Source organism: Domibacillus epiphyticus (genome assembly GCF_001975785.1).
GTDB classification, from domain to species: domain Bacteria; phylum Bacillota; class Bacilli; order Bacillales; family Domibacillaceae; genus Domibacillus; species Domibacillus epiphyticus.
The window spans coordinates 1-45,535 of record NZ_MSFI01000015.1; the positions used below are offsets into that span (position 1 = coordinate 1).

Genomic DNA, 45,535 nt, shown 5'->3' on the forward strand with positions numbered 1-45,535 from the left:
TGACGTTTTTATTGATTTTGTTCAGTTTTCAATGTTCAATTGTTTCGTTTACGACTTTAATATCTTAACCTTTCCGCAAAGTAATGTCAATCACTTTTTTGAAAAAGTTTTATATTTTGTTGTTCTATGTTGCTGACAACGAATATAAATATACCATCGTATTTTGTAAGAAGCAAGAACTTTTTTTGTGTTTCCTAAAGTTTTTTTAAAAACATAAAATCCCCCGGCTAATTACCGGGGGAATCAATTAATCTTTATGTCTCATAAGCGGGAATAACAGTACATCACGAATAGAAGGAGAGTTTGTTAAAAGCATGACAAGACGATCAATTCCTATTCCAAGCCCTCCTGTTGGAGGCATACCATATTCCAGTGCTTCGATGAAATCATCATCCATTTCATGCGCTTCATCATTTCCTTGTTCCCGCTCTTTTAACTGCGATTCGAATCGTTCACGCTGATCTATTGGGTCATTTAGTTCCGTAAATGCATTTGCATGCTCCCGGCCTACGATAAATAGTTCAAAACGATCTGTAAAGCGAGGATCTTCCGGATTTTTCTTTGCAAGTGGAGAAATTTCCACTGGGTGTCCGTATATAAAGGTTGGCTGAATAAGCTTTTCCTCTACTTTTTGTTCGAAAAATTCATTTACAATATGACCATATTGCATTGTTTCTTTGTACTCAATGCCATTTTCTTTTGCGAGTAGACGGGCTTCTTCGTCGCTCATTTCACGCCAAAAGTCCACGCCAGTGAATTCTTTTACAGCATCAACCATGTGAAGACGGCGCCACTCCGGTTTTAATTCAACTGTATGTTCACCATATTCGATTGTCGTTGTACCAATAACATCCTCTGCTACATGAGCAATGACGTTTTCAGTTAGACGCATGATATCTGTGTAATCTGCGTAAGCTTCGTACAGTTCGATCATTGTAAATTCCGGGTTGTGGCGGGTTGACACCCCTTCATTACGGAACACACGGCCGATTTCATATACTTTTTCCATACCGCCCACAATAAGGCGTTTCAAATGAAGTTCGATGGCAATCCGCATGTACAATTCCATGTCTAGTGCATTATGGTGCGTCACAAATGGACGGGCCGCTGCACCTCCTGCGATGGAATGCATCATCGGCGTCTCTACTTCCAAATACCCGTTGTTATCTAGATAACGGCGCATTGATTGGATAATGCGGCTGCGGGCAATAAATGTTTTCTGGCTGTCTGGACTTGTGATGAGATCTAGATAACGCTGTCGATAGCGCTGTTCAATATCTTTCAAGCCATGGTGTTTATCGGGAAGCGGGCGCAGTGCTTTTGTTAAATAAACGTACTCTGTTGCTTTAACAGAAAGCTCTCCTACGTTTGTTTTAAACAGCTTTCCTTTTACACCAATAATGTCACCAAGATCTGTGACTGTAAATAAATCGTATTGATCATCACCAACTGCGTCTTTACGAACGTAAATTTGAATTTGACCGCTCAAATCCTGCACGTGCGCAAACCCTGCTTTTCCTTTTCCACGCTTTGTCATTACACGCCCGGCAATAATCACTTCTGTTTCTTTTGCTTCTAATTCTTCTTTTGAAAACGAATCAAACTCAGCTGTAATATCTGCAGCTGTGTGAGTACGTTCGAAGCGGCCTCCGAACGGATCCAGTCCTTTATCTTTTAAAGACTGCAACTTCTCTCTTCTGACCAATAGCTGGTCATTTAATTCTTCACTCATTTCACGTCACTCCTATAATCAATTAAACCGCCTTAATGGACGCCTCTTTTTCTTCTACCTGATCAACAAATGTATTTAATAGCGTTGCAAGATCTTCCCGCGTTTCACACTCATTAATTTCTTTGCGAACTTTTCCATTTCCTCGGATTCCTTTTAAATACCAAGCGGCATGCTTGCGCATTTCACGTACAGCGACATTTTCGTTTTTCAAATCAATTAAGCGATCTAAATGAAGAAGGCATACGTCAATTTTTTCTCTAGGCGTCGGCTCACCGATCAGTTCCCCCGTTTCAAGATATTGAACAGTCTGGTAAATCATCCAAGGATTCCCTAGAGCGGCACGTCCGATCATTACAGCATCACAGCCTGTTTCATCAAGCATGCGCTTTGCATCTTGAGGTGTTTCAACATCGCCATTTCCAATCAACGGAATGTTAATGGATTGTTTCACTTCTTTGATGATATCCCAGTTAGCGTGCCCTTCGTACATTTGCACGCGTGTACGCCCGTGAAGAGCTACTGCCTGTCCGCCGGCACGTTCAACGGCACGGGCATTTTCAACTGCAAAAACATGGTCTTCGTCCCATCCCATACGCATTTTAACTGTTACCGGTTTATCTACAGCATCAACAACCGCCGATACCATTTCGTAAATTTTGTTCGGATCCAGAAGCCATTTTGCTCCTGCATCACATTTCGTGATTTTTGGCACCGGGCAGCCCATATTAATGTCTATTATATCTGCATTCGTGTTTTTATCAACGAAGCTTGCCGCCTGTACGAGAGATTCTCTTTCACCGCCGAAGATTTGAAGGCTAAGCGGTTTTTCCCGCTCATCGATATAAAGCATATTCATCGTTTTTTCATTTTGAAATACGATTCCTTTGTCACTAACCATTTCCGCACATACCAAGCCGGCACCGAATTCTTTAACTGTCAGACGGAAAGCAGAGTTACATACACCGGCCATCGGTGCGAGCACTACCCGGTTTTTTAATTCAACCGGTCCGATTTTCAACATGAATGATCACCTTTCTGTTTTTGCAAGTACGAAAAAGCGTCCGCCGTTTTCCAAAGCTTGACGCCTTCTCTTCCCTGCACATAGTGTAAACCTGTTTCAGGGATTTCAATCGCTGCATCTATTTCTTCCAGCGGAATGAGCACAAAAGCACGTTCGTTCATCCGTGGGTGAGGAATAATAAGGCTATCTGATTTAATATTGTCGTGATTATACATCAAAATGTCAAGGTCTATTGTCCGAGGGCCCCACCGGATTTCTCTCTTCCGGCCAAGTGTATTTTCAATTTCCAAGCACACTTTAAGCATCTCATGCGGTGTGAAGGATGTGTTTGCTTTCAGTGCAATATTCAAAAAAGGAGGCTGATCGGCATAACCGACCGGGTCTGTTTCATAAATAGAAGAAACCCTTTCAACGTTGATTTCCGTTTTTTTATTAAGCATCTGAACTGCTTCATGCAGGAGGGCTTCACGCTCCCCCATATTTGTTCCAAGCGATAAATACACATAATTATTCATTGACCGCGGCCCCTTGTAATTTCAATTGCGACAAAATCGTAATGGCCGGCAATAGGCGGATCCGGTTTAATGACTTTAACCGTACATGAACGAATTTGCTCGAAGGAATCCAGTAAATTACCGGCTATTCTTTCCGCCAGCGTTTCAACTAGATTAACTGGCTTTCCCTCCATGATACGTTTACAAATCTCATATATCTCCGCATAATTGACTGAATGATCAAGATCATCAGTTTCCCCTGCTTTTTTAAGAGATACATCCACTGTCACATCTGCACGGAAACGCTGTCCAAGCTTATTTTCTTCTGGAAAAACGCCATGATAGCCGTAAAATTCCATCCCCGTTACAAAAATTTTATCCATAAATATGACCCTTTCCGATTAATGCATCCATCATCCTCATCATTCTCGCAATTGGCTTAACATCATGAACACGGACGATATGACAGCCTTTTTGTACACCGAAGCAGCACGTCGCGCCTGTTCCTTCCATCCGCTCCTCTACCGGGACGTTAAGAACATAGTCAATCACCCTCTTGCGTGATGTGCCAAGCAGAACCGGATACCCTAACGCTGCAACATGGTCCAAATGCTGCATCATTTCAATATTTTGATCCATTGTTTTAACAAAGCCGATACCCGGATCGAGAATAATTTGATCATCTGGCACTCCTGCTTTTTTCGCAATCGTAATGCTCTCATGTAAATCGTTTAAGCAGTCCCGCATAAAATGGCTGTAGTCCATGTTGTCGCGATTGTGCATTAAAATAATCGGCACACCCATATTGGCAGCGACTGCTGCAATATCCGGATCTTTTTTTGCTCCCCAAATGTCGTTGATGATGGACGCGCCTGCTTCAACTGCCTTTTGAGCTGTTTCTGCCTTATACGTATCAATGGAAATCGGTACGTCCACGATACGCGCAACGGCTTCAATAATCGGCTGCACCCGGGTGATTTCATCATCGGCGGAAACAGGTATATGTCCTGGACGGGTCGACTCACCACCGATATCAATGATGTGTGCACCATCCTTTACCATTTGGACAGCATGCCGTACAGCTGATTCTGAATCGTTATAATTTCCGCCATCAGAAAACGAATCGGGCGTCGTATTTAAAATGCCCATTACATATGTCTGTTTATGAAAATCCAGTTCAAACCTTCCTGCTTTCATCTTCGCTTATCGCTCCTTTTTTTCATTTTAACATGAAAAAAACAGACTGCACGAAGCAGCCTGTTTTGAATTGTATTAATCAAATTGATAAAGCGGAGTGCTGAGGTAGCGTTCGCCGTTTGATGGAAGAATCGCCAATACTTTTTTGCCTTTGCCGAGTTCTTTTGCGACTTGAACAGCTGCAGCAATCGCCGCACCGGAAGAAATTCCGCCAAGGATTCCTTCTTCACGCGCTACGCGACGAGATGTTTCAAATGCTGTATCGTTATCAATTTGAATTACTTCATCATAAATTTTCGTATCGAGAATGGCCGGAACAAAACCTGCACCAATCCCTTGTATTTTATGAGGTCCTGGTTTACCGCCAGAAAGAACAGGGGAATCTTTCGGCTCGATTGCATAAATTTTTGCATTTGGCCATTTTTCTTTAATCACTTGACCTGCACCTGTAATGGTTCCACCAGTACCGATACCAGATACGAATGCGTCAAGCTGATCAAACTGTTCAGCGATTTCTTTACCTGTTGTGCGGCGGTGAATCTCAGGATTCGCTTCGTTTTCAAATTGCTGCGGCAAGAAGTAGCCATTTGCTTCAGCTAGTTCTTTCGCTTTACGGATTGCTCCACCCATTCCTTCTGGTCCTGGTGTCAATACAAGTTCTGCACCATAAGCGCGAAGCAAATTGCGGCGCTCCATACTCATTGTTTCAGGCATAACGAGAATGGCTTTATATCCTTTAGCGGCTGCAATCATCGCAAGTCCAATCCCTGTGTTTCCGCTTGTCGGTTCAATTAATGTACCGCCTGGCTGCAAGTTTCCTTTTTCTTCTGCTGCTTCGATCATCGCGAGCGCAATCCGGTCTTTAACACTGCTTCCCGGGTTCATGTATTCAAGTTTTACATATACTTCCGCACTATTTTCATCTACTACATTGTTCAATCTTACGACCGGTGTTTGACCGACTAATTCTGCTACTGAATTCGCTACGCGTACCATTAATCACTTACCTCCATTTAAATGCCGAGTATTTTCATTGGTTATATAGAATTTACCAGTCTTTAATTGAAAAGTCAATCTTTTTGATTAATTTCGAGATGAAAAAGAAAAAACCTGCTACTTTTAGCAGGTTTTCCAGAAAATCAAGCTTCTTTTTTCATTTGTTCAAGATCTTCTTTTGAAAAGATGTATTGCTCGTTACAGAAATGACATTGTGTTTCAGCGCCGCCATCTTCGTCTATCATTTCCTGAATTTCATCTTTGCCGAGACTCACAATCGCATTAGCAAAACGTTCTTTTGAGCAGGTGCATTCAAACTGAACAGGCATAGTCTCTAAAAACTTCACATTCTCATCACCGAGGATGTACGTTAAAATTTGCTCTGGTGTCAGTCCCTTTTCAATAAGCTTTGAAATAGGCTCCATATTGGTAATACGTTCTTCCAACGTTGTAATGGTGGCATCATCTGTATTTGGCATAAGTTGAATAATGAATCCCCCTGCTGCCAGAATGGAATTGTCCGGATTAACAAGCACCCCTACACCAACGGACGACGGCACCTGTTCGGAGACAGCAAAATAATAAGTGAAATCTTCTCCAAGTTCACCTGAAACGATTGGTGTCTGGCCGCTGAAGTTTTCACGAAGGCCAAGATCTTTTACAACGGTCAGCATACCGTCTGTTCCAACCGCACGGCGTACATCGAGTTTGCCTTGCTCGTTCAAATCAAAATGCGTCTGTGGATGTGTAATGTACCCACGGACATTGCCTTTTGCGTCGCTGTCGACGAGAATCGGGCCGGCTGGTCCGCCTCCTTCTATTTTCAGCGTTATCTTTTCATTCCCTTTCATCATTGCACCCATCATGACACCCGCTGTCATGGAACGGCCAAGTGCAGCGGAGGCTGTCGGCCATGAAGCATGTCTTCTTTGCGCTTCACCGACTGTTTTTGTTGTATCCACCGCATAAGCCCGGATCTGTCCATTAAACCCTAATGCCTTTACTAAATAATCGCTCACGTTCCTCTTCCTTTCATACGTTTCGTTTGTAAATTAACAAAAGACCTTTCAATGTTAAGTCTGGATCAACGACATCGATCATATCGCATTCTTTTGAAATAAGGGTTGCAAGACCTCCTGTGGCAATGACAGTTGGATTCGAGTTGTTTTCTTTTTTCATTCTGGAGACAATTCCCTCTACCTGGCCGACATATCCATATAATATACCTGCCTGCATGGCAGATACGGTGTTTTTGCCGACGATTGTGTCAGGACGGGCGATTTCGATACGCGGTAGCTTTGAAGCGCGCGTGTAAAGAGCCTCCGTTGAGATCCCAATTCCTGGCGCAATAGCCCCTCCCATGTAGTGTCCGTTTTCGTCGACATAACAATACGTCGTTGCTGTGCCAAAATCTACAATAATGAGAGGACAGCCATATTCATGAATGCCCGCCACCGCATTGACAATGCGATCCGCACCTACTTCGCGAGGATTCTCATATTTAATATTTAAACCCGTTTTGACCCCTGGCCCGACGACAAGCGGCAAAACATGAAAGTATTTTTCACACATCCGTTCAAGTGCTGCCATAATAGGCGGCACAACAGATGAAATGATTACACCTTCAATTTGCTCAAACCCAAGACCATCATGCTGAAATAAATTTTTTATCATCATGCCATATTCATCTTCTGTTTTATTCCGGCTCGTTTCAATCCGCCAATGATGCTTTAGTTCTTCCCCTTCATACACACCAAGCACTGTATTTGTATTCCCCACATCCAGTACAAAGATCAACCTTCTCACCACACCTGTTCGTCTATTTTTTCGTGTTTTATCATACCATACTCCTTGCAAAGGAAGAAAAAAGACGCCCGAAATACACTTTTCGGACGTCTTTTCGTTTATGCTTTTGGTTCTCCTCCATTTGGAGGATTCCTGAGATCATCTCGTACTTCCGTCACATCAGCAGCGTCTTCCGGCAAATTTGTCGTTTCCGTTGCTGGTGTTCCTTCTGTCGCACTAGTTTCGCCAGTTGGAACTGTATTGTCTTTTGACTCTTCTTCACTGTTAGAGTCATAGTTCCGTTCAGGCAGTGTGCCATGATCTGACAAATGTTTAATTTGTGCTGCATCGAGCGTTTCAACTTCAAGAAGGGTATTCGCAATGAGTTCAAGCTTATCGCGATTTTCTGTCAAGATTTGTTTAGCACGAGCATAGCACTCTTTAATAATTGTTTGAATTTCCGTATCAATATCATAGGCAATACGGTCCGAGTAATTTTGTTCGCTGTTAAAATCGCGCCCTAAAAATACTTGCCCTTGAGATTGACCAAATTGTAACGGGCCAAGTTTGTCACTCATTCCAAACTCCGTCACCATGCGGCGGGCAATACCCGTCGCGCGCTGGAAGTCATTGTGAGCGCCCGTTGAAACTTCACCGAAAATAATATCTTCCGCTACACGGCCGCCAAGGAGACCTGTGATTTTATCAAGAAGCTCCGGTTTTGTCATGAAATAACGGTCTTCTCTCGGAAGCATAACCGCATATCCGCCTGCTTGTCCACGTGGAACGATCGTTACTTTATGCACCATGTCAGCTTCATCAAGGACAAGGCCAATAACGGTGTGTCCCGCTTCATGGAATGCAACGATTTTCCGTTCTTTCTTAGAAATAACGCGGCTCTTTTTCGCAGGACCGGCAATTACTCGGTCTGTTGCCTCATCAACGTCAGTCATATCGATTTTTTTCTTATCTCCACGGGCAGCAACCAGTGCCGCTTCGTTTAATAAGTTTTCCAGATCCGCACCCGAGAACCCAGGTGTTCGCTGTGCAATTGCCTTTAAATCTACTGATTCATGGAGAGGTTTGTTGCGTGCGTGTACACGCAAAACCGCTTCACGGCCATTTACATCTGGACGGTCTACCGTTATTTGACGGTCAAAACGTCCCGGACGAAGCAGCGCCGGGTCAAGAATATCTGCGCGGTTGGTCGCCGCAATCATGATAATTCCTTCATTTGCACTGAATCCATCCATTTCAACAAGAAGCTGGTTGAGCGTTTGCTCACGCTCATCATGGCCTCCGCCAAGACCCGCACCGCGCTGACGGCCGACAGCATCTATCTCATCGATGAAAATGATACAAGGTGAGTTTTTCTTAGCATTCTCAAACAAATCACGAACACGGGAAGCACCGACACCGACGAACATCTCCACGAAATCCGAGCCGCTTATGGAGAAGAATGGAACTCCCGCTTCACCTGCAACGGCTTTTGCTAATAATGTTTTACCTGTACCTGGAGGACCTACAAGAAGGACCCCTTTCGGAATGCGGGCACCGAGTTCCGAAAACTTGCGAGGATCTTTCAAAAATTCAACTACCTCAACAAGTTCTTGTTTTTCCTCATCCGCTCCTGCTACATCGTTAAAGCGGACTTTTTTCTTTTCATCATTGTAAAGGCGGGCTTTACTTTTACCGAAGTTCATGACACGGCCGCCACCGCCGCCTTGTGCCTGATTCAGCAAGAAGAAGAAAAAGATAAAAATAATGAGGAATGGGATGATTGTTGTAAAAAATTGCACCCATCCACTTGTTTCTTTAGCCGGAAGAACGTTTACTTCTGCATTTTGAGCCGCTTCATTAATCTGGTTAAGCATTGTATCGTTACCTGTTACATACGTAACAAACACTTCGTTATCTGCTGCACCTTTCAGCTCTCCTCGTATTTCATATACGTTACGCTCCGGCTGTAGTGTAAATTTTTCAACGTCATCTTGTTCGAGATGCGTTATGAACTCTTTATACGTGATATCATTCGTTGCTGCATTATTGTTGTTGAAATAACTGACAACACCAATAATTACAAGAAAAACGAGTAAATAAAATAGGGTATAGCGAAAAATTCTGTTCATCCCTTACCTCCTCCCGAAAAAAACTGACTATATGCAATATTATCATACAAAAAGTTGGTGTTACAACTATTTGAACCTTCATTCAGCCTGTTTAATGAACCCATTTATTCACCTTCAGCTGCCGTATAAATTGACGGTTTTAAAACACCAATATACGGAAGGTTGCGGTAGCGCTCTGCATAATCAAGTCCATAGCCGACAACGAATGCGTCCGGAACTGTAAAGCCAACCATGTCCGCTTTAATCGATGCTTTTCGGCCGGTGGGTTTATCTAGAAGCGTGACAATTTTCACGGATTTAGCTTTCCGGTAATGAAACAGTTCAACCAGATAGCTTAATGTAAGACCGCTATCAATAATATCTTCGATAATTAACACATCACGTCCTTCAACAGATGTGTCCAAATCTTTAACAATTTTCACTTCTCCGGACGAAACCGTTGATTTTCCATAGCTTGACACGTCCATAAAATCAATTTCGAGATGTGTGTCTACACGTTTAATGAGATCGGACATAAATGGCATTGCGCCCTTCAATACGCAGACAAACAGCGGAAAGCGGTCTTTATACTCTTCTGTCAGCTTCTCGCCGAGCTGTTTCACTTTTGCCTGTATTTCTTCTTCAGAAATGAGCACTTCTTCAATATCGTTACGTAACAATAGATTTTCCTCCCAGAATTGGATCATTCCTTTTCATAAATTAACAGCATTGACCCAGAGTGTTCGTGAATCGACTTGCGAATTCCCGGTACCCAGAGCACTGTTCCAGCGGCATCCGTCACGACCGGAAGATGATCCCGAAACGCGAATGGTATCTTTTCGTCAATTAATAAACGGGCCAGCTTTTTTGAACCGCTCATTCCTTTTAATTGAATTTTGTCCCCTTCCAGCCGTGTCCTAATACAGATTGGCCATTGAAGTTGATCTGATTTCAATTGAAAGCATTCTGCTTCGGGCGGACATTCTCCTTCTTTTTTTATCGAAAAAACCCCTCCTGCCGGCCAATTTATACGATCCCCAGGAAAGAGAAAGAATTCCGTTTCCTTTTTCCGGGTATCATCTGCTTGAAAAGAAAACAAACAGTGTTCACCAATTTTTTGAACGATAAGACCGGCTGGAAGGTTCAACTTCGTTGAAGGAGCAGATGATTGAAGCAGCTGCAAAATGTGCTGAATATGTAGAAAAGAAAACGCTGTTTTTCCATGATAAAGATAGTTTAATATTAGTTGAATCACCCTTCTTTGTAAAGGCAAAGGCACTCCTATAAACCGACTGATCTGAAGCGTTACTTTTTCATTCTGCCAAACGGTCAAATGTTCCATTTCCTGCTGCGCAAGCGTCAGTAAAAAATCTTCATCTTCTTTTCTTTCTTCACTAAAACGCTGTACATGAGTGTGGACTCTTTTATTTTCCTGTTTAATGAATGGCAGCACATTATGGCGAAAACGATTCCGGGTGTAATTCAATTTTTGATTGCTTGGATCTTCCCGATACTGGATCATATTTAACTTGCAATAGGAAAGGATTTCTTCTTTCGAAACAATTAAAAACGGGCGGATAATTGACCCTGATGCAAATGGGCGCTTTACTGGAATTCCCGTGTACGAGTGTGCTCCTCTTGTCAGCTGCATAAACACCGTTTCAATTTGGTCATCTGCATGATGTGCAGTCGCAAGTTTATTTGCAGCCAGTTCCCCCATTGCTTCTTCAAAAAAAGTGTAGCGGACGCTGCGTGCTGCTTCTTGTATGCCCCGTCCCGTTCGCACCGATTCATCTCCCGCATCTATTTGCCCCGCTTTAAAAGGAATAACCCTCTCCCGGCAAAATGATTCAACAAATAACAAATCCTCGTATGATTCATATCCACGCAGCATATGATCAACATGAACGGCGCTAATCGTAATACCAAATTTTTCACGATGCTCAAATAAAAAATGAAGCAATGCCATCGAGTCAGAACCTCCTGATACAGCAACCGCCACGTGATCGCCTGATTGAATAAGCTGATTCGATTGGATAAAGTGTTTAATCTGTTCTTCAAAAGCCTGCATAGTTCCCGCTCCGCTTCTCATCGTTTCTTTCAGTGTAACAAAAATAGAACACACACGACGGTTAAAATAATAAACAAAACGGGCCACTTTCGTAATTTTTTCTTTTGTTTTTTTCTTTTCCTTAACGCTTCTCTTCCTGACAAACAAACAAGCAATTCTTTTTTCATTGTCAATGCACAGTCATATTGACCATGTAGTGCGTTTTTTAATATTGGTGCCGCTTTACGGAGAACCAACGAAGAATCAATAATGTCAACAAGACGATCGATCCGGCCCGATACTTCCTGCACTTCATTTTTGTGCACAAGTGCCACTGTTAACACAGTGGCAGCGAATAAATCATAAGACGGTTCAGCTTCTCGTGTCCCTGAATGCCAAGCCGCCCTGTCGTAAAGAGCCGTGTACTCTTTAACGGAACGCCCCAGCTTCGTAATGCCACCCATATCGACAGCTCGAATAAGATGTGCCGATCCCGAAACGATAAAGTTTTCCGGCTTTAAGTCACCCATTATTTTTCCGGATTGATGAAGCGGTGCTAAAAAATCAAGAAGCCGAAGCAAAATAATGAAGCTCCACTCTTTTTTTTTGCTCCTCATAAATGTATGAAGCATCAGTCCGTCAATGTACTCCATAATATAAAAAGGGTAAATCACACCATTTTTTTCTACATCGTCCGCCTCAATAAAAAAAGGTCCGGGAGAAAATCCCCTGACCGGTTCGAGTGATTGCAATGTGTTTGTTTCAGCTGCGACCGCAGAAGAATCGGCAAATTTTAATGCTGCCTGTCCGATTGCCCCCCTCACGAGATAAACGATTCCATTCGCCCCCCGGCCGATTTCTCTTTCCACATGCCACTTATGTCCGGTCCATTTCCCGTATAAGATCTCACCCGGCACGGCTTCATATCGTTTTTTCATCATATTCATCCATTTCAAGAAACGAAGAGAGCGCCTGTCTAATGGCTGGACCTGTCGGGGTAATACCGCCTGATGCAAGCTGCGGAAACGATTCAGCTAATTTTTTTGCATCGGATGTCCAGCTAATTCGCTCTTCTGCCGCACTGTATTTCCCAGGAAATGTCCACAAAGAAAATGAAGAATCTCCACTTCGCGACTGCATAGTAACCGACAGGTCGTACAATGCTTCTTTAACAGCCGGAAGTTTTTTCTTCATGCTGGCGCTTATATCTGTTAATATGAGCAATTTTAATGCCGCTTCTTCGCTAATCTCTTCTACCTTTTCCGCAATTTCGCTTCTTTTTTCAGGAGGCAGAGATTCAACACGAGCATCGTTGTTTAAAATTTCCCGCAGCTCTTGATTTATAATGCTGTAAATCGTACCGGTCATCGCCTGTCTTGTCACATTAACCACTGTTTCTGATAACGATTGAGCCCGTACAATCCGGCTCTCTCCGCCACCGGACCTCGCGATCGCTTCAATTTCCTGAAGCCCTTCTGCCCGGCCGCTGTCATCAACAATACCAATTACATTTACAGTAATGCCGCACTGTAAAGCGTAAGCAGCCATCGCAGCCGGATCTTCTCCAGCATTTGAGCAGCCGTCTGTTAATAAAAGCAGCTGTCTGATCGTCCCCATATTCATGATCGTCTCCGCCTTTCATTGTTTTTCTACATAATCGACGGAAATAAGCAAAATTATACAGCCCGGCGTCTTGTTGGACGTTTTTTCTTTTTCTCAGACGGTTCAACATCATAAACAGGAATTGCGGCCCATTCCGGTAGGTTATGCTCTACACGCGCTACACATAGAGTCATATCATCTTTTATTTGGCCAGACTGTGTGCGAATCACTTCCTCCATTAATAAGTCAGCAAACTGCTGCGGATCATTCGTTTCGATCGATTTAATTTTTCGCTTCATCCACATATCCGCATTTTCAATAAAATCAGGACCTTCAAAAACCCCGTCACTCATCATGATCAGTAAGTCACCGGATTTCAGCTGTTCATGGACCGTTTCCACTTCGAATTGCTGCAAGATGCCAATTGGTATATTGCCTGCCTCTACTTTAAGTACTTGATCGCCGCGCTTAATAAAACTTGGGGATGATGCAACCTTTAAAAAGACCGTTCTCGCATCCTGCAAATCAATAATAGCTAAATCGAGCGTTGAAAAGACCTCATCGGTTGTCCGCAATGATAAAATGGAATTAATTGATTTTACTGCTACTTTTTCTTCAATGCCAGACTGCAATATTTGCTTTAATAAACTGATTGTGGCGCTGCTTTCTTCGTGCGCCCGATTTCCGTTACCCATTCCATCGCTAATCGCAAGCGCAAATTTACCGATTCCAATTTCAATCGCTGAATACGAATCACCTGATACGAGTCCACCCCCTTTGGCCGCATGAGCTAGACCTGTCACCACACGGAATGCTTTTGCGGATCGAAATACGCTTCTTACACCAGAGCCGTCCTCCTGTTCACGGACAACGATGATATATTCATCCAATAAATCGGATAAAATCGGTGCAATGATCTTTTCACTTTCGCCGTGCCCTTTTGAATATGGGATCGTCATTTCGATATCAATCGCGCCTTTTTGAACACTAAATACGTCAATATCGGTAATTTCCATTCCAAATGATTCGATCGCAGACGTTATCTTTTCTTCCTGTGTACAATGTGTTGCTTCTTCACGCTGCATTTCCTTAGCAAAATCTCTCATCACTTTGGACACGCCTTCTAGCTGATCCGCCACAATTTTCCGGCTATCCCGCATTTGCTGTTTTAACTTTTTATTCGCACGGTAGTATGTCAGCTGTGAGCGGATCTCTTCTTCCACACGGTTTGGACGGAAACATCGGCTCTCAAGCTCTTTTGAAAGTTTTGGAGACAAGAACTCCTTTCCTGCATCGGCTTCCTCCAGCACATTTTTCATTAGCTCATACGTTTCTTCAAATTGATATGCCCAGCACTGTTCTTTTTTGAAGCACGTTTGACACGTTTTTGCCGTAATGCCGCTTAAAAACAAATCAATCTCTCGTTCTTCTCCTTCCTGCCTGTGCTCTGACTGCGAAAAACTGTGTGCTAAGGCATCAAATAAATCTGAAAACTGATCCATCCTGTCTGCGGTTACATCTCTTATTTTTCTCAAATACCTCTGTTGTTCAATCGAATGTTCCGCCGTTCCAGGGATTAATTTTGACACATGGTCTGTCCACGTTTTTGGCGTCATAAATAATAATAGTGCCGCTGCGGCTGATTCATAAAAAGCCGTCATATTCGTTACATTTCCTTCCCCGTAAAAGCCGGCCAGCACAGTAGCAGCCATTAACCCGGAAACCGCTCCGCCCCGTTTCCATTCTTTAAATAAGCCGCCTAGAAGCCCTGCAAAGGCAAGAATACTCATTTCATGAAAATCATTGATCCCGGCTAAACTTAAAATAAGCCCGCTCACAACACCGGCTGCTGATCCAAACGCCGCACCGGATAAGAAAGAAATGGTTGTGACAAGATACCTGGCTGCAATATGATCTGCCGCAAGACCGCCTATTGACCATCCAACCAATCCAGTCGCCGCTGATGCGAATACAATAAGGATTCCGATCCATTCTTCTGTTTTTAACGTGCGAATTCGTCCAGACAAGGATAAAAACGGGATACATTGCATAAAGATAAGTGTCAGCACGAATGCAAGTGATGCTTCCACAGCAGCCAGAACAAGATCATACGCTGGCAAAAATTCCTGACCATTAACCATATAGGCAAAAACACTTTTTACGGCAAGAGTCGTGAAAAAGACAAAAAACGGAATGGGTGCTGTTTCTCCTTTATGAAGAGATTTAAATATGCGGTGTAAAACAAGGAAACAAAGTAAAACCATGAAGGTGCTGGCCACATTCAGCGCTGAAACTGAAAATGCCCCTGCGAGAACTGACACAAACACCCGTGGAGCCATATCTTTTCTCATAACAAAAACAGCCGCGAAAAAAGAAAGGGCAAATGGAGATAGCTGCGAAAGCAATAAAGCCCGTCCAAATAAAAAGCCCGCCGGAAACAATATCCAGCCGCGATCAAGTAAATAAAAAGCTGTTTTCCCCGCCAACCCGCTGCTCCATTTCCGGTCGAGAACTACTTTTCCTGTCACCCCGTGCTCTGCTTTTTGCAACTCAACCCACTCCCCTTTTTATTATTACGATGAAGTATAAAAGAAAGCGGCTTCAAACTTTGTCAAACGAAGGAAATTTTCCCAAAAAATCGTTCGACAAAATTACATCATTTATAAAAAATAATGTTGACATTTCATTCGCCTGCAGTTATTATATTCATTGTGCTGTAAGAGAAAGCGCGTTATTTGGCGGTGTAGCTCAGCTGGCTAGAGCGTACGGTTCATACCCGTGAGGTCGGGGGTTCGATCCCCTCCGCCGCTATAATGGTTGGCTGTAACGACTGTTTAGTTGTTTATAACACGAGAAGCTGTTCGTTGAAGCAGATAATAATAATAAGGCCCCTTGGTCAAGCGGTTAAGACACCGCCCTTTCACGGCGGTAACACGGGTTCGAATCCCGTAGGGGTCATCTCAAAAAGGATCGGCGAGCATAGCTCGCTGATCCTTTTTTCTTTTAATTTAATGTAAAAAAGTCGTACCCGATCCCTGGATTTTCATTTAATTTAATAATCGGTCCTTGAAAAGGAGACATTTTGTCATCGTTGTCCTCCAACCATAACGGTGCATCAAGATCAATTTTTACAATGTTCGGATGAGCACAGGCTAGATGGGCAGCCGCCAAAACACCCGGGACGCTTTCCATCATGCTTCCCATCATACACGGTATTCCACCGGCTTCCGCTATATCGGCAATTTGCATGGCGCGGACAATTCCCCCCGTTTTCATTAGCTTAATGTTTAACAAATCCACCGCCTTCTTTTGAATTAATTCCAGCGCCTGATCGGGGGAAAATACACTTTCATCAGCCATAATTGGTGTATACACTTGATCTGTCACATATTTTAATGAATCTATATCGCCTGCTGGAACAGGCTGTTCGATTAGTTCAATTTGTAAACAAGCATCTTCCCATCCGTTAATAATTTTTACCGCTTCTTTTTTACCCCAGCCTTGATTAGCGTCTATGCGAATTTGAATAGATGGCCCAACCGCCTCACGTATCGCTTTTATTCTTTCAACATCTTTCCGTCCATCAATCCCAGCTTTTATTTTCAGTGTTTTAAACCCTTTTTCAACACCTGCCAAAGAATCTTCAACCATTGTCTCCGTCTCATTAATGCTGATTGTCAAATCATTTTCAAGAACATTGGTTTCCCCTCCTAGCACCTGATAAAGAGGAAGTCCCAAAAGCTTAGAATACGTATCGAACAACGCCAATTCAAAACCTGCTTTTGCACTTGTATTGCCGATGCATGATGATTGAACGGCTCTTGAAAGACTCGATATTTGTAAAATATTTCTCCCTATGAACCTTGGGATAAGAATATTTTTCACTATCGATTCCATGCTTTGAATCGTTTCCCCTGTGATGACGGCAGCCGGCGATGCTGTACCAATTCCAAACATCCCGTTTTCTAGTTCTATGCGCATCATAACGATTTCAATATCATTCACTGCCCTCAATGCAGTCACGAACGGTTTTTTTAACTTCAAGCGCCGTTTTTTTACCTCTACTCTCGTTATTTTCAATCATATCCCTCCATCAAAAACAGGATGATGATTTACAATATCGCTTTACTCTTCTCCATAGAACCCCAATTTTGATTCTTTTACTTCAACCTTTACTATAATAGATAATTATTAAACACATAAAAAAATGGACCTGAATGTAACTATTCAGATCCATTGAAAAATTCTAATTATATATCGACAGGCAGCAACGTTAGCCTCGTCTTCCGCCTCTTCCTCCGCGGCGAGAGTCCGTTTGACGCTTTAACGTTGAAATGCGTTCTTCGCTGTCTTTCAAGAAACGGGCCATTTTCGACTCAAAGTTCTCGACTGGCGGTTGTCCACCACCACGCGGTCCTTTTTGACGGAAATCACCCTGGCGTTGTGGACGCGGACGATATTGCGTTTGCGGCGCCGGATTATCTTTTGCTTTACGAATGGATAAACCGATTTTACCGTCTTTCTCAACATTCAATACTTTTACTTCCACTTCATCGCCGACAGTCAGGTGATCATTAATGTCTTTGACATAATTATCCGCCACTTCACTAATGTGAACGAGACCAGTCGAACCTCCCGGCAATTCAACGAACGCACCAAACTTTGTAATGCCGGTTACTTTACCCTGTAACTTGCTGCCCACTTCGATTGACATAAAAAAATTGTTCCTCCTTAAAATTGTTCGAACTTTACTTAATATTATAGTACGTAAAAAAAGAGTGTCAATAAGACACTGCTTTCTTACTCTTTCACTTGCTGCTCTTTTTGATCCGATTCAGGAATATTAAAGATAATTTCCCCTTCTTCAGACAGAAAATAGTCTTTCCGGGCAAGATCCGCAATATACTCGTCGTCCTTTAGCCGTTCCAGTTCTTCTTCCGATTGTTTTTCCTGCTTTTCCAGTTCAGCCAGCTGCTGTTTTGCTTCAGCAAGTTTTTCCTCTTTTGCTTCTAGACTCGTAGATTGTGTTGCAACAGCGGACATCATCGCACCAAGAACAATAAGTGCGATCACCCCAAACGCTGTCAATCTCCGCATGAGTTTTCTTTTTTGCCGTAATTGAAACATTGATTTTTTTTCTTGAGTCGATATGAACGCGTTTTTCAACGATGACACTTTTTCCCGGTTCAATCCGCGCATCGGAGTTCCTCCAACATTTATTTTTTCAAACGGCCAATTGCCGCCAACGGTCGTAATAAGATGGTCTTTACTATCCATAATAATAGAAAATGACTCATTCTGACAAGGGAAACCACAATTTTTGCTAAGAAACGAACAGGTGCGATAATAAAAATAGATACGATTGTTTTAATCATTGTTACAACTAATCCAAATAAGAAAAAAACAGCTTGAATAACAGGAAGAAAAATACGCCTGAAGAAAAGGAAATAAACAACTAAACCAAACAACAAAAATAGAAAGAATTGGAGCCTTACTTGTCCTGAATTGACGTGATACAAGGCGGTAAATAACGAAATCGCATAACCGGTCCAGAATAGACTATCGCTGAAAAAAAGCAGATAGATCTTTTTGGGTCTGATCCGACGGTACACATCAAGCAGCATTCCAAAACAAATACCCATTGCAGCCATCAAAAGTGCTGTTTGGACTTGTGTATCGAGATTCATTTTGACCGTTTGAAAAATGATTTCCCCGCACTGCTGTCCACATACAAAAACGAACTGATCCGGCCTTCAATTGCTGCTTTTTTATTAACGGTATCAAAATGCTTCATTTTTAGCCCGCTGCCGCGCACCTTTAATTTTCCCATCACTGTCTGCAGCAAAAATTCCGAACTGTCAAATCGCTCCACCTGCTGAACCCCCGTTAGTTCAACGGTTTTCCGTCCTGCCATACTCACTGTATGCTCCTGCTTCATATCCACATTGTTCATCCCCTTCCGTGTTGTTCCTATCTAAAACAATATGCAATCATCGTCGGTATTATGAAAAAAGCATTCGCTCTGTAGCGAATGCGAAAATGGGGTTTTTGTCTTTTTGTTTTAGCTTTATTAGCTGCTTCTTGATTGTAGCGGCACAATATCTTGATTGCTAATTCGGTATAAAAAAACGGCTGTCGACTTGGCCGACAGCCTGATGTATTCGCTCTGTAGCATGCTTTCTATTTTACTCGGATAGCTGTTCTTCTTTTAACACTTCATACATGCCTGCTGCTTCTTCTTTTTTCGTTGTATCAAGCAGCCTTTCTACGCGGACCGTCATAATACGGCGGCCGAGGCGGATTGTCAGTTCATCACCAAGCTTTACATTTGAACTTGCTTTCCCTTCTATTCCGTTAATTAAAATCCGGCCCTGGTCAGCCACTTCTTTTGCCAGTGTGCGGCGTTTAATAATACGTGATACTTTTAAAAATTTATCCAGTCTCATGTTCGTCTCTCCTCTTTTTTCGCTTCATTCCACAATGAATCAAGCTCGTCCAGTGTATATGCCGAATACGGTCTGCCGCTTTCTATTACACGGTCCTCTATAAATTCAAAACGGCGCCGAAACTTACTATTGACAGAAGTAAGAGATTCTTCTGGGTGAATATCGTAGAAACGCGCCACATTAATAAGTGAAAATAGGAGATCACCAAATTCTTCATTCATACGGGAAGCGTCACCCGCTTCTGTTTCTGCGAGAAACTCCGCCCATTCCTCTTTTACTTTTTCAATTGCACCTGCAGCTGAGTCCCAATCAAACCCTGCCTTCGCTGCTTTTTTCTGAATTTCATACGCCGAAATCAATGCCGGCAGTCCTTTCGAAATCCCATCGAGCCAGCGTTCCTGTATATTCCCTTTTTCCTCTGCTTTTATGGCCTGCCAGTTCGCTTTCACGTCATCGATTGTTTCTGCACTTGCATCGCCAAAGACATGCGGATGACGGCGGACCATTTTCGATGAGATAGATTGAATAACATCTTCAATGGTAAACATGCCTTCATCCTCGCCAATTTGTGCATGCAGCAGCACCTGGAGAAGCACATCACCCAGTTCTCCGACCATCGCATCGTCATCTTCTTCATCAATGGTCTCAAAAAGTTCGTATGTTTCTTCAATTAAATATTTTTTCAGTGAGGAGTGTGTCTGTTTCAAATCCCATGGACACCCTCCATCCGGGTCTCGCAGACGTGCGATAATGCTGCGCACGACCGAAAATTCCCGGTACGTATCTTCCTCTTTTTTAATTGGGGGTACGTACACGCTCGTTAAATTATTAAGTGACACGGCATGGTCAAGTTCATAAAGCGGAACAGTTTTCTGAACTTCATTTTCACTTCCAGCTGCGGTTACGATTGTCACTTCATGTTCATCCGGATACTTTTCCATCAGCGTCAGCTTCACATCAGACGCTACAAAAGAGTCGTACACCTGCGCGATAATGACATGACCGAAAATGTGAATGTGATCACGGTGCAACGCTGTCCCATCGAGCAATTGAAAGCCGTCTGCAGGATCAATTTCAATACTGGCAAACAGCGCATCCAGAAAACTGTGACCTCCGGCAATAACGACATCGACTTCACCCGTACGCTTTCGTTCAAGCAGCAGCTGGACGGTCTTTTCTGCAGCCATCGGATGACCAGGGACTGCGTATAAAATGGGTTCAACTGCCGATTTTTCAATGAGCTGTTCAACAATTTCATCATATACATCCTCAAAGCGGTCATGACGCTCATACACATCGTCAAAGCTTTCAAAATGAACCCCTTCTGATTGTAAGACGGATACAACTGGATGCTCCTTCGTTCTTAGCCATACTGTATTTGATTCTTTTAAGAGACGGTATACACCAAGCGGCATTTGTTCTAGGTCAGCCGCGCCAAGTCCAACAATTGTAATTTTTCTCGTCATTGCATGTCACATCCTCATATTGCGTTTCGCAGTCCAATGGATGATTTTCGATCCAAATGGCAAAATTCGCAGTTCATCTTCATTTAATACTTCCCATTTTACCATGAAAAAGAAAAACAGACAGGCTCCGAACAGCGTCCCGCCAATGGCAATTACTCCATTCATCACACGCCCAGCCTCTTCTGGCAGTAGTAATCGAACAGCAAAGAAAATAACACCTGCCATAACAATGGAGACCATGGACGTTTTGAATATAAACTTCCCGGTAAACAGCGGCTCTTTTTGATGTTTTTTTAACATGACCGACAAAAACAGCACACCAGCGAGCAAAGAGACCACTGTGGAAATGGATGCACCGTATAAGCCATATATAGGAATAAACAAAGCATTCATTGTCCATTTAAAAACAAGGGCTATCGCTGTGCCTGCTGCCGGAATCCAGTCATTGCCGATCCCCTGGAATATAGCACTCATCGTTGACATAATCGAATAAAAAAAGATGGATACCGCGAATATAGCTAATACTCCTGAACCATCCTTTGTTTCAAATAACATCATGTTAAGCGGTGCCATTAAAGACACCAGACCACTTGAAGCTGCAAGACCGAGTGAAAAACTGATTCGGAGTGCCATCTGGCTGTACAAGGAAACTTCGGGATTATCTTTTTCTTTTGCCGCTTTCGATAGGAGCGGCACGACCGTTAACGCAATGGAAACCGCAGCCACAACTCCGAGTTGAAGCAGCGGCTGTCCGCGGTCATAAATCCCTTTCCATTCTTTTGCTGCATCATCAGGTATGCCTGATGTTACGAGCCCTATGTATAACTGAAACGAATCAGCAAGCTGAAGCAGCACGAGTGTTAAGGAAGAAAAACAAATAGCACTGCCTCTAATCAGAATTATTTTCATTACGTTACGATCTACTTGAAACGGGATGAACATTTTCTTTTTCCTGCTAAACAACCACATGACAATAATTGACGCTATCATGCCAAGCAATGAACCTGCAACTGCACCAAACCCGGCCTCATAGAGAGACCGGCCAGAAAAAACAATGTACAGCGAAAATAATAAAATACAGGCTACGCGAGTGGATTGTTCAGCTATTTGCGATGACGCAGTCGGGATCATTTCTTCCTCACCCTGAAATGCACCGCGCCAGACCGTTATATACGGCATTGCTAAAAAGAAAAAAGCACTTAACTGAATAAGCGGTTCCAGCTGTTCATCCCCCATCGCCGCTGCGATCCAATTGGCGGAAAAAAATAAAAAGAAGAACGAAATAATCCCCATTATACTAATCATAAAAAAAGCTGTCTGGATCTGTGTGCGTTTTGTCTTTTCATCCGCACCTGCAACTAGACGTGAAATGACAACCGGAAAGCCTGCTCCAGCAAGACCTGCTGCAATGCCGTAAAACGGATATACTTGCTGGTAAATGTAGAAGCCTGTATCCCCAACTATATTTTGAAAAGGCACACGGTACACTGCGCTTAATATTTTTACAAATAATGCCGCAATGGTTAACAGCGCCGCACCTTTTATGAATGATCTCTTTCCCTCCATGCGACCACCTCTGTCACTACTTTACTCATTTATTCCATGTTTGCAAAGAAAAACCCGGCTCCACAGCCGGGAGTCCGGGTTAACGCTCCATTTGTCTGCCAAAAAAAGCGGCAGCGACAAAAACAGCCTTTTGTTCTGCTTCTCCTGCAATTCGTTCTTCTGAGAATAGAACAACCGCACCGATTGCGTCACCTGCTGCAATAATCGGTGCAATAAAGTATGATTTAGCCTCCACAGCACGGCCATCGACAAATTCTACTTCACGTGCGCTGCTATCTTCAGCGGATCTCCGCTCTTGAATAACAGCCTCGACAATTTGACCGATTTTACGTTCGACGAAATCCTTCTTTTTCACACCGGCAGCAGAGACAACTGTATCACGATCACAAATTAATATTGAATAATTCAGACTGTCAAACAGCGCTTCCGCATACTCCTGTGAAAAATCACCGAGCTCAGTAAACGGTGAATATTTTTTCAATATGACTTCTCCGTCACGGTCCACAAAAATCTCCAGCGGATCTCCTTCACGAATGCGGAGGGTGCGGCGTATTTCTTTCGGAATGACCACGCGGCCAAGATCATCAATACGGCGAACAATTCCTGTAGCTTTCATGTTTCAGATGCCTCTCTTTCACCATAAAAAATATCGAAACCTTTTACTATGGTGTTAGTATCTTTCAATGGAAGCATTCTATACATGTAGTTACGCTTGTTTTTTTGCGGTCCCGAGCTCACTGATCAATTCATACGCAGCATTAAACCAGCCTTGTTCCGGCGCTTTTTTAATATCGATCGTAATTTTTAGTTTTTGATCTTCCATGCCGAGTCCGCACATACGGCCATACTTGTTGCAAATAGCCACTACTTTCGAGCCATTGATTTCATTCGTTCCCTCGGTGCTCATTAAAATGATTACCTGATCTTTTAACTGTTTCATTGATTCGAGCTTTGTTTTCACTGCATGTACTTTTAATTCAGCTACTTTAAATAAGTCCGCCACTTGAGGAGGATAGTCACCGAAACGATCCGTCATTTCTTCTTTCAGTTCCGCAATTTCATCAAATGAATCGGCCGAACGGAATCGCTTGTACATATCGATTTTTTGCGCACTGTCCGCAATGTACGAATCAGGGATGTAGGCATCTAATGACACATCCACTTCAAATGATGGAGATGTCTCCTTCGTATCTCCGCCACGTTTTTGCTCAATTGCTTCTTTCAGCATTTGTGAATATAGATCGAATCCAACCGAATCTATAAACCCATGCTGTTGGGCACCAAGCAAGTTTCCTGCCCCGCGAATCGACAAGTCGCGCATCGCAATTTTAAAACCAGACCCGAGTTCTGTGAATTCTTTAATAGACTGGAGCCGTTTTTCCGCCGGTTCCGATAGTACTTTGTCTTTTCGGTACATAAAATACGAATACGCCACGCGATTGGAACGTCCAACGCGTCCGCGTATTTGATAGAGCTGGGAAAGACCCATCCGATCCGCATCATGCACAATAAGCGTGTTAACGTTCGGGATATCCACGCCTGTTTCAATAATGGTCGTTGTGACCAGAACATCAAATTCTCCTTCTAAAAAGCCAAGAATGACCGCTTCTAGTTCTGTTTCTGTCATCTGTCCATGTGCATACGTAACGCGTGCATCCGGCACAAGCATCGATATTTCATCGGCACGGCGTTCAATATCCTCGACCCGATTATATAAGTAGAACACCTGACCCCCACGTGCGATTTCCCGTTCTGCTGCTTCACGAACAAGACCCAGATTATGTTCAACGACATACGTCTGTACCGGAAAACGGTTTTCCGGCGGCGTTTCAATGACCGATAAGTCACGTACACCGAGCATCGACATATGAAGTGTCCGGGGTATCGGTGTCGCCGTTAATGTTAAAACATCAACATTTGTTTTCAGCCGTTTAATTTTTTCTTTATGCGTTACACCGAACCGTTGCTCCTCATCGACGATAAGCAAGCCGAGATCATGATACTGAACATCTTTTGATAAGAGACGGTGTGTGCCAATGACAATATCAACTGTCCCTGCCTTCAATCCCTTCAACGTTTCCGTTTGTTGCTTTCGGGTCCGGAAGCGGCTTAAAAGCCCGACTTTTACAGGAAAGTCCTGCAGGCGTTCTTTTAACGTTTCATAATGCTGCTGAGCCAGAATCGTAGTCGGGACTAGAATTGCAACTTGCTTTCCATCCGCTGTTGCTTTAAATGCAGCGCGGATTGCGACTTCTGTTTTGCCGTAGCCAACGTCGCCGCATAGAAGGCGGTCCATTGGCTGTTCTCGTTCCATATCGTGTTTAATTTCTTGAATAGAACGAAGCTGATCCTCCGTTTCCTCATATGGAAATGCAGATTCAAATTCACGCTGCATATCACCATCGGGTGAAAAAGCATATCCCCTTGCCGCTTCACGCTCGGCATACAACTTTAATAAGTCATCGGCAATGTCTTGCACAGAAGACTCGACTTTCTTTTTCACCCGTTTCCATTCACTGCCGCCGAGTTTATATATTTTCGGTTCTTTTCCTTCCGAACCGACATATTTTTGAACGAGTTCAATTTGCTCTACCGGGACAAATAATTCATCGGTCCCCTGGTACTTGATCTTTAAATAATCTTTATGAATACCGTTAATCTCGAGTGTTTCAATGCCGAGATACTTCCCGATTCCATGATTAACGTGAACAACATAATCACCTGTTTTTAGCTCGGAATAGCTTTTAATACGCTCAGCATTTGATAGTTTCTGGCGCCTTTTGCTTTTCGGAGCTTTTTTATTAAACAATTCCTGCTCCGTAATGACGGCGAGTTTTAAAAGCGGAAATTCAAACCCGGATGTTAATGCACCAGGTCCAGTCTGGACAACACCTTCAATGACCTCATTCCGATCTTTTATCATGGTTGCTTCCATGCCGTAGTCATCGAGCGTTGCTTTTATTTTTTCAACGCGTTCCATTGTTTCACCTAAAAACAAAACGGTTGTGCCGGATTTTTTCCATCGATCGATCTCGGCTTCAAGTACATTCATCTGTCCATGGAAATTTTGCATTGGGCGAGCAGAAAAATTGACGATGTTTTCCGGCTTGCCGCCAGCAGTTTGGCGCATAAAGAGCGATAAATAAACAGACGTCTGACGGACTGACTGCACTGCTTCCTGCAGCGAATAGGCGAGTTTCAATCCATGCACTGCTTTTCCCTCTTCAATAAGTGCTGTATACCATTCTGCTTCTTCTTTCTCAAGCGACTCGCTTATTTCTTTAATACGGCTCATTTCATCAAAAAAGATCACGCCATCTTCCGGTAAATAAGATGTTACAACAGCCGTCTCGTTATACAGCAAAGATGTATATTTACCGATTTCATTAATGCGGACCCCTTCTTTTAACTTTTCAATATCGGCTCCAATGTACGTATTGAGATGCTTTTTCACTTCCGGACTGCCGATTTTTTTTACTGTGTCAGCCAGTGACTGTTCAAGACGGCCGGCAAGTGCTGCAAGTTCTTTTGTCGATGCCGGCATTTCCTCAGCCGGACCAATTAATACGGTTTTCATGCTGTCAATGGAACGCTGAGTATCGAGTGCAAATGTCCGAATGGAATCAATTTCTGTATCAAACAATTCAATACGGATCGGATGTTCAAAGGTTAGGGGATAAATATCTACAATGCCTCCCCGAATGCTGAACTCGCCTGGTGCATAAACCATATCAGCCCGTTCATAGCCCATTTCCACAAGCTCTTGCTTGAGGGATGCAAGATCAACATCTTCACCTACTTCAAACGTTTTTTGAAGTCGCTTCCACGTCTCTTTCGCCGGAAGCAGTTTTTTAAGACCCGCAGCTGGAACGATATAAATGCCTGTACCATCCAAAACGAGATGATTCAGCATGTCAATTCGCTGCGCCCTTAGTTCAGGACTCGAAATACTAATTTCGGCAGCAATTAATTCATTCGCGGCGTATAAATAAACGTCATCTTCAGACGTAAATTGGGTCAGGTCATCATATAGCTTTTGCGCCTGAAGCATATTGTATGTGACAATCATGACCGGCTTTTTCAGTTTTCGGTACGCGGCAGCCGCAAAAACCGCCCGCAGCGAGCCAGACAGCCCGGCAGCAAGCTGTTCTCTCATGCCTGCTTCCATCCCGTTTATCACCGACTGCGCTTCTTCATTTTTCAAAAATAGTTCAAGTAAATTGTTCATAGTTGGGACCCCCTCTCTATCCAAAACAGAAAAACGCTTTGGAGCATACGCCCAAAGCTTTTTTATTGCCATTACTCATTGATTGAATTGATTCATTACATCTATAAACGTGTGATCGATGGCATTCAAACAGGCAGCAGCGCTTTTTTTTACCGCTTCGTTCATCAAATTTCGTTCATCATCGCTGAATCTGCCCAGCACATAATCAACTATTTTAACAGGACCGTCCGGACGGCCAATTCCAACGCGCACCCGTTTAAACTGGTCTGTACCAAGATGTTCGATTGTTGATTTAATGCCATTATGGCCACCAGCGCTCCCTTTTTGACGAAGCCGTATTTTTCCGTGCGGCAAATCAAGATCGTCGTAGACAACCATAACATCATCTGTATCGATGTTGTAGTAGCGCATCACTTCGCCGATGCTTTCCCCTGATAAATTCATATATGTTAACGGCTTTAATAAAATGACTTTTTCCGTTCCTTTTCTTGCAATGGCATACACACCTTTATGTTTTGCTTCAGACAACTCAACACCAAGTTGGTCTGCCAGTTCATCGATTACATCGAAGCCGATATTATGCCGTGTTCCTGCATATTTTATGCCGGGATTGCCCAGGCCTACGATTAATTTCATACGCATCTGCACCTCAATTTTTACAGTTATATTTAGTATACATGAGCGCATGAAAAAAGAACAGGCGGAGTGCTCCGCCTGTTCTTCACAACGTTTTATTCTTTTTCCTCGGTCTCATTCCCACCCTGTTGTGCTTCATCAGCGGCATCTCCACCTTCTTCACCTGTATCTTCTTCGACTTTTTGTGGTGGAAGGACGGAAACAATTGTTTCATCATCTTCATTTTCAATTACATAATCGAATTTACCGCGGATATCACCGACGGAAATAGAATCTCCGATTGCAAGTTCCGTCACATCTACTGTAATGCTTTCAGGAAATTCAGATACTTTAGCTGTTACGTTCAATTCGAATAACGGCTGCTGAATAACACCGCCTTCTTTAGAACCAACGGATTCACCTTCTAAATCTACCCGTACTTGCGATGTGATTTCAGATGATTTATCGACCGCAAGAAAGTCTGCATGAACGATATGTCCTTTAATCGGGTCCTGTTGATACTCCTGCAAAATAACATCGTGCTTATGATCTCCCAGGTTAAGGGTAATCATACCATTTCGTCCGACTTCACGAATCACTTTAATAAACTGACTTTCTTCTAATGTTACAGGCTCAGATTCAACGCCTTTCCCATATATTACGGCCGGGAATGCCCCCGCTGTACGAATTTCTGTTAGCGCAGCTCTTGTGAAGGAATTGCGTTTTTTAGCTTCTAACGTTTTACTCATAACTGATCGTCACCTTCCTGATATTAAATCGTTCGTCTTATGTGTATATGATTGTTTATTCCCTAGAAGAACAATTTATAAACATAAAAAGGAAAAACACAAAAAAACCGGCTCTAGTTATAGAACCGGTTCTATTATTAATCAAATAACGTACTGACAGACTGCTCTTCGTGAACGCGGATAATTGCTTCACCAAGGAGCGGTGCGACTGATAACTCAACCACTTTATCTGTTTTCTTCTCAGATGGAAGCGCGATGGAATTCGTGACAACAAGTTCTTTAATGTTAGAATTGCCAATCCGTTCCATGGCAGGACCTGATAAGACAGGATGCGTACAGCACGCATATACTTCTTTCGCACCACTTTCAGAAATAGCTTTTGCCGCTAATGTTATCGTTCCGGCAGTATCGATAATGTCATCGATTAAAATAGCGATTTTCCCCTCTACATTCCCAACGATATTCATTACTTCGGAAACATTCGGGCGCGGACGGCGTTTATCGATGATCGCAATCGGTGCTTTTAAGCGATCTGCAAGTTTACGTGCACGTGTTACACCGCCATGATCAGGTGATACGATAACGATTTCTTCTTTATTAAAGCCTTTCGCCTGAAAATATTCACCTAAAATCGGTACACCCATCAGGTGATCGATTGGAACGTCAAAAAATCCTTGAATTTGCGGTGCATGGAGATCAAGTGTAATTAAACGGGTGGTTCCCGCCTTTTCAAGCAAATTCGCAACAAGCTTAGCTGTAATTGGCTCGCGGGCACGGGCTTTACGGTCCTGACGAGCATATCCATAGTATGGAATGACAACGTTAATCGTTTTAGCAGACGCTCGTTTCAACGCATCAATCATAATGAGCAATTCCATTAAATGTTCATTTACCGGACCACTTGTAGACTGAACAATATATACATCACAACCACGGATACTTTCTTCAATATTAATTTGCACTTCACCATCACTGAAACGAGTGACGGAACATTTACCAAGTTCCACACCGATAAATTCAGCAATTTGCTGTGCCAGCCCCGGGTTGGAATTCAAAGAAAAGATTTTTAAATTTGGATCTAAATACTGGTTGCTCATGATGACCTCCACTGTCATTTTTTAATTCTTATTTGGAAAGATTTTTTGTACGTAGTTTTCTTTATTCACCTGACGCGCTCGTGCAATTGCAAGGGCATCTTCCGGCACTTCAGCTGTGATGGTCGAGCCTGCTGCCACATATGATCCCTTTTTGATTGTTACAGGTGCAACAAGGTTTGAATTGCATCCAATAAACACGCCATCTTCAATTTTTGTCAAATATTTATTTTCCCCATCATAATTGACTGTAATAGAGCCGCAGCCGATGTTCACATCGCTGCCAATTTCCGCGTCACCGATATAGCTTAAATGAGATGCTTTACTTCCTTTACCAAATACAGCATTTTTAATTTCAACGAAATTACCCACTTTTACTTCATCATGAATGGTTGAATTTGGACGAATATGAGCAAATGGACCAATGTTAACATCTGAGCCAATTTCGCTGTTAAATGCTGCTGACTGGCGAATAACCGTGCGATCACCAACAGTGCAGTTGCTTACTTCTGTGTTCGGTCCAACAGCACAATCCGCTCCGATTATCGTTTTTCCTGAAATGGTCGTTCCAGGTCGGATCACCGTATCTGCTCCAATTTCAACGTCTGGACCAATGTACGTATTGAATGGATCAATAATCGAAACCCCAGCGCGCATATGCTTCTCATTAATTCGAGCACGCATAATGCGCTCTGCCTCACTAAGTGCGACACGATCATTTACACCAAGCGTTTCGTCAAAGCTGTCCGTCTGGTAGGCAGACACCGTTTCACCTGCTGCTTTTAAAATTTCAATGACATCCGGTAAATAATATTCACCTTGTACATTTTCATTTGATACATTTTTAAGCGCCTCAAAAAGCGCTTTATTGTCAAAGCAATACGTACCTGTATTAATTTCTTTTACAGCCCGTTCTTCATCAGTGGCATCTTTATGTTCAACGATGCGGCTTACTAAACCTTGTTCGCCGCGAATGATACGGCCATATCCATCCGGCTGATCAGCGTAGGCAGTTAAAATTGTAGCTTTGGCACCTGTTTCTTCGTGATGCTTGACAAGCGCTTCCATCGTTGAGGTTTGAATGAGAGGTGTATCACCACAAACCACAAGTGTGCAGCCTTCTTTGCCACTCAAAATCGGCTCCGCCTGAATGACAGCATGAGCCGTTCCGAGCTGTTCTTCCTGCAGCGCGTAAGCTGACCGCTCACCAAGCTGCGCCTTTACTTTGTCTGCTCCGTGGCCGACAACTGTGACAATTTGTTCTGTATGTAAACCTGAAATTTGATCAATAACGTGCTCTACCATTGGCTTTCCACAGACGGGATGCAGCACTTTGTATAATTTGGACTTCATGCGAGTTCCCTGTCCTGCAGCCAGAATGACAGCATAAATGTTTGTCATAATAGGCCTCCTAACCTTTTTATCCATATTGAATATATCTTAAAAAAATGTTTATTTCAATAATGGGGGGAAATTGACACATTATTGACATTGCAAAAAAGCATAAAAAAAGAGCCTTACACGAAAAGTAGGCTCTTGATGCAAAAAATCACGCTGCTGCTACTGTAAGGTTCCATCCGAATACGTATTAATTGTTTACGAACTGACTCCCGCTTTTTCAAACTCCACCAGTTCCGTTTCTCCATATTCATCAACGCGATGGTACTCTGATAGGACAGCGTCTTGAATTTTCCCACGGGTACCGGAATTGATCGGATGCGCAATATCGCGGAACTCCCCGTCCGGTGTACGTTTGCTCGGCATCGCAACAAATAAACCGTTATTTCCATCAATGACACGAATATCATGAATGACGAATTCATCATCAAATGTGATTGATGCAATCGCTCTCATTCGGCCGTCTGTTTGCACGCGGCGCAATCTAACATCTGTTATTTCCACGCATATTCACCACCTTTACCCATATAAAAAAAGCATAAACTAGTTATTCAATAATCGTTTAAATATTCCTTCTTTTCTGCAGAAAAAATTTACAAAAAAACCGGCACAAGGCCGGTTTATGCTTTTACAAGCGCAATCACTTCAATCTCTACCTTCACGTCTTTTGGAAGACGGGCAACTTCCACGCATGAGCGCGCAGGTTTATGAGTAGAAAAATACTCTCCATATACTTCATTCACCGCACCAAACTCTTCCATATTGGATAAAAAGACTGTTGCTTTAACGACAGATTCAAGAGAAGCGCCCGCTTCCGCGAGTACTGCTTTTAAGTTGGCAAACACTTGATGTGTCTGTTCTTCAATCGTACCATCCACAAGTGTTCCTTCTGCGGTCAATGGGATTTGACCAGAACTGTAAAATAAATTATTGACGATAATGCCTTGCGAATACGGGCCGATTGCAGCCGGTGCATTTTTTGTATTTACGATATTCATTTTGTTTCCTCCTGTAAAAAATCAATATTTTTTGAGAAGTAATTTCCTTCTACGACAGATATTGCTGCTTCTTTTTCATTTACGTCTTTCAGCTTCACAAGTGATATGTAATCATTGATCAGCCGCTCCGGGTATTCCGCTTCTACAAGGACGGCAATGCCGGCAACAGATGCATTAAATTCAGCAAGCAAACTGATCATGCCATTGATCGTGCCGCCGCCTTTCATAAAATCATCAACGAGCAATACTCTTGATCCTTCTTTTAAGCTCCGCTTTGACAATACCATCGCTTGAATACGCTTTGTTGATCCGGATACATAGTTAATGCTGACGGTTGGTCCTTCTGTTACTTTACTATCGCGGCGTACAACAACAACCGGCACATTTAAATGTGACGCAATGGCATGGGCAATCGGTATCCCCTTTGCGGCAACTGTCATAATCGCATCAATTTTTTCACCAGCATAGGCAGAAGCAAGCAGCTTGCCGACATGATTCATAATCCGCGGATGACCGAGCAGATCCATGATATACAAGTATCCGCCCGGCAGCAATCGCTCTGGATTTTCAATTTGACGGCATAAATCCACAATGAAGTCTTTTGCACTCTGCTCGTTTACTCTTGAATAAAATTTCACCCCGCCTGCTGCTCCTGGCACTGTCTGTAACGTACCGATACCGCGCTTTTCAAATGTCTCTTTTATAATTGCTAAATCTTCGCTGATCGACGACTTAGCAGAGCCAAACCGTTCCGCAAAAAGTGTCAACGACACAAGCTGATGCGGATGCTCAAGTAAATAATACGTCATGTCAATAATACGTTCACTTCGGCGAAACTTCATCGCTATAGTTAAACCTCCCGGGGAGTAAAACCGAATATTTTATTTATAATATATATTAATATACGGTTTTAATCAACAGGATTTCCATCCCCTAACATTCGGACAGCGTACACCTGCTCGCAAAAGCCTCTCAGGCAATTATACACGCGGTGCATGCGTGAGTCATGCCGGATCAGTCCGAAAACAGTTGGACCGCTGCCGCTCATTAATACTGCTTCAGCCCCGAATCGAATCATCTGCTCTTTTATAAGCGCAACTTCTGGATGCGCATTTAACGTGACCGTTTCAAGAACGTTGCCAACATTTCTGCACATTTTGTCATAATCATTTTCACGTATGGCTTCAATCATTGCTTTTGTATCAGGGTGCTTCATGCGGTCAAGTTTTAGGTTTTTGTACACTTCACCAGTTGAAACACCGATTGTTGGTTTCGCAAGGACGACCCAGCAATTCGGTGGTGCAGGCAAATGCTGAATCTTTTCACCGCGTCCCGTTGCAAGAGCGGTGCCTCCGTATACACAAAACGAAACATCCGATCCAATTTCCGCCCCGATTTCCGCTAGTTCATCGAGCGACAATCCGAGATGCCATAATTCATTTAAACCTTTCAAGGCAGCTGCTGCATCGCTGCTTCCTCCGGCGAGCCCCGCTGCCACCGGGATGATCTTATCAATTTGAATCGCTACACCCTTTTTAATCCCATATCGTTCTTTTAAAAGCTTTGCGGCCTGGTATGCAAGATTCCGGTTGTCATCAGGAACAAAGCGGTTATGTGAAATGATCCGGATCTCATCTTTCTCTAAACTTTCAAGTTCAAGCCGGTCCGCGAGATCGACTGTCGTCATAATCATTTCCACTTCATGATAGCCATCTGGCCGTTTATGAAGCACGTCAAGCGTTAAATTAATTTTCGCTGGCGCTTTAATCATCAACTTCATTTATGTCCACCTACTTTATGCGCAATAAATTATTTCTTATTTTATCATAAAAGAAAAAGAGCCGGCTCAAAAGATTCGCATTGAACCTTTTGAGCCGGCTCCCCGGCGTTATGCTTTATAAAAAAAGCAAGCTTTATTTACACTGCGTTGCCTGCTGCTGCATCTTCAAACGTCAGTTCAACTGTTTCAGTGAGCACATCCGCGTAGCTGTAAGAAACGCGTTCAAATGAATTCTCGTCCTGATCTAGTTCTACGACAAAAACAGCAGGATACGTTTCCGTTAAAATACCGGAACGCTCAATTGTCTTGCGTCGTCCACCATTCGCTTTAAGCAACAATCTTTTACCCAAATGACAATCAAGCGATTTTTTTATGTCGGCTAATGTTTTCGGCATCTGCTTCCACCTCACTCTGTTTAGTGTAGCACAATCTTTCGATTCAGTCAAACAAATTTATTATTTTATCAGCGTTCCCTTACCATTGTCAATATATTTCGTTCGGGAAATACCGATTTTTTTCGCCAACACTAGTATTTCCCATTTTCGAAAAAAAAACCGCTCTAATTTTCATGAGCAGTATATATCAATGCACGCCTTCATTTAAAAGGGCATCTGAAAGTGCCGCAAATTCAGAAAGGGAGAGTGTTTCCCCGCGTCTGGCAGGTTCAATTCCCGCCTTTTGTAGTGCTGCATAGATGTTTTCTTTTTTTTCTTTACCGCCCGGCAGGCCATTCACAAGATTATTTAATATTGTTTTTCGGCGCTGCGCAAAAGATGTACGCGTGACAGTAAAGAAAAACTCTTCATTTTTAACACTTACTGCAGGTTCGTCTCGCACGATGAGTTTTATAATGGCAGAATCAACGTTAGGCGGCGGCATAAAAACCGTTTTCGGTACGACGAATGCAAGTTCCGCTTCTGTATAATATTGAACAGCAATTGACAGTGAACCATATTCTTTTGTGGAGGGCTTAGCCGAAATACGATCACCGACTTCTTTTTGAAGCATGACCACAATTCCGTTCACCGGAATTTTATCTTCAAGCAGTTTCATTATAATCGGTGTTGTCACATAATAAGGAAGGTTTGCCACGACCATGAGCTGCTCAAATCCGGCAAATTCTTGTTCAACGACCGTTTTAACATCGGCTTTTAACACATCTTCATTAATAACTTTCACATTTTCATATGGCTCAAGTGTTTCATTTAAAATCGGCAAAAGCCGTTGATCGATTTCAAACGCTACCACTTTACCAGCTGTCCGTGCGAGATGTTCGGTTAGTGCACCGATCCCCGGACCGATTTCAATGACGCCCGTTTCCTTCGTTAAACCCGCCGTTTCTGTAATTCTGTGCAAAATATTCGGATCGATCAAAAAATTTTGACCGAGACTTTTTTTGAATGAAAATCCGTGCCTGAAGAGAATATCTTTCGTCCGGGACGGTGTGGCGATATCTTTCATCGTGATTCCTCCTCCAGTATTTCTCTTAATGCTGCGGCAAATTGCTCACGGTTAATTTGAAACATAATCAGCCTCTTATGAAGCTGTTTGCCGTTCACGTAGCCAATTTTTAATTTCTTCCCCAATTCTTCCCGTCTTGTTTTTGAATTAGGACCCCCAACTAACCCTGCTTCTACAAGATCTTCCGTCGTAATCTGTTCTGCCGCATCCTCATCCATATACTGAGCATCACGCAGGGCCCTGCGGATGGATTCAATGGACGCATGTTCGACGCCGACGCCCCTGCCGAATTTTTCAATTGCTTCTTCTTTCGGTAAAAACGCATGGCGGCAGCCCGGTACTTTCTCTGAAATCATATTCCGGATGCGCTGTCCCGGATAGTCAGGATCTGTAAAAATAATAACACCGCGCGTTTTTTGTGCAAGGCGTACCTGTTCAATAACACTTTCATCGACAGCTGATCCTCTTGTTTCAATGGTATCTGCCTCTACAGCGAGTTTTATTTTAACTGTATCGTCTTTCCCTTCAACAACTATAATTTCTTTTATTTTCATTCTTTCCTCCGAACGAAAAAGCAGGGAAATGTCCCTGCTTAGTCAATGTGAAACAACATTTGTGCATTTTTCATCGTTGCTTCTGCTACTTTTTCATATGAACATTCTTTCAATGCTGCAATCTCTTCGGCAACAAGCTTCACGTAAGCAGGTTCATTTCTCTTGCCGCGATATGGATGCGGAGCAAGATATGGACAGTCTGTTTCGATTAGCAGTTTATCAAGCGGAACCGCAACAGCCACTTCTTTCGGCTTTTTCGCATTTTTGAACGTAACAGGCCCGCCAAGTGAAATATAAAAATTCATCTTTACACATTCGAGTGCCGTCTCTGCGCTGCCGCTAAAGCAATGCATAACACCACCCACTTCTTCTGCGCCTTCATCTTTTAAAATTTCGACAATATCATGGGTCGCTTCCCTGTTATGAATGATAATCGGCAGTTTCACTTTTTTGGCAAGACGAATTTGACGTCTAAATACGTCTTTTTGAACCTCTTTTGGAGATTTATCCCAATGATAATCAAGTCCCATTTCTCCAATCGCAACGACTTTCGGATGAGACGAAAGTTCTTCAATCCAAGCTAAATCCTCATCTGTCATATCAATTGCATCAACAGGGTGCCAGCCAATTGCTGCATACAAGAATGTGAATCGCTCAACAAGATCCATGGCCCGCTGAATGGTCAGCCGGTCAAACCCAACAACGACCATGCGGCTTACTCCAGCTTCTTCCGCTCGGACGACAACTTCTTCTATATCTTCTTGAAATTGATCTGCATTTAAATGAACGTGTGTATCAAAAAGCATTTTATCACCCGTTTTTTGTTTCACGTGAAACAATTTTATTTTATTTTCGCACCGTTTGGCAAGTTCTCCGGCACTTCCGCCAGTGTAAGGATGCCATCTTTTGAACCGGCGAGAATCATGCCTTGTGACAATTCACCACGTAATTTCACCGGTTTTAAGTTTGCCACGACCACCACTTTCCGGCCGATAAGTTCTTCCGGTTTATAGTACTGGGCAATTCCTGAAACAACCTGTCGTTGTTCAAAACCAAGATCAAGCTGCAATTTTAGCAGTTTGTCCGCTTTCTTTACCGGAGCTGCGTCAATCACCGTTGCCGCACGAAGATCTACTTTCATAAAGTCATCTATACTGATTTCTTCCCCTAGCGGCGCATAGTCCTCAGCCGGTTTCTCTTCAACAGCCAGCGCCGGGGCACCCTGCATTTTTTCTTTAATAAAATGAATTTCTTCCTCCATATCAAGGCGAGGAAAAATCGGTTCTCCCTTTTTCACAACTTTAATGCCTGTTGGGATTGCGCCGAATGCCTCTAAGCTTACCCAGTTTTGCAAGTTTGATTCGCTTAATTGAAGCTGTTCAAAGATTTTTTGCGGTGTCCCAGTTAAAAACGGTGTTAAAAGGACTGCTGTTCGGCGCAATGATTCCGCCAAGTGATACATAACCGTACCCAATTCCTCTTTTTTCTCTTCTTTCGCTAAAATCCATGGCTGCGTTTCATCAATGTATTTATTCGTCCGGCTCACGAGCTGCCAGAGAGCAGTTAACGCCACAGAAAACTCCATGTTTTCCATCGCTTCCTCATAATCCCGCACTGTTTTTTCATTTACTTCTACAAGTGCTTTTTCAAATTCGCCTTTAGAACCGCTATAAGCCGGAATAATGCCATCAAAATATTTGTTAATCATCGCAACCGTCCGGTTCAACAAGTTGCCGAGATCATTTGCGAGATCGTAGTTAATCCTTTCAACAAATCCTTCCGGTGTGAATACCCCGTCTGAACCGAACGGCACTTCACGCAGAAGATAATAACGAAGCGCATCAAGACCATAGCGATCAATTAACGTGACGGGATCTACTACGTTCCCTTTTGATTTTGACATTTTCCCATCCTTCATTAAAAGCCATCCGTGCGCAAACACTTTTTTCGGCAGCGGCAAATCAAGCGCCATCAGCATAATCGGCCAATAAATTGTATGGAATCGAACGATCTCTTTTCCAACGAGATGAACATCTGCCGGCCAATATTGATTAAACTTCTCTGTGTTATCTGTTCCATATCCAAGCGCTGTAATATAGTTGGACAATGCATCGATCCATACATATACAACGTGCTTCGGATTGCCAGGTACTTTTACGCCCCAGTCAAATGTCGTACGGGACACAGCAAGATCTTCAAGCCCGGGTTTAATGAAGTTGTTAATCATTTCATTCTTACGTGATTCAGGCTGAATGAACGTCGGGTTTTTTTCATAATACTCAAGCAAACGGTCTGCATATTTGCTCATGCGGAAAAAATATGACTCTTCACGCACTTTTTGTACCGGATGCCCGCTGTCCGGACTCTTTCCGCCAACTACTTCCCCAAGTTCGTTTAACTCTTTATCAACGAGCTGTGTTTCTGTATAAAATGTTTCATCCGGCACTGAATACCAGCCTTCATATTCTCCAAGATATATATCACCTTGATCGAGAAGCTGCTTGAAAATTTTCTCTACCACATCTTTATGACGTTTTTCAGTTGTCCGAATAAAGTCGTCATTGGAAATGTGCATTGTTTTCCATAATTGTTGAATGCCAGATACAATTTCATCTACGTATTGCTGTGGTGTTACCCCTTTTTCATCCGCTTTTTCCTGGATTTTTTGGCCGTGTTCGTCTGTACCGGTTAAGTACATTACATCAAACCCGCGCAGCCTTTTATAACGCGCCATTGCATCTCCCGCCACTGTCGTGTACGCATGGCCAATATGCAAATTACCGCTTGGATAATAAATTGGTGTCGTTAAATAAAACGATTTTTTATGATCGCTCAATGAATTGTCCTCCTTATTGCCTTCTCTTCTTATAGATAAAAGCTCCCGTTCATCGACCGGAAGCTTTTACGTCATTTCTTTTATTTTCCCCCATCCACGAATAAATGTAAATAAGCACGCTTTTTTTTCTCGAATTTCATTTATGAATAAGTCGATTAAATTCGACAATGTTCGACATTTCGACAAAATTTTTTTCATGGAAAAATAAGGTATAATTATAGGAACATTGATTTATCAACGTTTAAAGCGCTTTACAGTAATTTGAAAAATGCCAATTAATTGTTGACGTTTATGGGAAGTCTTGGTATGATTACGTCACAGGGTAAAATTTGTCGAATAATGACGAATTAATTTACACATATAACAAAATGCAGAGGAGATAAATACAATGAAATCAACAGGTATTGTAAGAAAAGTAGACGAACTGGGACGGGTCGTTATTCCTATCGAATTGCGCCGTACACTTGGAATTGCCGAGAAAGATGCACTTGAAATTTACGTAGATGACGATAAGATCATCCTTAAAAAATATAAGCCAAGCATGACTTGCCAGGTAACAGGCGAAGTTTCTGATGACAATATCAAACTTGCCGGCGGAAAATTGATTCTTAGCCACGAAGGCGCTGAAATCTTGATCAAAGAAATTCAAGAAGCATTCGAAAACGGTAAATAATGAAAAAGGTGCCTCTAGGGGGGCACCTTTTTACGTGTGATAAGCTGCGTATACGTCTCGTTTAGGCAGACTACGTTCTTTCGCGACCTGCTTTACTGCATCTTTCGGATTCATGTTTTGTTCCTTCACGTACATTTCAACATGCTCTTCAACAGTGACAGCACTCCACCATTCCAACTCCGCTTGCACGGCAGGCTCCATTCCGCTTCCTTCAACGATAAGGCAAAACTCGCCCAGAATCTTGGATTCATCTGCCCATATTTTGGCTTCACCTATTGTTCCGCGCAAAAATTCCTCGAACTTTTTCGTCAGTTCCCGGCACAGAACAATGTGGCGGTCCTTCCCTAAATATTCTTCCATTAAAGCGAGGGTTTCTTTTAAACGGTGAGGTGATTCATACAAAATAAACGTATCTTGATAAACAGCCAATTTTTCAAGCTCTTTCTTCTTTTCTTTTTTTCCACGGTTTAAAAAGCCATAAAAATTAAACGGCTGTGGTGCAATTCCTGAAGCTATCAATGCCGTTACCGCCGCATTCGCCCCTGGCAGCGGGACCACATTCAATTCTTCTGCCAAAGCGGCAAGAACAAGTTCATGACCTGGATCAGAGATACACGGTGTTCCCGCATCGCTTACAAGTGCCACCTTTTCTCCTGATTGAATACGTTCAATTAATTTGCGGCCTGCCGATTCACTGCTATGCTCATGATAACTAACAACCGGTGTCGCAATGTCAAAATAATTGCAAAGCTTTTTCGTATTGCGCGTATCTTCTGCTGCGATAACGTCCGCTTCCTTCATTATGCGCAGCGCCCGAACTGTGATGTCTTCAAGATTTCCAATCGGTACCGGAACGAGGTATAACATGCCCTCGTCTTCATTTGCAAAGCTTTTTTGTGTTTTCATTCTCATCCACACCTCTATTTCGCAAATAATCAATCTTTTTCATGCGTGACAGCTGTTTAAATGCATACTCTGCTCTCATTGCTTCCTGCTTTGTTTCAAATATTTCATAATGGATAAGCATAACCGGCAGACGGGCCCTTGTATACTTTGCGCCTTTTCCTGCATTGTGAACGCTCATTCTATTTGCCAGATCGTTTGTGTATCCTGCATAAAACGAACCGTCCTTGCATTTAACGACGTAAAAATGGTGGTTCGTTTCCATACAAAATCGTCCTCACTTCTTCGGTATACTCTCCCTGTTCATCATACACGTAAAGCGGCGGCAAGATTTTTAAATCGGGTGCGCCGTCTTTTATCCCTTCTACAAGAACTGTATTCGCTTCTTTCCCGTTCTTAGGATACACAAAACGAAGACGCTTTGGCTCGATCCGGTATTTTCTCATCAGTGTGAGAATATCTAAAAGTCTTCCCGGCCGGTGCACAAATACCGCTTTCCCCCCCTGTTTCAATAACCTTGATGATGAAACAATGCAGTCTTCCAGCGTACACATGATTTCATGCCGCGCGATAGCAAGATGTTCATTCAAATTTAATTCCTTATCAGAAGGTGTTAAAAAATAAGGAGGGTTACATGTGACAAGCGTATGCTTTTCTTGTCCTAGCATTAATGGCGCATCTTTTAAATCCCCATTTACCATCGTGATTTGCTGATCAAGTTTATTGTAACGTATACTGCGTACCGCCATATCATAAAGACGTTCCTGTATTTCCACACCGGTAATGGGGGCCGTCGTTCTCGCTGACATTAAAAGCGGCACAACCCCGTTTCCTGAGCATAAATCAATAATGGATCCACGTGTTTTCGGTACAGAAGCAAACCTTGCAAGCAATACGGCATCAAGCGAAAAGGAAAATACCGTCGGACTTTGAATAATCCGAAGCTCTTCCGCCAGCAAATAATCGAGCCTCTCATCTCCTTTTAATTTAGGCATCCATCGTCACTCCTTTTGCACAAAAGAGCCTTCCTTGAAAAAAGGAAGGCAAAAGTCGTTATTATTTTTTATTTAAAAATGATAAACAAAAAAGACAGTCTTCATCTTTGCGGGGGCTTCCAAAATGCACGCTGCAAATATGGAAGCCTTCCTGGTAAAGACGGGCTAAATTATCATAACCTTCGCCAATATCTGTTCCTCTTGCTTGAACATTTTCTGCCCCTGATGCTTTTCTCTCATGGCCGCGGTCTAATTCTTCAAGACGGCGGCGCAAGTGTTCGTTTTCAAGCGTTAACGAATTGTTTTCTTCCAAAATTTCAGCGAGCTGTAATTTAACTTCGCCCAGCTGCTGGTACAGCTCACCAATTTGCAGTTCCATATGGCTGACGGAATCAAAAATCGCTTTTTTATCTAACTTTTCCACCCCATCAATCACCTGCTTTCACGGAAACGGCTCCTTCTTTTCCGAATTCATCGGATGAGAATTCAAGCGTCCGTTCCAAATCCGGTATATACACCTTCACAAGCCGCTCTAAAATATTCAAACCCGTTACTTTTCCGTAACCACTCGGAGTCTGTACCTTTTGACCGACATCCGGAAGCTCGCGGCGCGCCGCTTCATACTCATCATTTTCATACTTTAAGCAGCACATAAGACGGCCGCACAACCCGGAAATTTTGGCAGGATTTAATGAGAGGTTTTGATCTTTTGCCATCTTAATCGATACCGGTTCAAAATCACCGAGAAACGTTGAACAGCATAACATTCGACCGCATGGACCAATGCCGCCAAGCATCTTTGCTTCATCGCGGACACCGATTTGGCGAAGCTCGATCCGTGTTCTAAAAATGGAAGCAAGGTCTTTGACAAGCTCACGAAAATCAACACGCCCGTCTGCTGTAAAATAAAAAATGACTTTATTGCGGTCAAATGTATATTCCACATCGACAAGCTTCATATCCAAATTGTGCTCAATAATTTTATCCGTACATGTCTCGAAAGCGGCGATGGCAGCTTCACTGTTTTCCTGAACAGCGAGACGGTCTTTTTGATCCGCAGTTCGAATCACTTTTTTCAACGGCAGTACAACATCATCTTCATCCACTTCTTTCGGTCCAACCACAACATGTCCGTACTCAACACCACGGACAGTCTCAACAATCACATGATCCTCAAGCTTAATTCCGAGTTCTCCCGGATCAAAATAATATATTTTACCCGCTTGTTTAAAGCGTACACCTACTACATTACACAAAGGCGTGTCCCCCCTGTAACTTTAACAAAAGCTGTTCCATAAGCAGCTGCTGATTCATATTGCTGTTTAGCCTTCGCTTTGCTTCCAGAATACAAGCAAGACGATCTGCAAGTGCCTCTGCTGAAAGATGCAGCGCGTCCTGTCTGAAAGAAGCGAGACGGTCAGGAAATGCAAGACCGTGTTCTTCACCGGTCATAATGGAAAGCAAATCCCTATGGATGAGAACGAAAAGATCAAGGGCAAGACTGACCTGCTGTTTCTCTTTAAAATGCGAATGAAAGTCCTCTGACAATTGAACGATGGCTGTGAGCCCTCCCTGTCCGATGACTTCATACAATTTTAACACTATTAATCGGGCCTGTGCAAACCACTCATCACCCGAAAACTCAAGCGCTTCATCTAAATGATTCGTCATTTTAGATGCAAGTGACGCTATCGGAATGGGCACGTTTTCTTGAATAAGCCGATCTTTTAACTGTCCGGCATCAATTGGACGGAACGATAAATGCTGACATCTCGATAAAATCGTCGGCAGCATCCGGCTGCTCTGCTCTGTTAATAAAAAAGCGACTGTATCAGAAGCCGGTTCTTCTAAAAACTTAAGCAGGCTGTTTGCAGCGCTTGCCGTCATTTTATCAGCATGATTGACAATATATATTTTCCGGCTCGATTCCACGGCCGTTTTCGTAAATTCTTGCTGTAAATGATAAATTTGTTCTTTCTTAATCGATAGCCCGTCCGGTTCAATCACATGAAGATCTGGATGGTTGCCGTGTCCAATACGCCGGCAATTCACACAAGAATCACACGGGATCAATCGATTTACCGGCTCCAGGCAAAATAAACTTTTTGCAAATAAAAAAGCGATTTCTTTTTTACCCGTTCCTGGATCACCTTCAAGCAAATAGGCATGAGCCACCCGGTCTTTCAGAATGCTGTTTTCAATCATCCGCATCACAATCGGCTGACGCCGAGCGGACTCTTCCCACGGTTTAGACATGTGATCACAACCCTTTAAAATTGATGGAATTGCTCAACAGGCAGCACGAATACGGTCGCGCCGCCAACTGGAATCTCCACCGGGTAAGGTGCATATGCCTCCACATTTCCACCCATCGGTGAAACCGGAGGGGCTGCCTGTTCGCGCGATTTACAATTATGTTTAATAATATCCAGAGCTTCCTGAAGACGATCATCATCTGTCCCAATAATGAATGTTGTATTTCCAGCTTTTAAGAAGCCGCCTGTTGACGAGAGTTTTGTCACCCGGAAATTTTGTTCAATGAGAGCATGAGACAGCTTATTGCGATCTCGATCCTGTACAATGGCCATAATTAACTTCATCTTATGTTCCCTCCTCACAGGATTTCTTTCATTATAACAAAATTTTTAAGGCAGCACTTTTTCAATCTTTTTGATTGCTTGTTGGAAAACGGACTCTTCATCCTGCTCTGCATCAATGACAATAATCCGTTTTGCCTCCTGTTTCGCCAGCAGCAAATATCCTTCCCGGACTTTCTCATGAAAAGAGAGTCCTTCTAAATCAAGACGATTCACTTCACGGCCATCATGCTGGTGAATTCGCTGCAGGCCGACTTCCGGGCGCACATCAAATAAAAGTGTTAGAGATGGCATCATTCCATCTGTCGCAAAAGCATTTATCGAAGCCACTTCATCCATTCCGAGCCCTCTCGCATGCCCCTGATAGGCAAGAGAACTATCAATAAATCGATCACAAAGCACAACCGCACCACGCTCCATTGCTGGAATTACCTTTTCCATGAGGTGCTGACGGCGGGCTGCTGCATATAAAAGTGCCTCCGTTCGAGCATCCATCGCTTTATTCTCTTTATTTAAAATAACCGAACGAATTTGCTCTGCGATTGCAATTCCACCCGGCTCACGAGTAGGAAGAACGTCAATTCCCTTATCTTTTAATTGCATCACAACCCGATTCAGTATCGTTGTCTTTCCGGCTCCCTCGGGTCCTTCTACTGTAATAAATACGCCCTTCACCTTTATAACTCCTTTCGAAAAACAAGAATCTGTTTTTCTTTTAAGCCGCTTCCCCCATGAAACCGGCTTCCATTTTCAATCATCCATTCCAGAGACCGGATATGGTCTTTTAGAATTTGCTCTCCTTCCAGCAATAGCGGTATACCAGGTGGATATGGAATAATCATTTCCGCCGCAACGCGACCTGCTGCTTTTCCTAGTGAAACATATTCTTTCTTATATTTACTATGCTCATTATACGGTACATTGAGCACTGTTACATCTTCTGTTTTTTGAATGCCAAAAAAATGCGGCTTGGCCTCTCCTTTTTTCAATTGAAAAGACTGCAGCTTACATACTGCATCTGCTTCAAATTGGGACTGTCCTTCTTTTAAAAGTGGAAAAACAAGCAGCACTTGAAAAGGATCCGCCATTTCCGGGTATATATCTGCCTGTTCAAACATTAACTGTAATTCGTAACCTGACAGACCATCTGCTCGCACAAGGACTTTATACGGGTCATCCGTTTGGACACATATGCATCCTTTTAATTCCAGAACGTCTTTTATCCTGTTTTTCATTTGATTCGTATAGTGAAAATCTCGTTTTTTGTAAGCAGCTGTATATGCTCTAGCTGCATCTAGCGAAGCCATAATCGGATAAGAAGGGCTGCTGGACTGAAGAGCCTGCAAATAAAACATGATTTTATCCCGGTCTGCTTGCTTCGACTGAAAATGAAAAAAAGACCCCATTGTCATTGCAGGCAGCATTTTATGGGCTGACTGTACGACCAAATCAGCCCCTAAAGAAAGAGCACTCTCTGGTATTCCATCATAAGGCAAAATAAAATGGGCTCCATGCGCTTCATCGACTAGCACAAGTGAACCGTTCTCTTTTGCGATCGCTGATAATTCTTCAAAAGAATTTGCCATTCCATAGTAAGATGGATACGTAAAAATGACAGCTTTTACATTCCTGTACTGGCGGTACGCTTTTTTCAACGTTTCAGCTGAAAACGATATGGCCGTTTTCGTATTTTCATCGTATTCAGGAGCCAAAAAAACAGGCTCTGCTTTCGCCATTTTCAAGGCATTGAGAACAGATTTATGGCAGTTTCGCTGAACAAATATACAATCACCCTCTGAAAGTGAACCCAGAATCATGGCTAGGTTGCCAGCTGTGCTGCCATTTACAAGAAATTTACTTTCCACTGTTTGATAAAGGTCACTTAACATTTTCTCTGCCTCTCGTATACAGCCTTCAGGAGAATGAAGATCATCCAAACCATTTAATTCTGTTACATCATAAGATAGATCCATAAAAGAGGAAATTCCACCATTTTTATGTCCCGGAACGTGAAATGAAACTGGCTTCTTTTTTTTATGCAGTTCAATTGCTTCAACAAGAGGCATTTTTGTATGGTTCATTTACATATTTGTCCTTTCATTTTAAGTATAGAAAAAGGAGATGACTTTTATGTCATCTCCTTTTGCAACGTGCCAGGCGGCGTCCTGCTCTCACAGGGGGAAACCCCCAA

The 45,535-nt window shown here is 42.9% G+C and carries 47 protein-coding genes and 2 tRNA genes; 3 read left to right on the top strand and 46 right to left on the bottom strand.

Annotated elements, in window-relative coordinates; translation table 11 throughout:
* Positions 1–247: 247 nt before the first annotated feature.
* From lysS to spoIIE, 14 genes are all read right to left on the bottom strand, one after another.
* Positions 248–1,732, bottom strand: a complete 1,485-nt coding sequence (lysS, locus tag BTO28_RS10030) for a lysine--tRNA ligase (RefSeq protein ID WP_076765855.1) — start codon at positions 1,730–1,732, stop codon at positions 248–250.
* 22 nt (positions 1,733–1,754) lie between these two features.
* On the bottom strand, positions 1,755–2,753 hold the full coding sequence (gene dusB, locus BTO28_RS10035) for a tRNA dihydrouridine synthase DusB (protein ID WP_076765857.1): 999 nt from the start codon (positions 2,751–2,753) through the stop codon (positions 1,755–1,757).
* Positions 2,747–3,268, bottom strand: a complete 522-nt coding sequence (gene folK / locus BTO28_RS10040) for a 2-amino-4-hydroxy-6-hydroxymethyldihydropteridine diphosphokinase (protein ID WP_076765859.1) — start codon at positions 3,266–3,268, stop codon at positions 2,747–2,749. The genes dusB and folK overlap by 7 nt, the downstream gene beginning before the upstream one ends.
* Positions 3,265–3,630: a dihydroneopterin aldolase gene (gene folB, locus BTO28_RS10045; RefSeq protein ID WP_076765861.1), complete on the bottom strand. Its 366-nt coding sequence runs from the start codon at positions 3,628–3,630 to the stop codon at positions 3,265–3,267. Before folB ends, folK begins: the two co-directional genes overlap by 4 nt.
* Positions 3,623–4,444, bottom strand: coding sequence for a dihydropteroate synthase (gene folP, locus BTO28_RS10050; RefSeq protein WP_076765863.1), 822 nt, complete (start codon positions 4,442–4,444; stop codon positions 3,623–3,625). The genes folB and folP overlap by 8 nt, the downstream gene beginning before the upstream one ends.
* A 75-nt stretch (positions 4,445–4,519) precedes the next feature.
* Positions 4,520–5,440 (bottom strand): cysteine synthase A, encoded by a 921-nt coding sequence (cysK, locus tag BTO28_RS10055; protein WP_076765865.1) that lies wholly within the window; start codon positions 5,438–5,440, stop codon positions 4,520–4,522.
* A 143-nt stretch (positions 5,441–5,583) separates the two neighbouring features.
* On the bottom strand, positions 5,584–6,459 hold the full coding sequence (gene hslO / locus BTO28_RS10060) for an Hsp33 family molecular chaperone HslO (RefSeq protein WP_076765868.1): 876 nt from the start codon (positions 6,457–6,459) through the stop codon (positions 5,584–5,586).
* 13 nt (positions 6,460–6,472) lie between these two features.
* Positions 6,473–7,237 carry a type III pantothenate kinase gene (locus tag BTO28_RS10065; protein ID WP_076765871.1) on the bottom strand — a complete coding sequence of 255 codons (765 nt, stop codon included), beginning with the start codon at positions 7,235–7,237 and terminating at the stop codon, positions 6,473–6,475.
* A gap of 107 nt (positions 7,238–7,344) precedes the next feature.
* Positions 7,345–9,354 carry an ATP-dependent zinc metalloprotease FtsH gene (gene ftsH, locus BTO28_RS10070; RefSeq protein WP_076765873.1) on the bottom strand — a complete coding sequence of 670 codons (2,010 nt, stop codon included), beginning with the start codon at positions 9,352–9,354 and terminating at the stop codon, positions 7,345–7,347.
* A 104-nt stretch (positions 9,355–9,458) separates the two neighbouring features.
* Positions 9,459–10,013 carry a hypoxanthine phosphoribosyltransferase gene (hpt, locus tag BTO28_RS10075; protein ID WP_095532675.1) on the bottom strand — a complete coding sequence of 185 codons (555 nt, stop codon included), beginning with the start codon at positions 10,011–10,013 and terminating at the stop codon, positions 9,459–9,461.
* Between the two features lie 23 nt (positions 10,014–10,036).
* Entirely contained in the window at positions 10,037–11,404 is a 1,368-nt protein-coding gene (gene tilS / locus BTO28_RS10080) for a tRNA lysidine(34) synthetase TilS (protein WP_076765877.1), read from the bottom strand.
* 29 nt (positions 11,405–11,433) lie between these two features.
* The gene (locus BTO28_RS10085; RefSeq protein ID WP_076765879.1) at positions 11,434–12,321 is read right to left on the bottom strand and encodes a protein kinase domain-containing protein; all 888 of its coding nucleotides are present in this window, start codon (positions 12,319–12,321) and stop codon (positions 11,434–11,436) included.
* Positions 12,305–13,006, bottom strand: a complete 702-nt coding sequence (locus BTO28_RS10090; RefSeq protein ID WP_076765881.1) for a vWA domain-containing protein — start codon at positions 13,004–13,006, stop codon at positions 12,305–12,307. The genes BTO28_RS10085 and BTO28_RS10090 overlap by 17 nt, the downstream gene beginning before the upstream one ends.
* Positions 13,007–13,059: 53 nt before the next feature.
* A complete protein-coding gene (gene spoIIE / locus BTO28_RS10095) occupies positions 13,060–15,534 on the bottom strand; it encodes a stage II sporulation protein E (protein ID WP_076765883.1) in 2,475 nt (824 codons plus the stop codon).
* Between the two features lie 188 nt (positions 15,535–15,722).
* Between spoIIE and BTO28_RS10100 the strand changes: the two genes are divergently transcribed.
* Together BTO28_RS10100 and BTO28_RS10105 are read left to right on the top strand one after the other, a co-directional pair.
* Positions 15,723–15,796, top strand: a tRNA-Met gene (locus tag BTO28_RS10100).
* 75 nt (positions 15,797–15,871) lie between these two features.
* Positions 15,872–15,943: transfer RNA gene (locus BTO28_RS10105), tRNA-Glu, on the top strand.
* A gap of 45 nt (positions 15,944–15,988) precedes the next feature.
* Here the strand turns inward: BTO28_RS10105 and BTO28_RS10110 are convergent.
* From BTO28_RS10110 to metG, 23 genes are all read right to left on the bottom strand, one after another.
* Positions 15,989–17,065, bottom strand: coding sequence for a dipeptide epimerase (locus BTO28_RS10110; RefSeq protein ID WP_076765886.1), 1,077 nt, complete (start codon positions 17,063–17,065; stop codon positions 15,989–15,991).
* A gap of 193 nt (positions 17,066–17,258) precedes the next feature.
* On the bottom strand, positions 17,259–17,699 hold the full coding sequence (locus tag BTO28_RS10115) for a S1 domain-containing RNA-binding protein (RefSeq protein WP_076765888.1): 441 nt from the start codon (positions 17,697–17,699) through the stop codon (positions 17,259–17,261).
* A gap of 86 nt (positions 17,700–17,785) precedes the next feature.
* Complete coding sequence (locus BTO28_RS10120) at positions 17,786–18,184, bottom strand: FtsB family cell division protein (protein ID WP_076765890.1); 399 nt, start codon at positions 18,182–18,184, stop codon at positions 17,786–17,788.
* 17 nt (positions 18,185–18,201) lie between these two features.
* The gene (gene yabQ, locus BTO28_RS10125; protein WP_076765892.1) at positions 18,202–18,672 is read right to left on the bottom strand and encodes a spore cortex biosynthesis protein YabQ; all 471 of its coding nucleotides are present in this window, start codon (positions 18,670–18,672) and stop codon (positions 18,202–18,204) included.
* Positions 18,669–18,923, bottom strand: coding sequence for a YabP/YqfC family sporulation protein (locus BTO28_RS10130; protein WP_233129866.1), 255 nt, complete (start codon positions 18,921–18,923; stop codon positions 18,669–18,671). Before BTO28_RS10130 ends, yabQ begins: the two co-directional genes overlap by 4 nt.
* 247 nt (positions 18,924–19,170) lie before the next feature.
* Complete coding sequence (locus BTO28_RS10135; RefSeq protein WP_076765896.1) at positions 19,171–19,431, bottom strand: RNA-binding S4 domain-containing protein; 261 nt, start codon at positions 19,429–19,431, stop codon at positions 19,171–19,173.
* Positions 19,428–20,897 carry a bifunctional methyltransferase/pyrophosphohydrolase YabN gene (gene yabN, locus BTO28_RS10140; protein ID WP_076765898.1) on the bottom strand — a complete coding sequence of 490 codons (1,470 nt, stop codon included), beginning with the start codon at positions 20,895–20,897 and terminating at the stop codon, positions 19,428–19,430. The genes BTO28_RS10135 and yabN overlap by 4 nt, the downstream gene beginning before the upstream one ends.
* 6 nt (positions 20,898–20,903) lie before the next feature.
* Entirely contained in the window at positions 20,904–22,463 is a 1,560-nt protein-coding gene (locus BTO28_RS10145; protein ID WP_076765900.1) for a putative polysaccharide biosynthesis protein, read from the bottom strand.
* 79 nt (positions 22,464–22,542) lie between these two features.
* Positions 22,543–23,079, bottom strand: a complete 537-nt coding sequence (spoVT, locus tag BTO28_RS10150; RefSeq protein WP_076765902.1) for a stage V sporulation protein T — start codon at positions 23,077–23,079, stop codon at positions 22,543–22,545.
* A 90-nt stretch (positions 23,080–23,169) separates the two neighbouring features.
* A complete protein-coding gene (gene mfd / locus BTO28_RS10155) occupies positions 23,170–26,691 on the bottom strand; it encodes a transcription-repair coupling factor (RefSeq protein WP_076765904.1) in 3,522 nt (1,173 codons plus the stop codon).
* Positions 26,692–26,766: 75 nt separating this feature from the next.
* Positions 26,767–27,327, bottom strand: coding sequence for an aminoacyl-tRNA hydrolase (pth, locus tag BTO28_RS10160; protein ID WP_076765906.1), 561 nt, complete (start codon positions 27,325–27,327; stop codon positions 26,767–26,769).
* 95 nt (positions 27,328–27,422) lie between these two features.
* Positions 27,423–28,055: a 50S ribosomal protein L25/general stress protein Ctc gene (locus BTO28_RS10165; protein WP_076765908.1), complete on the bottom strand. Its 633-nt coding sequence runs from the start codon at positions 28,053–28,055 to the stop codon at positions 27,423–27,425.
* A gap of 137 nt (positions 28,056–28,192) precedes the next feature.
* Entirely contained in the window at positions 28,193–29,152 is a 960-nt protein-coding gene (locus tag BTO28_RS10170; RefSeq protein WP_076765910.1) for a ribose-phosphate diphosphokinase, read from the bottom strand.
* 21 nt (positions 29,153–29,173) lie between these two features.
* The gene (gene glmU, locus BTO28_RS10175) at positions 29,174–30,550 is read right to left on the bottom strand and encodes a bifunctional UDP-N-acetylglucosamine diphosphorylase/glucosamine-1-phosphate N-acetyltransferase GlmU (RefSeq protein ID WP_076765912.1); all 1,377 of its coding nucleotides are present in this window, start codon (positions 30,548–30,550) and stop codon (positions 29,174–29,176) included.
* Between the two features lie 195 nt (positions 30,551–30,745).
* Positions 30,746–31,051: a septation regulator SpoVG gene (spoVG, locus tag BTO28_RS10180; RefSeq protein ID WP_076765914.1), complete on the bottom strand. Its 306-nt coding sequence runs from the start codon at positions 31,049–31,051 to the stop codon at positions 30,746–30,748.
* A gap of 116 nt (positions 31,052–31,167) precedes the next feature.
* Positions 31,168–31,545: a 2-iminobutanoate/2-iminopropanoate deaminase gene (ridA, locus tag BTO28_RS10185; protein WP_076765916.1), complete on the bottom strand. Its 378-nt coding sequence runs from the start codon at positions 31,543–31,545 to the stop codon at positions 31,168–31,170.
* Positions 31,542–32,387: a pur operon repressor gene (purR, locus tag BTO28_RS10190; protein ID WP_076765918.1), complete on the bottom strand. Its 846-nt coding sequence runs from the start codon at positions 32,385–32,387 to the stop codon at positions 31,542–31,544. The genes ridA and purR overlap by 4 nt, the downstream gene beginning before the upstream one ends.
* A 68-nt stretch (positions 32,388–32,455) precedes the next feature.
* Entirely contained in the window at positions 32,456–33,325 is an 870-nt protein-coding gene (gene ispE, locus BTO28_RS10195; RefSeq protein WP_076765920.1) for a 4-(cytidine 5'-diphospho)-2-C-methyl-D-erythritol kinase, read from the bottom strand.
* Positions 33,326–33,462: 137 nt separating this feature from the next.
* Positions 33,463–33,720: a biofilm formation stimulator Veg gene (gene veg / locus BTO28_RS10200; protein WP_076765922.1), complete on the bottom strand. Its 258-nt coding sequence runs from the start codon at positions 33,718–33,720 to the stop codon at positions 33,463–33,465.
* Between the two features lie 187 nt (positions 33,721–33,907).
* A complete protein-coding gene (gene rsmA / locus BTO28_RS10205; protein ID WP_076765924.1) occupies positions 33,908–34,786 on the bottom strand; it encodes a 16S rRNA (adenine(1518)-N(6)/adenine(1519)-N(6))-dimethyltransferase RsmA in 879 nt (292 codons plus the stop codon).
* The gene (gene rnmV, locus BTO28_RS10210) at positions 34,783–35,340 is read right to left on the bottom strand and encodes a ribonuclease M5 (RefSeq protein WP_076765926.1); all 558 of its coding nucleotides are present in this window, start codon (positions 35,338–35,340) and stop codon (positions 34,783–34,785) included. Before rnmV ends, rsmA begins: the two co-directional genes overlap by 4 nt.
* Before the next feature lie 38 nt (positions 35,341–35,378).
* Positions 35,379–36,146: a TatD family hydrolase gene (locus BTO28_RS10215; RefSeq protein WP_083711478.1), complete on the bottom strand. Its 768-nt coding sequence runs from the start codon at positions 36,144–36,146 to the stop codon at positions 35,379–35,381.
* Positions 36,147–36,181: 35 nt separating this feature from the next.
* A complete protein-coding gene (gene metG, locus BTO28_RS10220) occupies positions 36,182–38,176 on the bottom strand; it encodes a methionine--tRNA ligase (protein ID WP_076765931.1) in 1,995 nt (664 codons plus the stop codon).
* Between the two features lie 388 nt (positions 38,177–38,564).
* Between metG and BTO28_RS10225 the strand changes: the two genes are divergently transcribed.
* Positions 38,565–38,849: an AbrB/MazE/SpoVT family DNA-binding domain-containing protein gene (locus BTO28_RS10225; protein WP_018395087.1), complete on the top strand. Its 285-nt coding sequence runs from the start codon at positions 38,565–38,567 to the stop codon at positions 38,847–38,849.
* 30 nt (positions 38,850–38,879) lie between these two features.
* Here the strand turns inward: BTO28_RS10225 and rsmI are convergent, their stop codons facing one another.
* The 9 genes from rsmI to BTO28_RS10270 form a co-directional block, all read right to left on the bottom strand.
* Positions 38,880–39,755 (bottom strand): 16S rRNA (cytidine(1402)-2'-O)-methyltransferase, encoded by an 876-nt coding sequence (gene rsmI, locus BTO28_RS10230; RefSeq protein ID WP_076765933.1) that lies wholly within the window; start codon positions 39,753–39,755, stop codon positions 38,880–38,882.
* Positions 39,727–40,017, bottom strand: coding sequence for a GIY-YIG nuclease family protein (locus BTO28_RS10235; RefSeq protein WP_076765935.1), 291 nt, complete (start codon positions 40,015–40,017; stop codon positions 39,727–39,729). The genes rsmI and BTO28_RS10235 overlap by 29 nt, the downstream gene beginning before the upstream one ends.
* Complete coding sequence (locus tag BTO28_RS10240) at positions 39,986–40,747, bottom strand: tRNA1(Val) (adenine(37)-N6)-methyltransferase (protein WP_076765937.1); 762 nt, start codon at positions 40,745–40,747, stop codon at positions 39,986–39,988. Before BTO28_RS10240 ends, BTO28_RS10235 begins: the two co-directional genes overlap by 32 nt.
* Before the next feature lie 61 nt (positions 40,748–40,808).
* Positions 40,809–41,126 (bottom strand): DNA replication initiation control protein YabA, encoded by a 318-nt coding sequence (gene yabA, locus BTO28_RS10245; protein WP_095532676.1) that lies wholly within the window; start codon positions 41,124–41,126, stop codon positions 40,809–40,811.
* Positions 41,127–41,175: 49 nt separating this feature from the next.
* The gene (locus BTO28_RS10250; RefSeq protein WP_076765939.1) at positions 41,176–42,003 is read right to left on the bottom strand and encodes a PSP1 domain-containing protein; all 828 of its coding nucleotides are present in this window, start codon (positions 42,001–42,003) and stop codon (positions 41,176–41,178) included.
* Positions 41,996–43,003: a DNA polymerase III subunit delta' gene (holB, locus tag BTO28_RS10255; RefSeq protein WP_076765941.1), complete on the bottom strand. Its 1,008-nt coding sequence runs from the start codon at positions 43,001–43,003 to the stop codon at positions 41,996–41,998. Before holB ends, BTO28_RS10250 begins: the two co-directional genes overlap by 8 nt.
* Positions 43,004–43,017: 14 nt before the next feature.
* The gene (locus BTO28_RS10260; protein ID WP_076765943.1) at positions 43,018–43,347 is read right to left on the bottom strand and encodes a cyclic-di-AMP receptor; all 330 of its coding nucleotides are present in this window, start codon (positions 43,345–43,347) and stop codon (positions 43,018–43,020) included.
* A 45-nt stretch (positions 43,348–43,392) separates the two neighbouring features.
* A complete protein-coding gene (gene tmk / locus BTO28_RS10265; protein ID WP_083711476.1) occupies positions 43,393–44,025 on the bottom strand; it encodes a dTMP kinase in 633 nt (210 codons plus the stop codon).
* Positions 44,022–45,425: an aminotransferase class I/II-fold pyridoxal phosphate-dependent enzyme gene (locus tag BTO28_RS10270; protein ID WP_076765947.1), complete on the bottom strand. Its 1,404-nt coding sequence runs from the start codon at positions 45,423–45,425 to the stop codon at positions 44,022–44,024. Before BTO28_RS10270 ends, tmk begins: the two co-directional genes overlap by 4 nt.
* Positions 45,426–45,535 lie beyond the last annotated feature (110 nt).

Bases quoted from the DNA above. Each gene is read 5' to 3' on its own strand.
- tilS (WP_076765877.1), bottom strand. From the start codon at position 11,404: ATGCAGGCTTTTGAAGAACAGATTAAACACTTTATCCAATCGAATCAG.
- BTO28_RS10260 (WP_076765943.1), bottom strand. From the start codon at position 43,347: ATGAAGTTAATTATGGCCATTGTACAGGATCGAGATCGCAATAAGCTG.
- yabA (WP_095532676.1), bottom strand. From the start codon at position 41,126: ATGGAACTGCAAATTGGTGAGCTGTACCAGCAGCTGGGCGAAGTTAAA.
- BTO28_RS10120 (WP_076765890.1), bottom strand. From the start codon at position 18,184: ATGCGCGGATTGAACCGGGAAAAAGTGTCATCGTTGAAAAACGCGTTC.
- BTO28_RS10235 (WP_076765935.1), bottom strand. From the start codon at position 40,017: ATGGAAACGAACCACCATTTTTACGTCGTTAAATGCAAGGACGGTTCG.
- veg (WP_076765922.1), bottom strand. From the start codon at position 33,720: ATGCCGAAAACATTAGCCGACATAAAAAAATCGCTTGATTGTCATTTG.
- purR (WP_076765918.1), bottom strand. From the start codon at position 32,387: ATGAAGTTTCGCCGAAGTGAACGTATTATTGACATGACGTATTATTTA.
- yabN (WP_076765898.1), bottom strand. From the start codon at position 20,897: ATGACGAGAAAAATTACAATTGTTGGACTTGGCGCGGCTGACCTAGAA.
- yabQ (WP_076765892.1), bottom strand. From the start codon at position 18,672: ATGAATCTCGATACACAAGTCCAAACAGCACTTTTGATGGCTGCAATG.
- rsmI (WP_076765933.1), bottom strand. From the start codon at position 39,755: ATGAAAACACAAAAAAGCTTTGCAAATGAAGACGAGGGCATGTTATAC.
- ispE (WP_076765920.1), bottom strand. From the start codon at position 33,325: ATGAAGTTGATGATTAAAGCGCCAGCGAAAATTAATTTAACGCTTGAC.
- BTO28_RS10090 (WP_076765881.1), bottom strand. From the start codon at position 13,006: ATGAATATGGGGACGATCAGACAGCTGCTTTTATTAACAGACGGCTGC.
- mfd (WP_076765904.1), bottom strand. From the start codon at position 26,691: ATGAACAATTTACTTGAACTATTTTTGAAAAATGAAGAAGCGCAGTCG.
- BTO28_RS10215 (WP_083711478.1), bottom strand. From the start codon at position 36,146: ATGCTTTTTGATACACACGTTCATTTAAATGCAGATCAATTTCAAGAA.
- dusB (WP_076765857.1), bottom strand. From the start codon at position 2,753: ATGTTGAAAATCGGACCGGTTGAATTAAAAAACCGGGTAGTGCTCGCA.
- spoVT (WP_076765902.1), bottom strand. From the start codon at position 23,079: ATGAAAGCTACAGGAATTGTTCGCCGTATTGATGATCTTGGCCGCGTG.
- BTO28_RS10165 (WP_076765908.1), bottom strand. From the start codon at position 28,055: ATGAGTAAAACGTTAGAAGCTAAAAAACGCAATTCCTTCACAAGAGCT.
- BTO28_RS10115 (WP_076765888.1), bottom strand. From the start codon at position 17,699: ATGTCAATCGAAGTGGGCAGCAAGTTACAGGGTAAAGTAACCGGCATT.
- rnmV (WP_076765926.1), bottom strand. From the start codon at position 35,340: ATGAAAATAAAAGAAATTATAGTTGTTGAAGGGAAAGACGATACAGTT.
- BTO28_RS10240 (WP_076765937.1), bottom strand. From the start codon at position 40,747: ATGCCTAAATTAAAAGGAGATGAGAGGCTCGATTATTTGCTGGCGGAA.
- glmU (WP_076765912.1), bottom strand. From the start codon at position 30,550: ATGACAAACATTTATGCTGTCATTCTGGCTGCAGGACAGGGAACTCGC.
- cysK (WP_076765865.1), bottom strand. From the start codon at position 5,440: ATGGTACGCGTAGCGAATTCAGTAGCAGAATTAGTCGGTCAAACACCG.
- folB (WP_076765861.1), bottom strand. From the start codon at position 3,630: ATGGATAAAATTTTTGTAACGGGGATGGAATTTTACGGCTATCATGGC.
- BTO28_RS10170 (WP_076765910.1), bottom strand. From the start codon at position 29,152: ATGAGCAACCAGTATTTAGATCCAAATTTAAAAATCTTTTCTTTGAAT.
- pth (WP_076765906.1), bottom strand. From the start codon at position 27,327: ATGAAATTAATCGTAGGCCTGGGCAATCCCGGCATAAAATATGCAGGA.
- rsmA (WP_076765924.1), bottom strand. From the start codon at position 34,786: ATGAAAGATATCGCCACACCGTCCCGGACGAAAGATATTCTCTTCAGG.
- BTO28_RS10270 (WP_076765947.1), bottom strand. From the start codon at position 45,425: ATGAACCATACAAAAATGCCTCTTGTTGAAGCAATTGAACTGCATAAA.
- folP (WP_076765863.1), bottom strand. From the start codon at position 4,444: ATGAAAGCAGGAAGGTTTGAACTGGATTTTCATAAACAGACATATGTA.
- folK (WP_076765859.1), bottom strand. From the start codon at position 3,268: ATGAATAATTATGTGTATTTATCGCTTGGAACAAATATGGGGGAGCGT.
- ftsH (WP_076765873.1), bottom strand. From the start codon at position 9,354: ATGAACAGAATTTTTCGCTATACCCTATTTTATTTACTCGTTTTTCTT.
- ridA (WP_076765916.1), bottom strand. From the start codon at position 31,545: ATGAATATCGTAAATACAAAAAATGCACCGGCTGCAATCGGCCCGTAT.
- holB (WP_076765941.1), bottom strand. From the start codon at position 43,003: ATGTCTAAACCGTGGGAAGAGTCCGCTCGGCGTCAGCCGATTGTGATG.
- BTO28_RS10145 (WP_076765900.1), bottom strand. From the start codon at position 22,463: ATGGAGGGAAAGAGATCATTCATAAAAGGTGCGGCGCTGTTAACCATT.
- BTO28_RS10085 (WP_076765879.1), bottom strand. From the start codon at position 12,321: ATGAAAAAACGATATGAAGCCGTGCCGGGTGAGATCTTATACGGGAAA.
- BTO28_RS10135 (WP_076765896.1), bottom strand. From the start codon at position 19,431: ATGAGACTGGATAAATTTTTAAAAGTATCACGTATTATTAAACGCCGC.
- BTO28_RS10225 (WP_018395087.1), top strand. From the start codon at position 38,565: ATGAAATCAACAGGTATTGTAAGAAAAGTAGACGAACTGGGACGGGTC.
- lysS (WP_076765855.1), bottom strand. From the start codon at position 1,732: ATGAGTGAAGAATTAAATGACCAGCTATTGGTCAGAAGAGAGAAGTTG.
- BTO28_RS10130 (WP_233129866.1), bottom strand. From the start codon at position 18,923: ATGAAGCAGGAGCATACAGTGAGTATGGCAGGACGGAAAACCGTTGAA.